This is a genomic window from Thermoplasmatales archaeon (genome assembly GCA_014361195.1).
Classification (GTDB): domain Archaea; phylum Thermoplasmatota; class E2; order UBA202; family JdFR-43; genus JACIWB01.
The window spans coordinates 57672-107499 of sequence record JACIWA010000004.1 but is presented as its reverse complement, the minus strand read 5'-3'; the positions used below and the strand labels follow the sequence as shown (position 1 = coordinate 107499).

52 protein-coding genes, 2 tRNA genes and 1 CRISPR repeat array (1 of these 55 running past the window's edge) are annotated in these 49828 nt (G+C 34.5%); of the genes, 22 read left to right on the top strand and 32 right to left on the bottom strand.

Going from position 1 to position 49828, the window contains the following annotated elements; all coding sequences use genetic code 11:
* Nucleotides 1–364: hypothetical protein (locus H5T44_04105; GenBank protein MBC7081408.1), on the bottom strand; the 364-nt coding region annotated here is incomplete at its 3' end.
* A gap of 171 nt (nucleotides 365–535) precedes the next feature.
* Here H5T44_04105 and H5T44_04100 point away from each other — a divergent pair.
* The 4 genes from H5T44_04100 to H5T44_04085 all read left to right on the top strand — a co-directional run bounded on the left by H5T44_04100 (nucleotide 536) and on the right by H5T44_04085 (nucleotide 4709).
* A complete protein-coding gene (locus H5T44_04100; protein MBC7081407.1) occupies nucleotides 536–790 on the top strand; it encodes a hypothetical protein in 255 nt (84 codons plus the stop codon).
* A 552-nt stretch (nucleotides 791–1342) separates the two neighbouring features.
* Nucleotides 1343–2380: a methyltransferase domain-containing protein gene (locus H5T44_04095; GenBank protein ID MBC7081406.1), complete on the top strand. Its 1038-nt coding sequence runs from the start codon at nucleotides 1343–1345 to the stop codon at nucleotides 2378–2380.
* Nucleotides 2373–2954 (top strand): hypothetical protein, encoded by a 582-nt coding sequence (locus H5T44_04090; GenBank protein MBC7081405.1) that lies wholly within the window; start codon nucleotides 2373–2375, stop codon nucleotides 2952–2954. The genes H5T44_04095 and H5T44_04090 overlap by 8 nt, the downstream gene beginning before the upstream one ends.
* A gap of 588 nt (nucleotides 2955–3542) precedes the next feature.
* Nucleotides 3543–4709: a methionine adenosyltransferase gene (locus H5T44_04085; GenBank protein MBC7081404.1), complete on the top strand. Its 1167-nt coding sequence runs from the start codon at nucleotides 3543–3545 to the stop codon at nucleotides 4707–4709.
* On the opposite strand, the gene H5T44_04080 is transcribed toward H5T44_04085, so the two are convergent.
* From H5T44_04080 to H5T44_04040, 9 genes are read right to left on the bottom strand one after another with little or no spacing between them, the layout of a single operon-like run.
* Complete coding sequence (locus H5T44_04080; protein ID MBC7081403.1) at nucleotides 4706–6007, bottom strand: GTPase; 1302 nt, start codon at nucleotides 6005–6007, stop codon at nucleotides 4706–4708. The two genes, H5T44_04085 and H5T44_04080, sit on opposite strands and share 4 nt — an antisense overlap.
* 38 nt (nucleotides 6008–6045) lie before the next feature.
* Complete coding sequence (locus tag H5T44_04075) at nucleotides 6046–6651, bottom strand: hypothetical protein (GenBank protein ID MBC7081402.1); 606 nt, start codon at nucleotides 6649–6651, stop codon at nucleotides 6046–6048.
* Complete coding sequence (locus H5T44_04070; protein MBC7081401.1) at nucleotides 6644–7138, bottom strand: gamma carbonic anhydrase family protein; 495 nt, start codon at nucleotides 7136–7138, stop codon at nucleotides 6644–6646. The genes H5T44_04075 and H5T44_04070 overlap by 8 nt, the downstream gene beginning before the upstream one ends.
* Complete coding sequence (gene sucD / locus H5T44_04065; protein MBC7081400.1) at nucleotides 7119–7991, bottom strand: succinate--CoA ligase subunit alpha; 873 nt, start codon at nucleotides 7989–7991, stop codon at nucleotides 7119–7121. The genes H5T44_04070 and sucD overlap by 20 nt, the downstream gene beginning before the upstream one ends.
* A gap of 1 nt (nucleotide 7992) precedes the next feature.
* Nucleotides 7993–9057, bottom strand: a complete 1065-nt coding sequence (locus H5T44_04060; protein ID MBC7081399.1) for an ADP-forming succinate--CoA ligase subunit beta — start codon at nucleotides 9055–9057, stop codon at nucleotides 7993–7995.
* A gap of 9 nt (nucleotides 9058–9066) precedes the next feature.
* Nucleotides 9067–9666 (bottom strand): phosphatidylserine decarboxylase, encoded by a 600-nt coding sequence (locus tag H5T44_04055; GenBank protein ID MBC7081398.1) that lies wholly within the window; start codon nucleotides 9664–9666, stop codon nucleotides 9067–9069.
* Nucleotides 9663–10604, bottom strand: coding sequence for an archaeosortase A (gene artA, locus H5T44_04050; GenBank protein MBC7081397.1), 942 nt, complete (start codon nucleotides 10602–10604; stop codon nucleotides 9663–9665). The genes H5T44_04055 and artA overlap by 4 nt, the downstream gene beginning before the upstream one ends.
* Nucleotides 10541–10747, bottom strand: a complete 207-nt coding sequence (gene xseB / locus H5T44_04045; GenBank protein ID MBC7081396.1) for an exodeoxyribonuclease VII small subunit — start codon at nucleotides 10745–10747, stop codon at nucleotides 10541–10543. The genes artA and xseB overlap by 64 nt, the downstream gene beginning before the upstream one ends.
* Nucleotides 10702–11904 carry an exodeoxyribonuclease VII large subunit gene (locus H5T44_04040; GenBank protein MBC7081395.1) on the bottom strand — a complete coding sequence of 401 codons (1203 nt, stop codon included), beginning with the start codon at nucleotides 11902–11904 and terminating at the stop codon, nucleotides 10702–10704. The genes xseB and H5T44_04040 overlap by 46 nt, the downstream gene beginning before the upstream one ends.
* A gap of 79 nt (nucleotides 11905–11983) precedes the next feature.
* Here H5T44_04040 and H5T44_04035 point away from each other — a divergent pair, with 79 nt between their 5' ends.
* The gene (locus H5T44_04035) at nucleotides 11984–13210 is read left to right on the top strand and encodes a tRNA (N(6)-L-threonylcarbamoyladenosine(37)-C(2))-methylthiotransferase (GenBank protein ID MBC7081394.1); all 1227 of its coding nucleotides are present in this window, start codon (nucleotides 11984–11986) and stop codon (nucleotides 13208–13210) included.
* On the opposite strand, the gene H5T44_04030 is transcribed toward H5T44_04035, so the two are convergent.
* Nucleotides 13164–14402 carry a PKD domain-containing protein gene (locus H5T44_04030; protein MBC7081393.1) on the bottom strand — a complete coding sequence of 413 codons (1239 nt, stop codon included), beginning with the start codon at nucleotides 14400–14402 and terminating at the stop codon, nucleotides 13164–13166. The genes H5T44_04035 and H5T44_04030 overlap by 47 nt on opposite strands.
* 81 nt (nucleotides 14403–14483) lie before the next feature.
* A complete protein-coding gene (locus H5T44_04025; GenBank protein ID MBC7081392.1) occupies nucleotides 14484–15347 on the bottom strand; it encodes a hypothetical protein in 864 nt (287 codons plus the stop codon).
* Nucleotides 15348–15382: 35 nt separating this feature from the next.
* On the opposite strand from H5T44_04025, the gene H5T44_04020 reads away from it, so the two are divergent.
* Nucleotides 15383–16669 (top strand): DUF4147 domain-containing protein, encoded by a 1287-nt coding sequence (locus tag H5T44_04020; GenBank protein MBC7081391.1) that lies wholly within the window; start codon nucleotides 15383–15385, stop codon nucleotides 16667–16669.
* Here the strand turns inward: H5T44_04020 and H5T44_04015 are convergent.
* Both H5T44_04015 and H5T44_04010 read right to left on the bottom strand, forming a co-directional pair.
* Entirely contained in the window at nucleotides 16666–16890 is a 225-nt protein-coding gene (locus H5T44_04015; GenBank protein MBC7081390.1) for a NifU family protein, read from the bottom strand. The genes H5T44_04020 and H5T44_04015 overlap by 4 nt on opposite strands.
* A gap of 1 nt (nucleotide 16891) precedes the next feature.
* Nucleotides 16892–17062, bottom strand: a complete 171-nt coding sequence (locus tag H5T44_04010; GenBank protein ID MBC7081389.1) for a 4Fe-4S binding protein — start codon at nucleotides 17060–17062, stop codon at nucleotides 16892–16894.
* A gap of 217 nt (nucleotides 17063–17279) precedes the next feature.
* On the opposite strand from H5T44_04010, the gene H5T44_04005 reads away from it, so the two are divergent.
* Both H5T44_04005 and H5T44_04000 read left to right on the top strand, forming a co-directional pair.
* Nucleotides 17280–19070, top strand: a complete 1791-nt coding sequence (locus tag H5T44_04005; GenBank protein ID MBC7081388.1) for a hypothetical protein — start codon at nucleotides 17280–17282, stop codon at nucleotides 19068–19070.
* Nucleotides 19067–19579: a Holliday junction resolvase gene (locus H5T44_04000; protein MBC7081387.1), complete on the top strand. Its 513-nt coding sequence runs from the start codon at nucleotides 19067–19069 to the stop codon at nucleotides 19577–19579. Before H5T44_04005 ends, H5T44_04000 begins: the two co-directional genes overlap by 4 nt.
* On the opposite strand, the gene H5T44_03995 is transcribed toward H5T44_04000, so the two are convergent.
* Nucleotides 19574–20842, bottom strand: coding sequence for a phenylacetate--CoA ligase (locus H5T44_03995; GenBank protein ID MBC7081386.1), 1269 nt, complete (start codon nucleotides 20840–20842; stop codon nucleotides 19574–19576). The two genes, H5T44_04000 and H5T44_03995, sit on opposite strands and share 6 nt — an antisense overlap.
* Before the next feature lie 122 nt (nucleotides 20843–20964).
* Here H5T44_03995 and H5T44_03990 point away from each other — a divergent pair, with 122 nt between their 5' ends.
* The 4 genes from H5T44_03990 to H5T44_03975 are packed head-to-tail and all read left to right on the top strand — an operon-like array spanning nucleotide 20965 to nucleotide 23433.
* Nucleotides 20965–21579, top strand: a complete 615-nt coding sequence (locus tag H5T44_03990; protein ID MBC7081385.1) for a 50S ribosomal protein L11 methyltransferase — start codon at nucleotides 20965–20967, stop codon at nucleotides 21577–21579.
* Between the two features lie 13 nt (nucleotides 21580–21592).
* Nucleotides 21593–22054 (top strand): TIGR00270 family protein, encoded by a 462-nt coding sequence (locus H5T44_03985; GenBank protein ID MBC7081384.1) that lies wholly within the window; start codon nucleotides 21593–21595, stop codon nucleotides 22052–22054.
* Nucleotides 22023–22589, top strand: a complete 567-nt coding sequence (locus tag H5T44_03980) for a threonylcarbamoyl-AMP synthase (protein ID MBC7081383.1) — start codon at nucleotides 22023–22025, stop codon at nucleotides 22587–22589. Before H5T44_03985 ends, H5T44_03980 begins: the two co-directional genes overlap by 32 nt.
* On the top strand, nucleotides 22579–23433 hold the full coding sequence (locus tag H5T44_03975) for a type II methionyl aminopeptidase (GenBank protein ID MBC7081382.1): 855 nt from the start codon (nucleotides 22579–22581) through the stop codon (nucleotides 23431–23433). The genes H5T44_03980 and H5T44_03975 overlap by 11 nt, the downstream gene beginning before the upstream one ends.
* 11 nt (nucleotides 23434–23444) lie before the next feature.
* Here H5T44_03975 and H5T44_03970 read toward each other — a convergent pair whose 3' ends face one another.
* From H5T44_03970 to H5T44_03960, 3 genes are all read right to left on the bottom strand, one after another.
* Nucleotides 23445–23690, bottom strand: coding sequence for a MoaD/ThiS family protein (locus H5T44_03970; protein ID MBC7081381.1), 246 nt, complete (start codon nucleotides 23688–23690; stop codon nucleotides 23445–23447).
* A complete protein-coding gene (locus H5T44_03965) occupies nucleotides 23687–24394 on the bottom strand; it encodes a HesA/MoeB/ThiF family protein (protein ID MBC7081380.1) in 708 nt (235 codons plus the stop codon). Before H5T44_03965 ends, H5T44_03970 begins: the two co-directional genes overlap by 4 nt.
* A 3-nt stretch (nucleotides 24395–24397) precedes the next feature.
* Nucleotides 24398–24470 (bottom strand) — tRNA-Val (locus H5T44_03960).
* A 101-nt stretch (nucleotides 24471–24571) separates the two neighbouring features.
* On the opposite strand from H5T44_03960, the gene H5T44_03955 reads away from it, so the two are divergent.
* The 4 genes from H5T44_03955 to H5T44_03940 all read left to right on the top strand — a co-directional run bounded on the left by H5T44_03955 (nucleotide 24572) and on the right by H5T44_03940 (nucleotide 27219).
* Nucleotides 24572–24877 carry a winged helix-turn-helix transcriptional regulator gene (locus H5T44_03955; GenBank protein ID MBC7081379.1) on the top strand — a complete coding sequence of 102 codons (306 nt, stop codon included), beginning with the start codon at nucleotides 24572–24574 and terminating at the stop codon, nucleotides 24875–24877.
* Between the two features lies 1 nt (nucleotide 24878).
* On the top strand, nucleotides 24879–25211 hold the full coding sequence (locus tag H5T44_03950; protein ID MBC7081378.1) for a hypothetical protein: 333 nt from the start codon (nucleotides 24879–24881) through the stop codon (nucleotides 25209–25211).
* 80 nt (nucleotides 25212–25291) lie between these two features.
* Nucleotides 25292–26101, top strand: coding sequence for a hypothetical protein (locus H5T44_03945; protein MBC7081377.1), 810 nt, complete (start codon nucleotides 25292–25294; stop codon nucleotides 26099–26101).
* A gap of 296 nt (nucleotides 26102–26397) precedes the next feature.
* A complete protein-coding gene (locus tag H5T44_03940; GenBank protein MBC7081376.1) occupies nucleotides 26398–27219 on the top strand; it encodes a hypothetical protein in 822 nt (273 codons plus the stop codon).
* Between the two features lie 142 nt (nucleotides 27220–27361).
* Here H5T44_03940 and H5T44_03935 read toward each other — a convergent pair whose 3' ends face one another.
* The 10 genes from H5T44_03935 to cas4 all read right to left on the bottom strand — a co-directional run bounded on the left by H5T44_03935 (nucleotide 27362) and on the right by cas4 (nucleotide 40819).
* Entirely contained in the window at nucleotides 27362–29554 is a 2193-nt protein-coding gene (locus H5T44_03935) for an elongation factor EF-2 (GenBank protein MBC7081375.1), read from the bottom strand.
* Between the two features lie 4 nt (nucleotides 29555–29558).
* Nucleotides 29559–30119: a 30S ribosomal protein S7 gene (locus H5T44_03930; GenBank protein ID MBC7081374.1), complete on the bottom strand. Its 561-nt coding sequence runs from the start codon at nucleotides 30117–30119 to the stop codon at nucleotides 29559–29561.
* Nucleotides 30119–30547: a 30S ribosomal protein S12 gene (locus H5T44_03925; GenBank protein MBC7081373.1), complete on the bottom strand. Its 429-nt coding sequence runs from the start codon at nucleotides 30545–30547 to the stop codon at nucleotides 30119–30121. Before H5T44_03925 ends, H5T44_03930 begins: the two co-directional genes overlap by 1 nt.
* Nucleotides 30548–30599: 52 nt before the next feature.
* Nucleotides 30600–31013 (bottom strand): flavodoxin family protein, encoded by a 414-nt coding sequence (locus tag H5T44_03920; protein MBC7081372.1) that lies wholly within the window; start codon nucleotides 31011–31013, stop codon nucleotides 30600–30602.
* A 34-nt stretch (nucleotides 31014–31047) separates the two neighbouring features.
* Nucleotides 31048–31848, bottom strand: coding sequence for an ABC transporter permease (locus tag H5T44_03915; protein ID MBC7081371.1), 801 nt, complete (start codon nucleotides 31846–31848; stop codon nucleotides 31048–31050).
* Entirely contained in the window at nucleotides 31835–32791 is a 957-nt protein-coding gene (locus tag H5T44_03910) for an ABC transporter ATP-binding protein (protein ID MBC7081370.1), read from the bottom strand. Before H5T44_03910 ends, H5T44_03915 begins: the two co-directional genes overlap by 14 nt.
* 315 nt (nucleotides 32792–33106) lie before the next feature.
* A complete protein-coding gene (gene uvsE / locus H5T44_03905) occupies nucleotides 33107–33997 on the bottom strand; it encodes a UV DNA damage repair endonuclease UvsE (GenBank protein MBC7081369.1) in 891 nt (296 codons plus the stop codon).
* 264 nt (nucleotides 33998–34261) lie between these two features.
* Nucleotides 34262–38868: a CRISPR direct-repeat array (repeat unit 30 nt; unit sequence ATTTCAATCCTACCTTAGTCCGTTTTTAAC).
* Between the two features lie 100 nt (nucleotides 38869–38968).
* Nucleotides 38969–39232 (bottom strand): CRISPR-associated endonuclease Cas2, encoded by a 264-nt coding sequence (cas2, locus tag H5T44_03900; protein ID MBC7081368.1) that lies wholly within the window; start codon nucleotides 39230–39232, stop codon nucleotides 38969–38971.
* 1 nt (nucleotide 39233) lies between these two features.
* Entirely contained in the window at nucleotides 39234–40304 is a 1071-nt protein-coding gene (gene cas1b, locus H5T44_03895; GenBank protein ID MBC7081367.1) for a type I-B CRISPR-associated endonuclease Cas1, read from the bottom strand.
* 2 nt (nucleotides 40305–40306) lie between these two features.
* Entirely contained in the window at nucleotides 40307–40819 is a 513-nt protein-coding gene (cas4, locus tag H5T44_03890; protein MBC7081366.1) for a CRISPR-associated protein Cas4, read from the bottom strand.
* A gap of 108 nt (nucleotides 40820–40927) precedes the next feature.
* On the opposite strand from cas4, the gene H5T44_03885 reads away from it, so the two are divergent.
* Genes H5T44_03885 through H5T44_03860 form a run of 6 tightly spaced genes read left to right on the top strand, consistent with a single transcriptional unit; the run spans nucleotide 40928 to nucleotide 47124 of the window.
* The gene (locus tag H5T44_03885; GenBank protein ID MBC7081365.1) at nucleotides 40928–41074 is read left to right on the top strand and encodes a hypothetical protein; all 147 of its coding nucleotides are present in this window, start codon (nucleotides 40928–40930) and stop codon (nucleotides 41072–41074) included.
* Nucleotides 41071–42513 carry a hypothetical protein gene (locus H5T44_03880; protein ID MBC7081364.1) on the top strand — a complete coding sequence of 481 codons (1443 nt, stop codon included), beginning with the start codon at nucleotides 41071–41073 and terminating at the stop codon, nucleotides 42511–42513. The genes H5T44_03885 and H5T44_03880 overlap by 4 nt, the downstream gene beginning before the upstream one ends.
* A 1-nt stretch (nucleotide 42514) precedes the next feature.
* Nucleotides 42515–42934 carry a hypothetical protein gene (locus tag H5T44_03875; GenBank protein ID MBC7081363.1) on the top strand — a complete coding sequence of 140 codons (420 nt, stop codon included), beginning with the start codon at nucleotides 42515–42517 and terminating at the stop codon, nucleotides 42932–42934.
* Nucleotides 42931–43908: a type I-B CRISPR-associated protein Cas7/Csh2 gene (cas7b, locus tag H5T44_03870; GenBank protein MBC7081362.1), complete on the top strand. Its 978-nt coding sequence runs from the start codon at nucleotides 42931–42933 to the stop codon at nucleotides 43906–43908. The genes H5T44_03875 and cas7b overlap by 4 nt, the downstream gene beginning before the upstream one ends.
* A 20-nt stretch (nucleotides 43909–43928) precedes the next feature.
* Entirely contained in the window at nucleotides 43929–44657 is a 729-nt protein-coding gene (gene cas5b, locus H5T44_03865; GenBank protein MBC7081361.1) for a type I-B CRISPR-associated protein Cas5, read from the top strand.
* Entirely contained in the window at nucleotides 44635–47124 is a 2490-nt protein-coding gene (locus H5T44_03860; GenBank protein MBC7081360.1) for a CRISPR-associated endonuclease Cas3'', read from the top strand. Before cas5b ends, H5T44_03860 begins: the two co-directional genes overlap by 23 nt.
* On the opposite strand, the gene cas6 is transcribed toward H5T44_03860, so the two are convergent.
* The 4 genes from cas6 to H5T44_03840 all read right to left on the bottom strand — a co-directional run.
* The gene (gene cas6 / locus H5T44_03855) at nucleotides 47119–47883 is read right to left on the bottom strand and encodes a CRISPR-associated endoribonuclease Cas6 (GenBank protein MBC7081359.1); all 765 of its coding nucleotides are present in this window, start codon (nucleotides 47881–47883) and stop codon (nucleotides 47119–47121) included. The two genes, H5T44_03860 and cas6, sit on opposite strands and share 6 nt — an antisense overlap.
* Nucleotides 47884–47931: 48 nt before the next feature.
* Nucleotides 47932–48005: transfer RNA gene (locus H5T44_03850), tRNA-Arg, on the bottom strand.
* Complete coding sequence (locus H5T44_03845) at nucleotides 48005–48496, bottom strand: hypothetical protein (protein MBC7081358.1); 492 nt, start codon at nucleotides 48494–48496, stop codon at nucleotides 48005–48007. Before H5T44_03845 ends, H5T44_03850 begins: the two co-directional genes overlap by 1 nt.
* Before the next feature lie 5 nt (nucleotides 48497–48501).
* Nucleotides 48502–49828, bottom strand: the 3' portion of a protein-coding gene (locus tag H5T44_03840; GenBank protein MBC7081357.1) for a DEAD/DEAH box helicase. The gene runs 755 nt beyond the window's last position; the window shows 1327 of its 2082 coding nt (coding positions 756–2082); the start codon falls outside the window, past its right edge; the stop codon is at nucleotides 48502–48504.

The window sequence follows — 49828 nt, the reverse complement described above, 5'->3', positions numbered from 1 at the left end:
CTCTTCCATAATCTTCATTGCCTGAATATGATTTGTTGTGTAGTGATGCAGCATTGAATGGATACATCCTTCTCTCTTCTTCCGTCCATTTTTCCATATGAGGGTCTGCTTCTATTATATACCCTCTCCCATTGTATAAAGCAGCATGGTCCCAGCCGGTTATGATAGGTTTCATAGGCATTTCATCTGCAAATACAATGTCTCCTCGTTCAACATATGGAGGAGGCATTAGTTGACTTTGTGCTATATCTGCAAATATATTGTCTCTTGGTTCAACATCTGAAGTTGATAGATTTTCTCCTTTTACTGTTGAAATTGTTGTTATAAGAATTACTAATCCTACCAACACTATTTTCCCTTTCATTTTTCTCACCAATATGTAAATTTTTTTTTTTATATATATAAAGCTATCGGTTAATATGCTTTTTTGCATAAATATTAAAATAGTCTAAACCTATTTACTCTTGGGATGGAAATATGAAAAGAAAAAGTAGATTACAGGGTCTGAAAGGATTTTTAAGTGGTATCTAAGTTAGTGAGTTTTAGGGTGCTGGAGTATTCTCCGATATGCAGAAGGGTAAATAGGAGAGCTCCAAATAAGAAAGACCTTAACTCAATACAAAGAAAAAGAAGTTGTGATATCCCTCGCCTTACTCTTGTAAAGATAACAAACAGAGGTGAGTGGATGCGACATAAATGGAAAGTTCGCAGAGGATGGATAGAAGAAAACAGAGTAGGTATTGCAGTCACTGATGAAAAGAGCATGATAACGAAGAATTTGAAAATTTAGTATATCAATCTGTAGAAAATGTAGAGGCAAAAGGAGGCAAGGTTGTACAGGCAAACGCAGATAGTGCATACGATTCTAACGAAAATTTTCAAAACTTAACAAGCATCGTATTAGGGCAGGAATAAAAATCAGAAGAAATGCAGGTGCTACATTTAAAACTAAAAAGTACGCATGTGAGTTCCGTAAACTAGTTATGATTATGGTAAGAGATGGTATACTGAGAGCATTTTCTCTGCAGTCAAACGTAAATTTGGAGAATATGTTTCATGAAGTGAAGTATCTTTTCTATAATGCCTTGATACATTATGATATAACTAATAGAACGCTATGGGCATATCCATAAGAAAATTTAAAAAATGAAAGAATAGAAATTGGTTAATTATGCAACAAAGCAGCGTTACAGCAAAATAAATATAGGGGTTGAATTATATAAGAATTGGTGATGGTCGTTTTACAACGACTGAGATTGACTTTCACCGCTTATTCCTCCCTTATAAAGAATTCCCGCCCAAATGTTTGGTGGGAACGTTGGTCGAATCCATGTGCTATAGAATGATAAAAACGACCGAAGAGCCATTCGGTGAACATGCTAATGCTGGAGGAATCGTAAAGAGAAGAGAAAAATATCTTCCAGAAAGTGATAAAATGATCACCAAAGACTATAAGTCGATGAAAGAGATAACATATGAAGATTATCGAAAATTCTTAGAAACGCACGACCATGTGGTTATTGAAAATGTCAAAGTTTTATTGCCAAAGAACCACAAGATTACAAAATTTGCCCCAGAAAATTTTACCCCAGAGACTACCACAGTTTGGTCGTTCCCTGATCGAGGTGATTGGGCAACTCACGTTGGCAATTATCGTGGCAATTGGTCCCCTTATATTCCTCGTAATTTGATCCTCCGCTATACAAAAAAAAATGATTTAGTTCTAGATCAGATGGCTGGTTCTGGAACCACCCTAGTGGAGTGTAAACTCCTTCAAAGATGCGGGATAGGCGTGGACATAAATCCCGATGCGGTGATGGTCATGCGTAATCGGTTGGATTTCAAGTATAAACCTCTTGACGAAGATTATGAGGAGCCAGAGATCAGGACCTATGTTGGAGATGCCCGCAACCTTGACTTGATTGAGGATGAAAGCATAGACTTAGTTGCCACTCACCCGCCTTATGCGAGTATCATCCCATACTCCCACCAACGCGTAGAGGGAGATCTTTCAAGGGTGCATAAAATCGCTGAGTTTGTGGAAGAAATGCGCAAAATTGCAGTGGAAAGCTATCGTGTGTTAAAGCCCGGTAAACACTGCGCGATCCTCATAGGTGATACTAGGAGGCACAAACATTTCGTTCCTATTACACCGAGAGTTTTACAATCGTTTCTGGACGTTGGCTTCATCCTCCGCGAGGACATAATCAAACTACAATGGAAAATGAAAACCACAAGAGAAAAGTGGAAAGGCAAATACGATTTTCTGCTCATAGCTCACGAACATTTGTATGTTTTCAGAAAACCTGAAAAGGGCGAGAAATTAAATCGGTTTAAAGAAAGTACAAAATGGTGGAACAAGGAGGAGCAGGATGCTTAAAGTTGGTGAATATCTTGGTAGGGGCAAGGGTAGGAGGGAAATTCTTGAAGTCGTTGAACTCCGGAATGGATGGATACTTGTCAAAACAAAGAACACGAAATCTGATAAAGACTTTAAAGTTAGAACAGTGACTAACCCTGAGCTACAACGTTTTTACACCCCTAAATATGCTCATTTTGCTATTGATTTTTTTGGCAAATTATGTCAAAACAAAGAGAAAGCCAAAGATGTGTTTAAAGCAATCATAGAAGTTTGGCATGGAAAAGACGTAAAACGAGTAATAGAGGAATTTACTCCACGAACTGAGGGTCTGGTTGGTTACGATCTGGATTACATTCTCTATGCAGTTGGATGGATACTTGAGCAAGAAGACATAAACTTTGGCGGACGCCCAAAATCACTGCAGGAACAGTTAGATAAAAAGTGCCAAGAAGCAGGGGTCAAAGTTCCCGAGGGTAGATTAGGAAGTCAGTTAGCTATTTCGCTGTTCTGTGATATTATTAATGGTGTTCACCCCGTAGAAGCACTCCTCGCCGCCAATTTGGATATTGTCCCCCGTTTCGCTCGTCGTTGAGTTATAACTAGTAGGGTATTGTTTTATCTAAACGTTTGTGTTTTTTGAGGTACCTACTTTTCAGAAAATTCGTCAAAACGCCATTCTGACCACAAAATGCTTTCTAATCTCAATATGACGAGTTCGTACACCCTTTAACTTAGCTATATTCAGTAGTCGCAAAACCTTCGACGGCAAATTGATGCTACTCCAGAATATAATGGGTAAGCATGAAATGGTCGTGTTTTCGAGAACGAAAACAGGGCGTAAGCGAAAGCCGAAACACACTGACATTCGAGGATTTCCTGGATTTAATCGAGGAAGAAATCAAGTTGTTGTTGGCGCGAACCACGTATCTCCCATTACGGAACTGGGTGCTAGGAGGCTTGTTCTCCTAATAGTTTGGGGGGAAACGAGATCATGGCGCATCACATGCTTTATTGCATAACTATTAAAATAGCCTAAATCTATTTACTCTTGGGATGGAAACAATGAAAAGACAAATCTAAAAAATAAAAACATAGATTAAATGAAAGACTGAAAATTGCTTAATTATGCAACAAAGCAGGTTAAGAAAAAAATATAAGTATATCTTTATTATCCAACTTTATGAACATATTCATTGAAAATCTTAATAGTGTGCCAGTAAAAGACCAGAAAGTAGAAATTGTTGAAAGAAAAGGGATAGGTCATCCTGATTCGGTGGCGGATGCCCTTGCGGAAAATGTATCACGAGCTCTTTGTAAGGAGTATTTGCAAAATTTTGGCTACATAATGCACCACAACACAGATGAATGCCAGATTGTCGGCGGGCAGAGCCAGCCCAAATTTGGAGGAGGAGTAATAATAGAGCCTGTCTATATCCTCCTTGTTGGAAGAGCAACCGCTATGGTTGGAAATAAAAGATTGCCCATAAGAGCAATTGCGGTTAGGTCAGCACATGAATATCTTGAGAAGAATTTTCCGAATTTGAACGCAGACACTGATGTAATGCTTGACTGCAAGATATGGGAAGGAAGTCAGGATTTAAAAAGTGTTTATGACCCTCGCAAGAGGCTTGCAAATGATACATCAATTGGAACTGGTTTTGCTCCCTTAACCGAGACAGAAAAATTAACCTATCAGATGGAAAGATATATAAATATAACACTTAAAAAAAGATTTCCTGAGATAGGAGAAGATGTTAAGGTTATGAGCTGCAGAACAGGGAATAAGATAAATGTAACTGTTGCTATTGCAATGGTGGATAAATATATTCCAAATGCGGACCACTACATAAGTGTAAAGGAGGAAATTGCGGAGGAATTGCTTGATTTTTCAAGAAAATTCACTGAAAAAGAAATAACTCTCGCCATAAATACCGCAGATGACTATGAAAAAAAAATTTTTTATTTAACAGTAACTGGTTTATCAATGGAAAATGGCGATGATGGCTCTGTTGGAAGAGGGAATAGGGTAAATGGTCTTATAACACCAAACCGCCCTGTTTCGCTTGAGGCAGCTGCTGGAAAAAATCCAGTAACACATGTTGGGAAACTTTATAACATATGTTCTCACAGAATAGCGGAGGAAATTGCAAGGAATTATAACATAGAAGAAGTATATGTTAAAATGGTTTCTCAGATAGGCAAGCCAATAACTGAGCCTCAAGCGGTTAGTATAGGAATTGTTGGTGGAAAAGTAGATTCTGGGGTTGAGGAAATAGTCAAGGATCACATGGAGAAAATGCTGAATCTGCATGTAGATATATTAGAAGGAAAAATAAATGTTTTTTAATCCATAAATTTTTTGAGTATTATTCTCAACTCTTTCTCTGCTTTTTCACCCACTCCATACCTCACTCTAACTATTTTTTTATTAACATTCAGCACTCTTTCTAGATTAATTGGTGTTGCAGAAAGAACAAAGTCACAATCTGCTGAGTTTATGGTTTCCTCAAGCTCCTCTATCTGGCTCTTTCCATATCCCATAGCTGGTAAAACCTTTTCTAAATGAGGATATTTTTTATATGTTTCAAGTATTGAACCAACTGCATATTTCTTTGCATCAACTATTTCCAATCCTAACTTTTCAGCAACTATGGTTGCTGCTCCATATTTCATTTCTCCGTGAGTAATAGTGGGACCATCCTCAACTACAAGAGCTTTTTTACCTTCAATTTTTCCTTCTACTCTAATTGGCGACTCAGCTTCAATTATCTTTGCCCTATGATTTATCATTTTTATATTATTTTTAACTTTTTCAACATCTTCTCTATTTGCGGTATCTACTTTGTTTATTATTACATAATCAGCCATCCTGGCATTTATCTCTCCAGCATAATATGAAACCTCATGCCCCGCTCTATGAGGATCTGCAATAACTATGTGCAAATCCGGTTTGTAAAAAGGAAAATCGTTATTTCCTCCGTCCCATATTATAATATCCGCTTCTTCCTCCGCCTTTCTCAATATTTCTCCATAATCTACGCCCGCATAAACAACTCCGTGCATATCTATATATGGCTCATACTCTTCTCTTTCTTCAATTGTGCATTCATGCCTGTCTAAATCTTCATAGCTTGCAAATCTCTGGCACCTTTGCTTCACTAAATCACCATATGGCATTGGATGACGAACCGCAACAACCTTCTTTTTCTCAGATAAGATTTCAAAAATTTTTCTGGAGAATTGAGATTTTCCACAGCCGGTTCTAACCGCGCATATTGCAATGACTGGCTTGCTTGATTTAAGCATTGTATGGAAAGGGCTGAGTAAAACAAAATCTGCGCCTGCGGAATTTGCTATTGCGCATTTATTCATAACTTCTTTATATGCTACATCTGTATATGAAAATACAACCTCATCAACATTGTACTCTTTAATTAATTCTGGCAATTTTTCCTCCTCATAAATTGGAATTCCATTAGGGTAGAGCCTTCCTGCAAGTTGAGAAGGATATTTCCTTCCAGATATGTTTGGAATTTGTGCTGCGGTAAATGCAACAATCTCGTATTCTTCATTATCTCTATAAAAAACATTAAAGTTGTGGAAATCTCTTCCTGCAGCACCCATTATTATTACTCTTTTTCTCATGTTTTGGTAATACTCAGAGTTTTTTATACCTTTCTAACCTATTTCTTGTTTTTCAATTTCTCTAAAATTGCTCCATATTTTTCAAATTGTATTATAACAAGCAATTTTTCATATTTATTGCATAAGTTAAGGATTTTTTCAGCAATTTTATTTTCTCTTTCCTCTTCAAGTTTTTTAAAGGATTTGATAGAAGTTATTTCTTTTTCCCACATCACAACAAATTCCTCCGCATTTTTCGCATTAAATTTCTTTTTTGCCAACCTTTTGACTTTTCTTGAATATCTTATTAGCGAGAATAGAGAAATGTACTCAACAAATTTTTCCATGTATTCATCATCATTCATATCAACTGCAAATAGCGGAATTTTTTCTTTCTTTGAGATTTCATCCGCAACAATTATATCTTGTGGAGGAATTGCAATTTCTCCATATCTCGAAAGATGAAGAAGATAATACTGGTATTCTATTGGCATGCTAGCTTCCTCAATTTTTTCCCCAATTAGCTTTAAATCCTCATCCGCAGTAACTATAGCAATACAATCTGGATTTATCTCATAAAATGATTTTTTTACTTTTTCCCCCTCTCCCGCAAGCCCTCTTATAACTGGCAATAAATAAATTTTTTTCCCGTTAATTTCAATCATGTTCATTTAACAATTTAGCCTTATTATACATTTCCTCACAAATTCTTTTATTTTTTTCAATCTCCTCTATCGTAACTTCTCTTATTACTTTCCCTGGTACCCCTGCAACAAAGGAATTTTTTTCCGCATCTTCCTTGACAACACTTCCAGATGCAATTATACAGTTATCTCCAATTTCCGCTTCAAGAACAATCGCTCCTATTCCAACTAAAACATTTTTGCCTATTTTGCTACCATGAATAATCGCACCGTGAGATATTATGCTACCTTCCCCAACTCTAACTTCTTCAGGGGATTCAATAAAGGATTTATCTAGCACTGCACTCTTTTTTCCTATAAAAATTTTTTCATCTGTTGCGCGAAGCAAGGCATGGGGCCATATATTTGCAAAATCGTCAATAAAAACATCCCCAATTATCAATGCATTTTCATCAACAATTGCAAATTTACTTATTTTCGGATATTTTTCACCAAACTTCCTTATCATCTTTTATCATTTTTGCTATCTCACTTGGAAAGCGAGCTACTTTAACACCAGCTTTTTTAAACGCCCTTATCTTTGATTCAGCGGTCCCTTTTCCACCCGATATTATTGCTCCCGCATGCCCCATCCTCTTGCCCTCAGGAGCACTCCTCCCCGCTATATATGCATATACTGGCTTGCTTATCTTTTTCTCTATAAATTCAGCTGCTTCCTCCTCTGCAGTTCCGCCTATCTCTCCAACAAGAACAATTGCCTCTGTTTCCTCATCTCTTTCAAAAGCATCAAGGGCATCAATAAAATTTTTTCCAGTAATTGGATCTCCTCCCAGGCCGACGCATGTTGATTGACCAATTCCCGCCATGCTCAGCTCATTCACTATTTCATATGTAAGTGTGCCGGAGCGGGAAGCAACTCCCACATTTCCCTTTTTGAAAATATGATTCGGAAATATCCCAATTTTTGTTTTCCCTGGAGAAACAATTCCTGGACAATTCGGGCCGATAAGAATAGCTTTTTTATATTTTGCATAATTTACAAACTTTATTGAATCATGGAAAGGTATATTTTCAGTTATCACAACAACTAAATTTAAGCCCACATCAATCGCTTCAATTACCGCATCAAATGCATAAGGGACTGGGACAAAAATAATGCTTGCATTTGGCTTCATTTCCATTGCTTCTTCAACAGTATCATAAACCTTAACTCCTTCAACTGTTACGCCTCCTTTTCCAGGAGTAACTCCCGCAACTATATTTGTTCCAAATTCCTTCATTGCTTTTGTATGAAATTTTCCTTGGTGTCCTGTTATTCCCTGAACAAGTAACCTCACTTTTTCATCCGCCCATATTGCCATTTTAACTCACCTCAACAACCTTTTTAGCAGCTTCTTCAAAAGAGTCAATGGTTATAACATAATCTTTAAGCATTTTCCTCGCTTCTTCTTCATTTATTCCCTTAATTCTTGCAACAACTGGCTGGCTAATCTTCTTTTCCTTCATAAATTCAACAATTCCCTTAGCAACAGTATCGCATTTCGTTATTCCACCAAATAGATTCACTAATATTGCTTTCTGATTTGCTTTTGCCATCAGCTCAAACGCCTGCTTCACCTTTTCCACATCATCTGTTCCTCCCAAATCAAGAAATACTCCTCCTTTTCCGCTAAATTCATTTATTGCATCAAGTGTTGCCATCGTTAATCCCGCTCCATTTGCAATGACTCCTATGCATCCCTCGAGCTGAACAAATGCAATGCCCTTTTCCCTTGCCTCCTTTTCAAGAGGAGATAGCTCAACAAACTCCTTTGGAAGCTCAGGATGGCGGTATATTGCATTGTTATCAACAATTATTTTTGCATCTCCCGCTATCGCCTTGCCATCAGAGATTATCAATGGATTTATTTCCGCGAGCTCACAATCTTTCTCAACAAAAAGTTTAAACAAATTTTTTGCAATTTCTCTTGCTTCTTGAGGAATTTTTCTCAGCTGATAGTTTTGCAAGCCCATAAATGGATTTATATATACTTTCCTAACTTTTTCCGCAATACTTTCAATATCCACCCCTCCCTCACCGCAGAACATCATAAGATATTGCTTACTGCTCCTGTCAATAAAAAAACTCAGATAATACTCCTTCTCTATTCTTATTTTTTCTTCAACAAGAATTTTCCTTACCCTCTCACCTTTTACTCCTTTAGAAATCATTTCATCAAAAATTATTTCCGCCTCCCGCAGATCATTCGCAACTTTTATTCCGCCCGCCTTGCCCCTTCCGCCGACGAGAACCTGTGCCTTTAATACCCAGGGGAATAGGATGGCTATATCTTTTAGCTCTTCTTTTCTTTCAATAACTTTGCCTTCTGGTACAGGAATACCATAGCTTCTGAAAAGCTCCTTTCCCTGATGCTCCAGTAATTTCATGGTAGGAAATCATGAGGAATTTTTATATTTTGTTACCGCTATTCTTTCTCCCGCTTTAACTTTTTTTTCTTTTTCAACAATTATCTTACAATTTTCCGGCAATATCAACTCAACTCTCGAGCCAAATCTTATTATTCCTATCTTTTCTCCCTTTTTCAAAAAATCTCCTTCCTTCACATAAGGCACAATTCTCCTTGCAAAGAAGCCCGCAATCTGAAAAATCCTTATTTTTCCAATATCGCTATCTATCTCAATTTCCAGCTTCTCATTTTTTTCTGCGTTGCGAAAAGCAAGACAATGCTTTCCTTCATGCCTTCTAATTTTTGATATTTTTCCATCGTATGGCATCAGATTAACATGCATGTCAAACAAACTCATAAAAATTGAGATTTTTCCCTCATTTTCAATTATTTTCCCATCAGCGGGAGAAACTATTCCATCCTGAATTTCTCTTTTTAAATCTCTGAAGAAGAAAATAAAGAAAGCCTGCAATAAAAGAAGGAGGAGAAAAATATATCCAAAAACTGAATAAAATTTTGAGAGGAAAAGAGAGAGAATTAAAAAAGGAATGGGGAGGAATGCTATATGAAAGCATTTTTTTGCTATCATTTTCTCTTTGGCAGATCAAATAAAGCGGAAATATTATGATATACTTCTGGAACCATATCAAAAGTTATGAATGCAAGAATTATAAGAGCAACCAAAGAGCCAATTTTTCCAATTACATTATGCATTAAATAAAAGCTGATTCCCAGGATTTCAATTCCATATATCACTCCCGCATTTCTTATAAGGTTGAGGATATATATTGTTGGAACAGTTATCAAAAATCCTTTAATTCTCTTAGAATAATCTGAATTTATCGCGGTGAAGACACCAATAAAAACCGCTATTGATTGCAATCCAGTGCAGGCAAGAATAAGCTGAACACTTTCATGCCCGTTAAAATATACAGGCACATAGGTAACCATTCCATATCTAACATCTCCTGTGGTAACATTGTAGCCAATGAAATTCATTATCGAAGCGGTCTGCTGGGCAACAAGCTTTATAAGCATCCCTCCCACTACTTCAATTTTTTCAAAAACAAAATATAGCAAGCCCGCAAAGAAGGTGGCGCCCGCCAGGAAATTTAAGCTCTGAAGTCCTTCATTTTTCTCATATGAGAGCCATTCATGATAAGCTATATAGGAAAGAAAATAAACCCCCGCGATGCAAAAGATGGCATTTACTATGTCTCCTTCTCCCTTATAATATAAAATTTCTGGCTGGGTTGCCCAATAAATTGAAAAGAGAAGCCATCCATAGCAGAGTATCACATGTTTTATTCTCTTCTCAGTGAGATATCCTGCTCCAATTATAAAAAGGGATAGGAAAAGGAAGGGAGTTGTGATAAAATTTAAGCTTTCCATGCTTAGATTTATTACTAAAAAATGGGCTAAAATAAGAGCAATTGTTGGAGGAATAAAAAATAAAGATTGTCTCATTTTATATCTTCCATAAGTTTTTCTATTTTCATCTCCGCTTTCTCTATTTTTTCCTTGCATAGCTTACAGAGTTTTATTCCTTCTTCAAATTTTGATATTGTTTCATCAAGAGATAGCTCTCCTTTTTCAAGCTCCTCTATTATCTCTTCAAGCTTTTTCAATGCTTCTTCAAATCCGATTTCTTTTTCTCCTTCACACTGCATTTTGCATCACCATCTTTAACAACTATTCTTATTTCTTCTCCTACTTCTATATCTTCAACGCTATTAAATACTTTATTATCTCTAACCCTAAAGCATATGCTGTACCCCCTGCTTAAAATATTATAGGGGCTGAGAGCATTTAATATTTCAAATCTGATATTTATCATATTTTTCATATTTTCAATATAAATTTTTGATAAACTCTTTATTTTCTCAATTTTATAATTTAGCTCATCCGCTTTTCCAAGAATTAGCTCATCCGCATGAAGAAAAGCCTTCCTCTTCATTATCCCATCGATTATTCTCTTATACAAATTTATCCTTTCTTCAACAACTTTTATAATTCTTTTCAAAAACAAATCAAGCATGGAAAGAATCTCCTCCCTGCTCGGCACCGCCATTTCAGCGGCTGCAGAAGGAGTGCTTGCCCGCTTGTCCGCAACAAAATCGGAGATTGTGAAATCTGTTTCATGGCCTATTGCAGAAATTATTGGAATTCTCGAGCTGAAGATTGCTCTTGCAACCTTTTCTTCATTGAATGCCTGCAAATCCTCCCAGCTCCCCCCGCCCCTGGCCAGAATTATTAAATCAATATCGTTCCTTTTATTTATCTCATTTATTGCATTAATTATTTCTTCTTCGCATCCCTCTCCTTGCACTCTCACAGGAGCAACTAAAATGTTTGTAGGAAATCTTCTTGAAATTATATTAAGGATATCATGTAAAACCGCCCCATCAGGAGATGTTATTATTGCAATTTTTGAAGGAATCTTTGGAGTTTCTTTTTTATATTTTTCATCAAATAGGCCTTCCTTTCTCAATTTTTCTTTTAACTCCAGAAATTTTATGAATAATTCACCAACACCATGGCTTTTTATTTCCTTAACATATAGTTGATAATATCCTTTCTTTTCATATACTCCAATATCTCCTTTTACAATAACTTTCATACCATTTTTCAAATTTTCTTTATTTTTTCCAAAATAAACGCATCTGAGCAAAGATTCTTCGTCCTTTAAGTCAAAATATATTATTCCCAAAACTTCTTTAAAATTTGATATCTCCCCTTCAACCCATATATCGTTTAAATTTGCATTTTCAATTGCATCTCTTATAAATGATACAACTTCTTTTACACTCAATATTTTCCTTAGCATTCAAAACAATTTTGTTTTATATATTTAAGCATTTGCAGTTAGCGGAGCAAAAAATAAAATATCAATGTAATTTAAGAACGTGAAGGTTTATATTGAAACATATGGATGTGCAGCAAATCAAGGAGATGCTTCAATAATGCAGGGGGTAATTGAGAAAAGAGGACATGAAATTGTTGAAGATGCAAAATTTGCGGATGCAATAATAATTGTTACATGCACAGTAATAGATACAACACAGCAAAGAATGCTTAGCAGAATAAAAAAATTCAAGGAGAAATACAAAGGTAAAAAAATTATTGTTGCGGGCTGTATGGCTTCTGCACAGCCAGATTTGATTAAAAAAGTTGCAAGCGATGCAATCTTAGTTTCTCCTTTAGAAATAACTTCAATTGGAGATGTTATTGAAGGAGAAAAAGCATATAAGGGAATAAAAGCGGGCTTAGAAAGAAAAATTGACATAAAATTAAATTTTCCAATTTCTGATGGATGCCTTTATAATTGTTCATATTGCATAACAAAAAAAGCAAGAGGAAATCTGATTTTTTACCCTATGGATTTGCTCTATGAAGATATTAAAGATGCAATTTCAAAAGGTTGCAGGGAAATAAGATTAACATCCCAGGATACCGCTTCCTATCCAAATTTGCCAGAATTGATAGAAAAAGTTAGCAGTATAGAAGGCAATTTCAGAATAAGAGTTGGGATGATGCATCCTCTCTCCGCTTATAAAATTTTAGATGAAATAATTGAAGCATTTAAAAATGAAAAGGTTTATAAATTTTTGCATTTGCCACTGCAATCCGCTAGCGAGAAAATTCTTAAAAAAATGAATAGAAGATACACATTCGATATCTTTTGCGAGATTGTAAAAGCATTTAGAAGAGAGTTTGACATTACCCTTGCAACTGATATAATAGTGGCATTTCCCGGCGAGAGTGAAGAAGATTTCAACGAAACAATTGAAGCAATCAAACAGATAGAGCCAGATGTGACAAATGTGACCCGTTTCTCCCCCCGCCCCTCCACGCCCTCCTGGCGCATGGAAAGGATGCCAACTGAAATTGCAAAGGAAAGATCAAGGGTTGCGTCAAAAGTGGCTAATGAAATCTCTCTTAAAAGAAATAGGAAATGGATAGGGAAGAAGACGAGAGTGCTTATTTTAGATGAGTATAAGGGATGGAAAGTGGGTAAAAATGATTTCTATAAATCTGTTTTTTTAAAGAGCGGAGAAATTGGAGAGTTTTTAGATGCAAAAATTTTTAATGCGAGCATAACACATCTTGAAGGAGAGATATTAAAGGGGTAAATAATCGGTAATTTTTAAGGGGTACGGTAATTGCAAGGGAATCCGACCATTCACTTTCTAAACCTTTTTCATCTCTTGCCCTTACTCTAATCTCATAATCACCCTTTTTATCCCATTTGTGCGATACTCTAACTTTTTCTCCAGATGGATAAAAGCCTGTCCATTCATCTACTATATAATCGCCATTCCAATCCCATCCATACTGCAATCTATCACCATCAGGATCTACTGCATAGCTCTCATACTCATAACTTTTTCTTATTCTTATCCTTTCTTTACCAACTGGTTTCTGTGGCTTTCCTGGAGTCCCTGGTTGATGATAGTTAGAAGAAATGATTTCCGCAGAAAAATCTAAATATTCTCCATCGGTAATATATATTTTGATGATATTTTTTGCGGTTGGAGAGAAATAGGCATTGCCATAAAGAGCGGAAATTCCACCGATAAAAGTCATATAATAGGCTTCATAAGTTCCCGCTTTAACATTCAAATAACTATGGGATTTACATTCAACAAAATACAAGCCAACTGGTTTCTCAGCGGGAAATAGTTCATCAATTAAATATAACATTTCATCAACAATTTCATCCATATCGCTTGGCAGAATTGTTTTGAGAAGCTCCGCAATTGTCTTTATGAAAGAAATTAAATCCTCTCCCAATTCCACCCTCATTATTGAAGGCATAGTAAGCCAAGAGGAACCCTCAGAAATAGGAAATGAAATGAAGGCATATGATGGTGTAAAGATTAATTTTATGCTTGCGCTAAAAGGTATTGGAAGAGGAGCAACAGATGTAACTAATAAACCCGTAATGTTAATATAAACTTCCTTTAAACTCAAATCAGATTTCTTAAAATAAGCATATCCTGATGCATATGCATTCCTTAAAGAAGCGGAAATATTTATATTTTCAATATTTCCAACTACTTTTAATTCCAAATTACCTTTAAAATCCAAATAATAAAATTCTCCTTCTTCCCTCGCCACTTTGAATTGTAATTCTTTAGAGCGGGCGGTTATGTTTAAAAATAAAGTAGATTGCTCAATTTCATATGAAAATTCTAAATCAAAATTCCAATTATCTCCTACATTCCAAACAGGCACATCATTCTTTTTACCATTTCCAAATGATGAGCTGAAAACAGAAAGAAGAATAATTGCAAAAACCATAAACACAAATCTCCTCTTCATTTTAATTACCAGAAATAGAATGATTAAAAGTTTAAATATTTTTGGGATTTTGTACTTGATAAAGCATCATAAGAGAAAATGCTATACTATTCTTGCTTCAAGACAGCAAATCCATATCATTTCAAATATTAATGCTATAACCGCTGGTATTGATGCATAATATCCGAAGAGAGAGGAAGCAATTAGCATGACAAGCCCCTCATTTTTAAATGAGGAAAAGAGAGCATAATTAACAATCTTTCTATTATCTACACCAAATCTTTTTCCTAGCATTTTTACAATTCCTCCTGTCCCAAATGTTCTTATTGCCATCATTATTGAAAGAAAAATTAAGGAGAGATAATCCTCAAGCAAGAAATTTCTGTTTTTTCCAACCATAGTAAGGATTATTATAAAAAACATCAAGTTTGACAAAATTTTTATTTTGCTTTCCTCAATTTTCCTGTAAATTAGGCGAGATAAAAAAATCGGCAAAATCACCAGGATGAAAATATTTTTGATAAGGACAAGGCTATTCACTTTTTCAGATAGGAAAATTATGATAATAAGAGGCATCAAAAAAATTGAAACAATATACAAAAAGATAAGAGAAAAAAGGGAATGAATCTTTTCTCCTTTAAGGGCCCCGCTCAGCGGAACAACCAGGATGGCGGGTGGAGCGGAAGCCATCACTATGAAGCCTTCAAAATATTTTTTCATGAAAAAGCCCATTGCAATTATCAGGGAGGAGAGGAAAGCATAATTTAGAAGGAAGGCATATAATAACTCCTTATACTCTTCTTTTATTTTAATTTTTATTGAGATGTTTGATATGGAAAATGTCATTGCGAGAAATAAAGAAATTGTTGCAAAAATGTCGCTGTAAGGAATCTCTCCTACAAGAAGAGCAAGAATAACCGCAACTATAACTGAGAAAGAAAAGCTTGAAAGAATTCTTGAAAGCATGTATAAAATTAAATAGGATTATTTATTTTTTTATGATGATAAAGAATTTTGAGAGCTTGGCTAAAAATACTGACAAAGAATTTTTTAAGATAAGAAGAGATATGCTTGAAATACTCGAGCATGTGCTTGAGGAAATGAATTCATATAATCTATTAAAGAAGATCATAATAAAAAAAGGAGAAAAGATTTATGTAAGAGGGGAGGAAGTAGATATAGGAAATTATAAGAGGATTTTTATTGCCGGCTTCGGAAAAGCCTCCGGCTCAATGGCGAAGGCAATTGAAGAGATAATTGATTTTGATGAAGGATTTGTAATAACTACTGAAGATATTAATTTGAGAAAGGTAAATTTGCTTAAGGGTACACATCCATTTCCAAGTGAAACGAATATAGAAGCAACAGAAAAAATAATTGATATTTTTGAAAGAGCGGAAAAGGATGATTTGATAATTGTTTTGATAAGTGGGGGCGGTTCTTCCTTGCTTTGCAAGCCAAAAATATCCCTTGAAAAAATGATAGAATTGACGGAAGAGTTAATGAAAAAAGGTTGCGATATAGAGGAGTTAAATATTGTAAGGAAGCGTCTTTCATATGTTAAAGGAGGAAAGCTTGCAAAAATGACAAAGGCAAGTGTTTTATCTCTTATAATTTCTGATATAATAGGAAATCCTGTTGAACTGATTGCATCCGGCCCCACTTCACCAGACCACTCATCTACAAGCGAGGCATTGAGAATAGTGGAAAAATATAGGATAAGGGATAGGGAAATTATTGAGGCCTTGAAAAAGGATGAAAAGGTGAGCAAATTAGAGAATGTAAAAAATATAATAGTTGCGGATAATGAAATGGCCTGTAAAAAAGCAATGGAGAAAGCTCTTGAAAAAGGATATTATTGCAATATTTTTACAAACAAGCTGAAAGGAGAGGCAAGAATTGTTGGCGGTGACTTGGGAAAATTTGCAAAAATTTATCCAAGAAACAATTCAATTTTGATATTTGGAGGAGAAACAACAGTAAAGGTTAAGGGAAAAGGAATAGGGGGTAGAAATCAGGAAGTTGTGCTATCCTCAATTGAGGAAATAAAAAATGAAAAAATATCTTTTATTTCATTTGGGACAGATGGGATAGATGGAAATAGCCCTGCGGGAGGGGCGATTGCGGATGGATATAGTTATAAAAAAGCGATGGAAAAGGGTATCAGCTGGAGGGAATTTCTTGAGGAAAACAATTCCTATGAATTTTTTAGGATTTTAGGAGATGCAATAATAAGTGGCTATACTGGAACGAATGTTATGGATATTCAGATTATAGGAAAAATTTAGACCGCTTCTACTCTTTTTATCTCGGGTATTTTTTTCTTTAAATTTCTCTCAATTCCCATCTGAAGAGTCATTTTTGAAAACGGGCAACCCGCACATGTTCCAACAAGGCGAAGCTTAACTATGCCATTCTTTTCATCAACATCAACAAGCTCAACATCCCCTCCGTCCGCCTGCAAGGAAGGGCGTATTTCATCGAGGGCCTTTTCTACTTTTTCTCTCATATTACTCAAGAGTTATACATTCATTTGGACAGACTTCCGCACAATGCCCACATTCAATGCATGCATTTTCATCTACAACCGCAAAGCTTTGAATTGTTATTGCCCCAACCGGGCATTCTTCCGCACAAGTCCCGCATGCAACACAACAATCCGCATTTACTTTTGCTGGCATGAAGAGATATTTCCTTTTTGTATTTATATTTTTGGTTATCAATGCTTTGTTGCAAAATTAAGCAATTTTTAGTCTTTCATTTAATCTATGTTTTTTACTCCGCATATTTTCATATTCCCATCCCAAAAGTAAATAGATTTAGGCTATTTTAATAGTTATGCAAAAAAGCAGTTGGAAAGATTGGTTAATTTTAAAAACAAGTTTTGTATATATTTACATGAAAAAAATTGCTTTGTTTGTTGTAATAATGTTTTTGGGTTTGGGAGCAAACGCAGCATTTAATGGAGCAAAAGAAGGAAAATTGGAAAGCATGCAAATTGTTATTAATTTTGGTGAGCCAGAGATTTTAAAAATTGGAGAAAAAAAAATAATTAATTTTAATGGATGCTCTCAAGTTTTAGCGGAAAAAATGCCAATTATGCCCGTTTATAGAAAAACATTTTTATTTCCTCCAGGAACAAAAATTTATTTGTATGGAAAAGCGCTAGCAATAAAAGAGATGATTGCGGATGTTTCTTTCTCAGATAATTTCTCACCACCTGGAAAAATTGTAAAAAGAGCAGAATATGAGAAAAATATAAGATTTCCAGAGAAATGGTTTGAATATGAAATTTTGGGAGGAATAATTGATGAAAAACGTTATACAATTTTAATTTTGAACATTTACCCCGCAATTTATGATAATGGAAAAATATTCTATTCACAGGACTTTGATTTAAAAATTGATTATATTTTGCCAGAGAAAACATTCGCCTCAGCATATGATTTCCTAATAATTTCTCCTGATGCTTGGCTAGATGAATTAAGCGTCTTTAAGGAACACAAGGAAAGCAAGGGAATAAAAACAATAGTAGTAGGGTTAAGTGAAGTTTATGCTCATTCATCCGCTGTGCAGGGAAGAGATGATGCAGAAAAAGTGAAGTATTTCATAAAGAATGCAATTGAAGAATGGGGAATAAAATATGTAATGCTTGTTGGAGGAAGAAAATATAGCTTGGGCGAAGAATGGCTCACGCCTGTAAGATATGCAAACATATACTGGGCGGACGAAAATGAATATGTAAGTGACTTATATTTTGCGGACATATATGATGGAAACTATAGCTTCTCTTCCTGGGATACAGATGGAAATGGGGTATATGCGGAATGGAAGAAAAACGGGTTTTTGAAAGACCAAATGGATCTATATCCAGATTTATATGTTGGCAGATTGCCCTGCAGGAGCAAATTTGAATTAAAAATTTTGATAGATAAGATAATTTCCTATGAAAATAATGGTGTAAGTAAAAAAGCGGTTCTTGTTGCTGGCGATAATTTTGAAACACCTGGATATGAGGGAGAGATAGTTACAGATAAGACCGCTTCATATCTCTCTTCCTATGAAATTAAGAAAGTATATGCAAGCATGACGGATGTTAATCCAGAAAATATAAAAAATGCACTTGGAAATGGAGCAACATTCATTCATTTCCATGGACATGGTAGTCCAATTTCATGGAGCACTCATAAGCCAGAAAATTTTGATAAATGGGAAAAAGGGCTGGATGTTCTCGATTTACCTTTCTTCAAGAATAAGGAATATCCAATAGTTGTCATAGGAGGATGCCATACTTCAATGTTCAACATAAGCATGACCGATTTCCCGTGGACAGGTGGCTTCCCTTCGCCCGCTGATTTAACCTCATGGTTCATTAAAAAGATTAATGGAGGGGCAATTGCGGGCATGGGATATACATGCTTCCCTGTGGCGACGCCTGGAGAAGAAGGCGACTTGGATGGGGATGGAGTAAATGAGGATGATAGTGTTGAATCTGGATATGGATATATGGAGTTAAATGTATTTAAGGCATATAGTGAGGGCAAGAGCTTGCTCGGCCAGACATGGGGGTATGCGGTTTCAAAATATGTGGAGAAATTTAAGTTGCCTTATCAGCCATGGCATCTTCATACAATTCATGGATTTGTTTTGCTCGGTGACCCAACTCTTAAAATAGGAGGCTACACTTGAGTGTATATGAAAGGGAGCTTAAGGAAATTTTATCTGGAAATAGAGAAATAATTGAAAGGATAATAAAAAATCTTGATGAGGAAAGGAAGGAGATATACAAAAAGATTATTGAGTATCCTTTTATAACTGTAAGGGCTGCTGGCTCCCTTGGAATAGCGGATATAGTGGCGGTAAGAGGGGACATTTCTTTATTAATTGAAATAAAAGCGAGAAAGGAGAAGGAAATTCTTTTCAGCCATGAAAAAGGGAGGATGCAGAGGAAGGCGGAGGAGATGCTTGAAAAATGTGAAAAATCAAAAGTTTTGCCAATATTTGCATTTCGCCTTAAAGGAATAAGAGATGAGGCATGGAAAATATTCACAATTGAAATGAAGGACATTGAAAAAAAGGATAAAAAAATATATGAAAAATTACCAAAAATAGAAATAAGTAAGGATGGAAATTATATTATGAGATGGGAAAATGGAATGAAGCTTTCTGAATTTATTTCACTGCTAAATTCCCTATAGATTTCTTTTATCGATAACCCTTTTTGCCTTTCCTTCGCTTCTTGGCAGGCTAAATGGCTCAACAACCTCTACTTCTGTGCCCAATGTTGTAATTATTTTTATTTCCTTCTTTATTTCTTCTTCAATTTTCCTCTTCTCTTCCTCGCTATATTTTTTAGCACCCTCCACCACTACTTTCAAGTTATCATCAACAATAATTTGCCAGTTATTTCCAAGGCGGGGATCTTTCATTATAACTTCTTCTATCTGACCTGGGAATATGTTTGTCCCTTTTATTATTATCATATCATCACTTCTTCCAGTTATAAATGAGTGCTTTAGATGTGTTCTTCCACAATTGCATGTTCCATCGTAAAAGAAGGTTATATCCCTCGTTCTATATCTTATTACAGGCAAGCCTTCCTTTGTAAGAGTTGTTAAAACAAGCTCCCCTTTTTCCTCTTTTTCAAGCCTTTCCCCAGTTTTTGGATCAATTATTTCCGCAAAGAAGTGATCCTCCCATAAATGCAATCCATCATGCTCATCACAGTCCGCAGATACACCTGGTCCACACATCTCTGTTAGCCCATATATATCATGAACATCCATGTTCCACTCTTCCATTATCCTTTTTTTCATTGCCTTTGTAAACATCTCCGCTCCAAATATCCCATTTCTCACTTTAAGCTGAGATGGCTCAATCCCCATTTTCTTCGCAACTTCTGAAAGATGCAATGCATAGGAGGCAACACCCGCTATAAAAGTAGTTCCATAATATTTCATCAACCTTATTTGTCTCTCACTCTCTCCCTTTCCAGTGGGCACGATAAGTGCTCCTATCTTCTGCCCCCCGTAATGGAAACCAAAGGCCCCAGTAAATGTTCCATAAGGAATTGGGATCTGGAAAATATCATTTTTAGTCAAGCCCGCCATCGCAAGGCATCGGGCCATAACTTCCGCCCAGACTTCAATATCTTTTTTTGTATAGCAAACAGTTATTGGCTCACCGGTAGTGCCAGATGATGCATGCAATTCAATGTATTTTTCCAGAGGATAGGCAAGCATTCCAAAAGGAGCATTTTTTCTGAAATCATCTTTTGTTGTAAATGGAAACTTGCTTATATCTTCCAAACTTTTTATTCTCGGGCTTATATCCGCTTCATCAAATTTTTTTCTATAAAATGGAACATTTTTATAGGCATGCATTACAATTTTTTTAAGCCTTTTTAGCTGAAGCTCCTCCAGCTCTTTCCTGCCTATCTTCTCCATTTTCGGATTGAACATGTTCGATTATTAATGAACAATATAAATTATTTTTGCAGTTAATAGCTAAGATGTGATAATTAGGATAAAATCACAAAAGCAACTTCATAAAAATATTTTTATACAAAAATGAGAATAAAAATGTGAAAAAGAAAGAGCTTGAAATATTGCTTCAGAAAATTGAAAGAGAAATAAAGCTGAAGGAAAATCTTGAACAATATATTACTCCTGCAGAAATTGCTTCCGACATTCTATGGATTGCAAGAGAAGATATAAAAGATAAGGTTGTAATTGACCTTGGTTGCGGAACTGGTATATTTTCAATTGGCTCAGCAATCTTGAATGCAAAAAAAGTTATAGGAATAGATATAGACGAAAATTTAGTTGAGATAGCAAAAAAGGAAGCGGAGAAAATTGGGGTTAAAATAGATTTTTTTGTTGAAGACGTTGAAAATTTCAATATAAGAGGAGATGTTGCAATAATGAATCCGCCATTTGGGGCCCAATATGCGGGCAGGCATGCGGACAGAATTTTTCTGAAAAAAGCAATAGAGCTTACAGAATGTATATACTCTCTTCACTTAAAAAGTACCGAGGATTTTTTAAAGAAATTTATTGAGGATAATGGATGGGAAATATGCTATAAGAAGGAATATAAATTTCCTCTTAAAGCAAGCTTGCCATTCCATAAAAAAAGAATTGCTTATTATGATGTGATTATGATAAATTTGAGAAAGGCAAAAAATATATCTCACTAAATATTTTATATCAATGAAGTGTGAGATGTGTGGAAGGGATACAAAACTTTTTAGAACATTAATTGAAGGCTCGGAAATGATGGTTTGTAGGGAATGTACCAAATATGGATTAATTATACCAGAAAAAACTTTAAAATTCAAAAAAACAACTCCTTACTCGAAGGATGTTTTTGATGAAATGAAAAAAGAGCTTGTTGATGGATGGGGAAGAAAAATAAAGGAGGCAAGGGAAAGAAAAGGACTTACAAGAGAAGAACTTGGGGCAAAAATAGGAGAGAAAACAACAGCAATTGCAAAAATAGAGAATGAGGAGCTTCGCCCTTCAGATGAAACTGTAAAAAAGCTTGAGAAATTTCTTGAAATAAATCTTTTCTGCGAAGTGGAGAGTGTTTCTTTAAAGCCGAAAAAAGCCAAGGCAATTACTCTTGGAGATTTGATTAAAAATGTTGATAAAGAAAGCAAGGAAATTGATTGAAGAAAAAGAGCTAGTGGTTTATCCAACAGATACATTATATGGCTTAGGAGGAGATGCAACAAGTGACGAGGTTGTCAAAAAAGTTTTTGATTTAAAAGAAAGGCCTTATAATATGCCAATATCAATAGCCCTTTCAGATATTGAGGAAATTGAAGATTATTGCTTCATGAATGATCTTGCTTATAAAATTGCTGAAAAATTTTTGCCAGGAGCAATAACCATTATTTTGAAGAAGAAAGCGGATTTGCCAGAACTTCTTGGAAAAGAAAAAATTGGGATAAGAATTCCAGCAAATGAAATAGCAAGGAAAATAGTAAAAGGAATGCCGATCACATCAACCAGTGCAAACAAGCATGGTATGGAAGAACCAAAGAGCATAGAAATTGCAAAAAAACAGCTTGGAGAAAAAGTAGCTCTGTATATAGATAATGGCATTTTGCCTGGAAAAGCATCAACAATAATAGATGTATCTGAAGGAAGGATAAAGATTTTAAGGGAAGGAGCAATAAGCAAAGAGGAAATATATGGAATATGAGAGCTATAAAGAAGCGGGAAAGATTGCAAAAAGTGCCCTTCAAAAAGGTATAGAAAGCATAAAGGAAGGAAAAAGTTATTTTGAGGTTGCAGAGGAAATAGAGGAATATATAAAGGCAAGAGCAGATCTTGCCTTCCCAGTAAATATATCTGTGAATAGCGTCGCCGCCCACTATACGCCTTCATTTGGAGATGCTCTTGAGTTTAAAAGAGGAGATGTGGTAAAGATTGATGTTGGAGCACATGTGAATGGCTTTATAGCGGATACAGCAAAAACAATAGAAGTAGGGACAAAAGATAAAGAAATGCTGATAAAATCAGCAAGTGAGGCTTTAGAGGAAGCAATAAGGATAATAAAAGCAGGGGTAACAATTGGGGAAATAGGAAGAAGGATAGAGGAAAAAATAAGGAAATATGGTTTAAAACCCGTTAGAAATTTACAAGGGCATCTTTTGAGTAGATATAGCCTTCATGCGGGAATATCCATTCCAAATGTTGCAAATGATAGCAAAACAGCTTTGAAGGAGGGGCAAGTTATAGCGGTTGAACCATTTGTTAGCAATGGGGCGGGCTATGTAGTGGATAAGGGAATTGGAAATATATATAGAATTACAAAGCATTCTATCTTTGCAAAGGAAATAGAGAAAAAATTTAATGGGCTTCCTTTTGCGGAAAGATGGCTTAGAGAGATTTATGGAAATGATACCCCTTCTAAAATATCATTTTTTATGAAAAGAAAACTTATAGCTCCTTATTTCAAACTTGTAGATGCAGAAAATGGAATTGTTTCTCAATTTGAACATACGATAATTGTCAGGGAAAACGGATGCGAAGTAATTACTTAGTTATTTAATCATTAACCCCCTTCAACTGGTGGAAAAATGGCAATTTCATCTCCTTCATTTACAATTTCCTCGCCATTTGCATATTTGTGATTTAATGAGACGAATGTGAATTTTTCCAATTTTTTTAATTCTGGATAAATTTCAAAAATTAATTTTATAATATCTTTCAATTTTTTTGTTTCATCTATTTCAAGATAAATCTCATTTTTACCAACTATTTCACGATGCAATGAATAAAATTTTATTTTTAACTTCATTTTCTCCCACAAGCTTCACAATTTTTATTTCTTTCCAGCTCTACTAAATAATAGGAAAGAAACTGGGCATCATAAATAAGAAGCTTATTTTCAAGCAATGGTCTAATTCCCGCTATATATTTTATTACTTCTGTTGCCTGTATTGTTGCAATTGTTCCTACCACACTCCCAAGAACCGGTGGGCTTTTCTCTTCCCTTACTTTCGGAAAAATACATTTCAAGCATGCGCTCTTATAAGGAATGACTACACTCACCTGCCCCTGCCATGCCCTGCATGCTGCGTGAAATAGAGGAATTTCATATTTCAGGCATGCTTCATTCAGTATATAGCGAGATTTGAAGTTATCGAGACAATCGACAATTGCATCCATCCCATCTAGCAAATCAATATTTTTTTCGCTTATTCTTTCTTTAATTCCCTCTATTTCTATCTCACTATTAAATTTTCTCAATTTTTCGACAGCAGAATAAACTTTTTCCTTCCCAATATCCTCTTCCGAATAAATTATCTGCCTGTTAAGGTTAGATAGCTCAACAATTTCATCTTCTATTATTCTCATATGCCCCACCCCCGCACCCGCAAGATAAAGGCAAACCGCGGAGGCAAGCCCTCCCACCCCAACAACCGCAACCTTCGCTCCTCTAAGCTTCTCCTGTCCTTCACTGCCCAGAATTGGAATTTGCCTCTCATATCTAGCTTGCATTTATGGGCTCGGAGGGATTCGAACCCTCGACCTCCGCCGTGTCAAGGCGACATCATAACCTCTAGACTACGAGCCCGCAAAGTAATAACAAGGAAATATTTTAAAGTTTTATGTTTCTTATGGTTTCGGGAAAGACAAAAGTTATAATTTGAAAATGATTATCAAGCATTGAATCCGATTAAAAAACTTCTTTGGTGGCTTCTTGCTGCTTCCGCTGGTGGAATAAGCAGAGGGAGGATAATTGAATTGCTGATTGAAAAACCAATGAATGCAAATGAGATTGCAAAAATTGCTGGAATGGATTATAAAACTGTTAGGCATCATTTAAAAGTGCTCGAGAAAAATAGCTTAGTAACTTCCATGGGTGAGGGATATGCGAAAATGTATTTTATATCTGATTTGCTTGAGCAAAATATAAAAAGTTTTTATGAGATTTGGGAAAAAATTGGGAAAAATAAAATAAAGGGGAAAGAGGTGACATAATATGAAAAAATTTGTTGTTTGGGTTGTAGTTGCGATGCTTGCTCTTCAGATGGCCAGTTTTGCAATTGCACAGCCAAAATGGAATGAAAAAATTCTCAATAGATTGAAATTATTTTATGTTTTTTCCACAATTATAAATCTTGTTTTATTGTTAGCTCTGCTCCTGATATATATAAACAGTTTCATTAAAACAAAGTCATTGTTTATGCTTGGCCTAGTTTTTTTCATAGGAGTTCTGCTTGTACAGAGATTTTTATCATTTTATTTTCCAGATATGCCCCATCTTTTTGAAACACTGGCGTTGATAATATTGCTTATATTGAGCTTAGAATAGGGAAAAATTTGGGAAAAATTGGGTAATAAATCTGGTAAATATATATAAGCAAATGGCAAATTTTAATATCGGTGATGAAAATGAAGAAAAAATATGTTGTAATTGGACTGGTTGCAACAATAGCGATTGCATTGATTGCACAAACACAAATAAATGCAATGAAAAACTGGGAAAGCAAGAACATTGAAGAAAATGGCTCAGGAAATAGCTTATGGAAAATGATTAAAAACCGCTGGAGCAAAGAAATGATGAAGCAAGAAATGAATAACTTCTGCAATGAAGAAATGCATCGCAACCGCTGGAGCAAAGAAATGATGAAGCAAGAAATGAATAACTTCTGCAATGAAGAAATGCATCGCAACCGCTGGAGCAAAGAAATGATGAATAATTACCTAAATATGACGAAAGAAGAAGGAATAATTGAATACATTGATGGAAAGTACTACATAAATGGGATAGAAATTTACTTTGGAGAAGATTTTTTCCTGAATACTACTTCAAGGAGTGATTATGACATGGATGGAACCTATGAGAAAGTTATAGATGAAATAAATGGGCTTGTTGGAAGCAAAGTAATAATAAATGGCTTGCTAGAAGATAACATAATTTATGCAAGCCACATAAATGGCATATGGCTCCGCATGCCTTGTCACAATGAATTTGTTGAATTGCAGGGATTGCTGGAAAAAATAAATGGTAGCTACTATATCAATGGATTTCAGCTTATGATAAAGCAAGGTTTTTCAAAAAGTGACATTGATAGAGATGGCTCAATTGAAAGAATGTACGATGAGCTGAATGGCTTAGTTGGGGAAGAAATAAAAATAGACGGGTTGCTTAAAGAAAACAGAATAGTAGTAATGCACATAAATGGTATCTGGGCAAGATAATCTTTTCCCTTTTTTTATTTTTTAGAGATTCTTCACACATTTTTCTGTTTGAAGATAGAAATGAAAAAGTGATTTAAAATGATGTATCTTAAGGAAATAAAAGAGCATTCTTTATGATATAAATGCGATTGATGGTTTAGGGCATTTGCTTATTAAAATTCCTTTTTCAAAGAGATAGAATTTAATGCATTGAAAGATATAATGAAGCCAAAGAAGAGATATGAAAAAATTTGTCAAAATCATTCATTTCGAGGAAAATTACAGCATAAAAAAATTTAATCATTTTTTTAAAAATTATGGTAAAAATAAAAAATGGGAGGATAGAGCAACATTATCCTAAAATGAAAAGAATAGCGGTTATTTTTCTCTCTATTCTTTTTTCGTTAAATAGAGTGGGAATTGTAATTTCTCCTTCTTTACAATTTCTTCAACAGCAATTTTTTTCTTCTTCAAAGGAAGAAATTAGATTTCACGGCTATACAGAGGAAAATTGCTATGTAGTAGCTGTCTCATCCTCTCATCCTATCCATGTTAAAAATTTTGATTTTGAAATATATAGGGAAGAAATAAATATTCCAACTATGGGTGAGCACTTTTATGGACTTTTTCTTACTAATGGAAGCTATATTTCTGGAGGATTTGGAAGGATTTTAAGCGGTGGTAAGGAAGAAAAATTGGATTACCTACATTTTGAATTTGGCAAATTCAATTTCACTTATAACAATATATTTATGTTTGATGGTTATTGCGGTGGCTCCGCTTATTATACAGAACCTTTTCCCCATACTCTTCCACCAGGGACATGGTATTTCATTTTTGCACAAGGTTTTTTTGATTTACCACAGGAAAGTGTAAAGGGATATATATCTGTATGGATAAATTTGAGTGATTATGAAGGAGTTTCTTTTGCTACAAGTGAGGGAGGAAATGTGAAATTTCATATAAACAATACTTTTGTATATACTTTCTTTGGTTTCCCTTGGGGAAATGGTTTCTGGAGAATAAAGTGGATAAAACCAGATGGAATAGAAACCTTAAATATGATAATAATTCACAATTATTACATACCAGATATTTTTTCAACAGGGGAGTGTGAGTGGTATTGGAGAAAGTGGTGATTATACTCTCCTTACAAGTGCTATTTATTATTGGTCCCCTCTAAACTGGTTTCTCTGGCATTTTTCATCGCCGTGGCATGGGCATCTAATGGCTGTATGTAGGCTATCATTTATCGGATTAGATGTTAAGCTTCCTTAATATTTATCCCGCATAATGTTCTGCAGGATATGGTTCTGGCTTAAGTCCCTTTCTCTCCCTTATTTTTCTCATTACTTCATCTTGCAAGAAATCTGGCAGTGGCTCAAATCCCATATTCTCTGTGCTCCATAGCACTCTTCCTCCAGTAGCACTTCTTATTGCAGATGCGAATCCAAACATCTCCGCAACAGGTGCTTTTGCTTGAATAATGCTCATATCTCCTTCATTCTTAATATCAAGAATTGTTCCTCTCCTCTGAGTTATTTCTCTTGTAACATTTCCTAAAAGCTCGCTTGGAACAGATATAAAAACTTTTTGAATTGGCTCAAGTAAGATTGGCTGGGCAAGTGTCATAGCTCCATAAATTGCATTTCTTGTTGCAGGTATCATCTGTGCTGGCCCGCGATGGATTGCATCTTCATGAAGTTTTGCATCAACAAGCCTTACCTTCACTCCTTGCAATGGCTCAGCTGCCTTGCATCCCGCCTTGCAAACTTCCTCAAAAGCTTGGGTTAATAATTCCTTTACTTCTCCCAAATGCTGAATTCCTTTTGTTACATCTGTAAATATATTTGTTCCTTTTATTGCGAAAACCCCTTTTGCATCTTCTCTATTCATTCCAAGCTCTTCAAGTTTTTTGGAAACCTCTTTTCTATATTTCTTAACATTTTCTTCTATTTGTCCTTCTAAAAGAGCTTTTAAAACATTTTCTTCAAGTGGTTCAACTTCTATATAAACGCAGTTGTGCTTATTTGGTGACTTTCCTTCGAAAACCGGTGATTTTTTGCGAACTGTTTCCCTGTAAATTACAGTTGGATCCGAAACTATTATATCCACTTTATGCTCATTCCTTATCCTGTATTCTGTTACTTCAAGATGAAGCTCGCCCATTCCAGACATTAAATATTCTCCCGTTTCTTGATTTATTTCAACCTGTATTGATGGATCCGCTTTTGAAACATCTCTTAAAACTTTTACAAGTTTAGGCAAATCTGCTGGCTTTTTAGCTTCAACCCTAACTGTAACAACTGGCTCAGAATAATGTTTTATTCCTTCAAATGACTCAAGTTCTGGATTTGTTGTTATTGTGCATCCCGCATAGCTATCTCTTAAACCAGTTATTGCAGCAATATTTCCAGCGGGTATTTCATCAACTGGTATTCTTGCATCCCCTACCATTACCGCAACTTGCTGAATGCGATATGGCTTTGGCATCCCCAGTATATATACTTCTTCTCCTTCTTTTAGTGTACCTGAAAAAACTCTTCCAACAGTTATTTCACCCGCATGAGGATCAATGATTATTTTTGTAACCATCATTGCAAGCTCTCCTTTTGGATTGCATTCTATCATTGCTTTTCCAATATCACTATTCAATTCTCCTCTCCATATATTTGGAATCCTATATTTCTGTGCTTCTCTTGGATTTGGAAGATGCCTTATAACCATATCAAGAGTTATTTTATGAATTGGAGCCTTTTTTGCAAGAGTTTCTTGATCATTTTTCAAGCAATACTCATATATATCTTTGAATGTTATACCTGTTTTTTTCATGAAAGGAACTGAAATAGCCCAATTGTTTAATGCACTCCCGAAAGCAACACTTCCATCCTCTGGCTTTACATTCCAATTCTTAAACTCTTCTGGAGCCATTTTATTTATAAGCCTATTTACTTCCGCAATTATCTTAACAAATCTCTGCTGCATTTCCTGCGGGCTGAGTTTCAATTCATTTATAAGCCTATCAACTTTATTTATTAACAAAACTGGCTTAACTCTTTCCTTCAAAGCCTGTCTTAAAACAGTTTCGGTTTGAGGCATTACTCCTTCAACCGCACAAACAACAACTATGCATCCATCCACCGCTCGCATCGCTCTTGTAACATCTCCTCCAAAATCAACATGTCCAGGTGTATCAATTAAATTAATTAAATATTCCTGCCCTTCATATTCATGAACCATTGAAGCAGCCGCCGCATTTATCGTTATACCTCTTGCCTGCTCCTGCTCATCATAGTCAAGCACAAGCTGCTCGCCCGCAAGCTCCTCAGAAATCATGCCTGCTCCAGCGAGCAAGTTGTCGGAGAAAGTTGTTTTTCCGTGGTCTATGTGGGCAACTATGCCAATGTTTCTTATTTTCTCGGGTATAAATCTCAATTCCTTTGCTTTTGCAATATTTTCTTCTTTCCTTCCCATAAAATCACCTTGCACTTTCCGCTATTCTTTCTACTTCTAATTTCTTGCTTATTGCAAAACTTGATGCATCGTCATTTGATGCACTTATTATTTCATCCGCTAAACATTCTTCAATCCTCTTTTTATTTTTAAATGTTTTATTAACCGCCCCCAGGCAGATATTTCTTAAAGCAACATCAAGCCTTCTCAAAGGAGCGCTATCTACCGCTTGAGGAACATATATTCCAGATAAAAATAAGCGAGTTGTTTCCTCGCGAGGAGCGGAATTTTCTATTGCTTTTATTAGAACTTGCACAGGATTTTTCTTTGTTTTTTTATGAATTATATCAAATGCTTCTTCAACAACTTTCATTGCTTTTAATTTTTTCCCTGTATACTTTTCAGTTTTCATCATATTGTTTATAAATCTCTCAATTAAGGAGAGATTTGATTTCTTAAATCTTCTATTTGCATGCCTTCCATGAGTATGAAGTTTATCCGCATAGAGATTTATGTATGGTGCGAGTCCCTTATCTGTTATTACAACATCTTCCAAACTATATTTTCCAAATAAAAGCTTCTTCATTATCTCACTGGCTTCTCTACCTTACCTTTAACAAGTTCATTTAATGAAACATTATTTACCTTTATAACTTTATATCTCACGCCTGGTATATCTCCCTTAGAGCGACCCATTCTTCCCCCTATTCCTTCAATGATAACTTCATCATGCTCATCTATAAATGTAATTGCTTTATCTCCAGGAGTAAAAGCGGTAACAACCTTGCCATTTTTTATTAATTGAACTTTTACCGCTTTCCTTATTGCGGAGTTTGGTTGCCTAGCTTCTATTCCAATTTTCTCAAGCACTATTCCTCTTGCCTGAGGGGCACCTTCAAGCGGGTCGGTCTTTCTTTTCAAATCGAGCATATATCTCTTGTATCCACTATCGCTCCATCTAAACTTTTGCTTATTTTTTGCCAATTTTCGAGCAGCAAACATTCCTCTACCCATATGCAAGCATATAATCTTTTAGTATATAAGAATAACGCTTGTTTTAGCTCGATTATAAAATTTTCTTCAAAAATTCTTCAATCTTTTCCTTATAATTGCTTTCAAGAGGACCTTTTATTCCATTAACTTTAATTTTAACATCCGCAACTTTTTTCATTCCCTTTTTGCTTAGAATTTTTTCCATTTTTTCAATTGATTTTGTTTTTTCATCAATGCATGTTGTCATAAGAGCATATTTTGCATTTTCCTTGCTAATTTTTTTTAGAATTTTCTTAATTTTTCTTGTAGGTGAGCCTATATGAGTAGGAGAGCTGAAAATGTAAAGATCCGCTTCAATATTCTGTGGCTTAACTTCGTCAGCAGAAAATATCTCTACTTTATGCTTCTTTCCAATCAACTCAGAAATATAATCAATGCATTTTTTTCCGTTTCCATATTTGGAATCATAAATTATGCAAACCTTCATTTTAACTATATTCCTCCTCCCTTTATATTTTTAACTAAATTCCAACAAGCATCGCCTTTCTTTCAACAAAGCGAAAAGCAAGATAAGCAAAAATAATCATAAAAAATGAATAAAAAGCAAGGGGCAAAAGAAATGGCAAGATTTCATTAAGGCCAGCATTTTCCAGCACAACCAGCCTCATTGCCTGCACCGCCTGCGCCTGCGGGAGGGCAAAAAAGATGATCCTTAATTTTTGGGGGAGGATATCAAGTGGGAAGTAAATTCCAGCGGTGATTTCAAAAATGTAGTAGATAAGCCATCCTGAATCCGCTATATCTTCTCTCCACGAGCCGAGGGCAGCGATTGTTAAACCAATTCCAGAAAAAGTCAGGAAAGTTAAGAAAATTATCAGGAATATTAGGAGGGGATTTCCTTTAAAAATGAAGCCAAGAGAAATGCCAACTGAGATTAGGATAGTTGAATTGAATAAAGACCTGAGAACTGGCAGAAGAGATTTTCCATAAGGAATTGCCATTCTATTTATAGGTGAGGAAAGGAGGTATTGGATTGTCCTGCGATGCTTTTCTTCAACAAATATGCGAGTGAATTCTCCGCTTAAATAATTTCTTGCAAAACTCCATACAATCATTCCCGATATTAGGAAACCAATATAATTCTCTCTTGTTATCATTCCATATCTTTCAAATCCTCCTTTTAAAATTGCACTCCATACAAGGATGAAAAGCAGGGTATCGAGAAGAGGAAAGAAGGCGTCAAAAACTATATGAAGTTTCCATCTCCAATATTCCTTTACTTCTTTCTGAAAAACAATTAAAATATCTTTAAAAATTCTCATTTAAATCCCTCAATCTCTTCCCAGTCATATATAAGAAGACATCTTCAAGTGTTGGCTTTTCTGTATGCATGTGCGTCACGCTTGCTCCATTATTTTTTAAAAAATCAATTATTTCAGCAACATCTTCATATTTTTTTAAAATAACCCTTAGCACAGATTTACTTTCATAATATGAGCATTTTTCAAATTTTTCTTTTATTTTTTTCAAAAGCTCCGCTGATAAATTTGAAACACCTATTTCACATATCTTTTCCCTCTTTAATTTGCTCTTTAAATTTGATGGACTATCTATTGCAACAATTTTTCCTTCATTAATTATCGCTACTCTTTTACACAGGCGGTCCGCTTCTTCCATGTAATGGGTAGTGAGCAGAATTGTAATTCCTTTTTCCTCATTTAATTTGATCAGATAATCCCTTATTTTTAATGCCAGCATTGGATCAAGGCCAATTGTTGGTTCATCAAGAATAAGCAAAATTGGTTCATTTAGCAAAGAGCGTGCAAGATTTAACCTCATAACCTCACCAGTTGAATATTTATCAACGCTTCTATCTATCTTATCCTCCATTTCAAAAAGTTTTACAAGCTTCTCTATTTTCTCATTCAAATTTTTTACTCTATAAATTTTTCCATAAAATTTTAGATGATCCCTTCCAGTTAAATTCCAGTAACATCCCGCTCTAGAAAAAACAACATTAATTTTGCTTATTATCTTTGCCCTTTCTTTTGGAATTTTATATCCAAAAATTGATACATCTCCTTTATCTGCTGGAATAAGTCCAAAAATAATCTTTATTAAGGTTGTCTTTCCTGAGCCGTTCGGACCAAGTAATCCAAATATTTCCCCTTCCTCAACATAAAAACTGACATCTTCTAGAGCAACTTTACAACCACTCTTTTGTCTGTATATCTTTGAAATACCATTGACTTCAATTGCCTTCATCCAGAGTTTAGGATATCTGTGTTTTTAATTTTTTCTAATTTCATTAAAGCCAGCATCTTATCTTATTTTCTCCCTTTTATAACCTTTTAGTTTTTTTTGAATTCTCTATTTAAATCTAACTTAGTAAGTTTTTAAATTAATCTGCTCTTCTTATCCCATATTAGCTTTAACTGGAAGCAAATGCTTGATAAAATCCATTCTTCATCATTTAGCTCTTGAAACTTCATTTTTTCCTTGATTATCAGCACTGGCCATAAAACTAGTAGGCAAAGTCAAAAAAGACGTTACATCTAGCGCAGAAAAACTGAATTCAATTTATCCCTGAGAAGCTATACTGTTTAGTAGCGCTCGCGCCTTGATGGCACTTTTCTCCTTATCCTTGATCTCCAGCATAATGTCCATTTCAATATCCTTTACTCCTGCGATGAATCGGGCAAAGTCTGCTAGGTCAATTGTTTGCTGATGAGTGCCAGGCCGAGCACCAGGCTCCTGCCCGCTGTAATCAACCATCAAAGGCCCTTTGCGCCTGTTCCAAGTTTTTGCTGCTTTGCGTACCCCTACAAACACCGAATCGCCATTCGGATTAATCTGATGATGAAAGGTGTCAAACACAACCGGAATGCCAGTCAACTTGTGCACATAAAGGCAGTCATCCAGATTATAATACCGATCATCATTCTCGATTGCAAGTCTGCGCTGAACTTCCTTAGGCAACTGCAGAAAAACCTCAATAAAACGGGCTATGCTTTTTTCTTTGTCGCCGTATACTCCGCCTAGATGAATCTGAATCCGGGCACTCAAGGGCAACTCCATCAAGTCCAGCACTCGGGCGTGATAAACCAGTTCCCTTATCGAACTCTTCACCACCTCCTCTCGCTTGGCGTTGAGAAGCACAAACTGGTCTGGATGCATCGAAATCCGCATCCCATTACTCTTGATAAACCTGCCAATTCGGCGAAAAACAGGCAGAAACTTGAGCCACCAAGGATAACGGCACACAGGGTGTGAGGCAAAGGGCACCAAATCTGAAGTGATCCGGAAAAAATAAAGCCCATGCGCCTTATTCCAGTGTAAAATCCTTTCCAGACATGCAAGGTTTTCCTCCACTGTTTGCACTAACAACTTCGAGGAATAAGAGCTTAGCCTGAATGTACGCGCCGAGGAACAACCAATAGTCCTGTTTATACAGGGATAGCCAATTCGAATCATAATATCCTGACCTATTGCCATACCAGCCTTCTTTCCTTCCAGCGATTCCTTTCCGCCAGATTCCTTTCCGCCACAATCACTATAACTGAAAGATTAATCCCAGATACCAGAGCAAACATGTCTTTAACACCACCAGCCACACCAGCCCACTCACCACCACCGTAGCCATTTAGCCATTATTTCATTTCAATACTAAACTTATTCACTAAACTTAATCAAACAAATTTATTTCTTTCATTACATTTTTGTTTACAAACTATTTCAATCCTTCCTAACTCATCCGTTTTTAACAATAATTAACAATAATAAAGTTATTTATAAAAATTTTGCTCAAGATGTTTAAATCTACGTTGTCTGTTTTTAACTCGGGACGCAGAGATAGAAAGGAAGCACCCTGTTGAATTTCAATCCTACCTTAGTCCGTTTTTAACGGTGAGAAAATGAAAAAGATAAGAGAGGTGATAAGGATTTCAATCCTACCTTAGTCCGTTTTTAACATTATTGTATCGTGTTTTTCTAAAATTAAAAAATAGATTTCAATCCTACCTTAGTCCGTTTTTAACCGAGACATATACATATATGCCGAATATCGATTTTTCATTTCAATCCTACCTTAGTCCGTTTTTAACCTTATATTCTGTTGTTTCTTCGTAACCAAGTTGTTTATTTCAATCCTACCTTAGTCCGTTTTTAACCAGTTTTCTCTTGTAGCTTATAACAAAGTATGTGAGAATTTCAATCCTACCTTAGTCCGTTTTTAACTAACTCTGTCCTTTAAGTTTATCAGTTTCTTCGAAATTTCAATCCTACCTTAGTCCGTTTTTAACCAGCAATAATAACTCATCCCTTGCCCTCATCACCGATTTCAATCCTACCTTAGTCCGTTTTTAACATGCCTTCACCTCAGCAACTTTTTCCACCTCTTCTTTATTTCAATCCTACCTTAGTCCGTTTTTAACCGAAAAGAGGAAACTCTGGATGGTAAGAGACAAAAAATTTCAATCCTACCTTAGTCCGTTTTTAACTATCAACACTACTTCCGTTAACAGGATTTGGCTGAAAATTTCAATCCTACCTTAGTCCGTTTTTAACTTGTTACTGCAGGAGGAAACTTCGGTCCTTTAAGAATTTCAATCCTACCTTAGTCCGTTTTTAACTATTAATCACACAGAATCCATCTCATGGAAATGTAAATTTCAATCCTACCTTAGTCCGTTTTTAACATGCCACAAAGGTTTTAATACCTATCGCCGTGTTAGATTTCAATCCTACCTTAGTCCGTTTTTAACGATGCAATAACTCCATTCACATGAGGTGAAAAATGCATTTCAATCCTACCTTAGTCCGTTTTTAACCATCTCATTACTGTATCGCGCATATGCACACTTAAGATTTCAATCCTACCTTAGTCCGTTTTTAACCCATCTTCTCACCTCCAGAAATAAAAAAATAAAAAAATTTCAATCCTACCTTAGTCCGTTTTTAACATATTCTAACCGCTGTTTTAGTAACGAATGTGGAATTATTTCAATCCTACCTTAGTCCGTTTTTAACTTTAACATCTCACGCATTCGTGGATTTTCAATTCTGATTTCAATCCTACCTTAGTCCGTTTTTAACATTTCGCAATTGTTAATAATCTACTTACATTGATTAATTTCAATCCTACCTTAGTCCGTTTTTAACGCTCCTGCAAACTAATTTTTCGTAATGCAAGGATGATTTCAATCCTACCTTAGTCCGTTTTTAACAAACTGAAAAATGAACTTGAGGAGAAGCTGAGGAGGCATTTCAATCCTACCTTAGTCCGTTTTTAACCATTGCATCTATTGTTATATTTGTTGCGTTGTTAACATTTCAATCCTACCTTAGTCCGTTTTTAACATTGAATGTGTTATCAACATTTCGTGCTAAAACTCCAATTTCAATCCTACCTTAGTCCGTTTTTAACTAGACATAGACAATGATACAATGAATATAACTTTCAAATTTCAATCCTACCTTAGTCCGTTTTTAACATAACTCTGTCCTTTAAGTTTATCAGTTTCTTCAAAATTTCAATCCTACCTTAGTCCGTTTTTAACATGTGGACATCATCTATGAATGCAAACCCCTGAAGAATTTCAATCCTACCTTAGTCCGTTTTTAACAATAAAAGCAAATTCACAGTTAATTATTTCTGCTCCTATTTCAATCCTACCTTAGTCCGTTTTTAACGAAAAGTATATATATAAGATACATACGTTATATATAATTTCAATCCTACCTTAGTCCGTTTTTAACTAACTTAAGCGCCATATTGGCAAGAGGGACTAGTAAATTTCAATCCTACCTTAGTCCGTTTTTAACAAATTCAGATGGCTCATTTACATATACACCATACCTATTTCAATCCTACCTTAGTCCGTTTTTAACGTTGACAGGAAAAAGATGAAGAGATAAATCTTATCAATTTCAATCCTACCTTAGTCCGTTTTTAACGCACATATGCAACATATAGCGGGGCAAATGTAACAAATTTCAATCCTACCTTAGTCCGTTTTTAACAATCACTAACTTGTAATAATCTGGATAACCTGTTGCATTTCAATCCTACCTTAGTCCGTTTTTAACTAAATAGGAGAGGAGGCATTGATGCAAAAGTAGAAAAATTTCAATCCTACCTTAGTCCGTTTTTAACGAGAGAAGAAGGATATATGGTAAGAGGCATAAATTTATTTCAATCCTACCTTAGTCCGTTTTTAACATTTTATGAAAAAAGTTGAGCCAGCAAAGTTATATCATTTCAATCCTACCTTAGTCCGTTTTTAACCATTCTTATGAGCATGAAATTTTACCATCTGGGCGCATTTCAATCCTACCTTAGTCCGTTTTTAACTGCAATATCATCATTTATTATATTTCCATTTTCTTCATTTCAATCCTACCTTAGTCCGTTTTTAACATTTATTTCCTGCAAATAAATAAAGAGGGGAGAAGGATTTCAATCCTACCTTAGTCCGTTTTTAACAAGAGGGGGTTAGGGGGTGAATTGCCCGCTCCTGCTATTTCAATCCTACCTTAGTCCGTTTTTAACATGATGCAAAGATAATTAGAGAGCTGGAGAGAGCGAATTTCAATCCTACCTTAGTCCGTTTTTAACAAATTTTTATAGTGATGTAAGCTTTTACATGAATAAATTTCAATCCTACCTTAGTCCGTTTTTAACCCTCTCCATCTATCCGTAAGTATGCATACAATTCTCCATTTCAATCCTACCTTAGTCCGTTTTTAACAATTAGAAAGATATGCCTTATAAATTCTTTTTAATAATTTCAATCCTACCTTAGTCCGTTTTTAACCCATTTCCTTGTAAAATTTCAATTGCTTCTAAATCTATTTCAATCCTACCTTAGTCCGTTTTTAACTATAACAGAAGCTGGGATATTTAATGCATCTTCAGCATTTCAATCCTACCTTAGTCCGTTTTTAACTAGCTCAACAGACCCATTAAGCAGCTATGCAAATTTGATTTCAATCCTACCTTAGTCCGTTTTTAACCCATGCCCCAAGCTCATTCTTTATCTCATCAAGAATATTTCAATCCTACCTTAGTCCGTTTTTAACCCATGCCCCAAGCTCATTCTTTATCTCATCAAGAATATTTCAATCCTACCTTAGTCCGTTTTTAACAAATGTGAGTATATATGCTTTCTTTTGTTTTACTTCATTTCAATCCTACCTTAGTCCGTTTTTAACACACAAAAGAGTAATCGGAAGAAGAACATGAGGAGGATTTCAATCCTACCTTAGTCCGTTTTTAACGGTGCCCGGAAGATAATAAACGACGGCAACAGGAGGATTTCAATCCTACCTTAGTCCGTTTTTAACTTGAAGAGAAGCAACTAGAAAATATAATAGCAACAATTTCAATCCTACCTTAGTCCGTTTTTAACAATGATAATCAAGAAATCATTAGTGGCATACAAAACATTTCAATCCTACCTTAGTCCGTTTTTAACTTTTAATTTGCTTCTGATTTTTATATCAAATGTTTCATTTCAATCCTACCTTAGTCCGTTTTTAACCTGCCATGCAACCCATCCACAATCAGGGGGTTCGAGGATTTCAATCCTACCTTAGTCCGTTTTTAACCAGCGGCACAAGCAGAACAGCGAGACTTTTTCAAAGATTTCAATCCTACCTTAGTCCGTTTTTAACCAGGGGGGCGCAGAGGGGGAAACAAAATAAATAGATATTTCAATCCTACCTTAGTCCGTTTTTAACTTCCTCGCCTTGCTTTTTCCATCTGCAAAATGTTTCATTTCAATCCTACCTTAGTCCGTTTTTAACTGCTATTTTCCTTTCAAAATTCTTCCATGTTTTTGCATTTCAATCCTACCTTAGTCCGTTTTTAACCAAAACATCTTTATGCAATTGATTTTTTTGCTCGATGATTTCAATCCTACCTTAGTCCGTTTTTAACGAAACTCATGTTTGCTGGATGATCTACATAACAAGCAATTTCAATCCTACCTTAGTCCGTTTTTAACGAGCGGCAGCGCATCGGTAACGGTAACATATACACTATTTCAATCCTACCTTAGTCCGTTTTTAACTATCCCTTTCTGCCAGCTGTGATAATGTTTTCGGGTATTTCAATCCTACCTTAGTCCGTTTTTAACGAAATCATACAAAGAAATATTACAATCAAAAAAGCAAGAGAATTTCAATCCTACCTTAGTCCGTTTTTAACTATTATATTCGCATGCTCGACGCTTCACCGATAGTATATTTCAATCCTACCTTAGTCCGTTTTTAACTTGCTGGCAGATCTATGTAATATCGCATGATTATCAATTTCAATCCTACCTTAGTCCGTTTTTAACAGCGGTTTAAATAGCTTGTATTTAATTTTAAATGCAAATTTATACTTAAATTTATCGGGGATGTCCAATAATGCATTTTATTTATAAAGATCCACGACACTCATATAAATGGCCCAGTATCTGCTTTTTCAATTCCTATCAATTCCATCTTGAAAACATCTTTGCTTCTCATTATATATATTCTGACTGAATCATTGTTTTTATCAATAATTTCCTTAATTCCTTCTTTAATCCTCATCAACTGTGATTCTGTTAATTCTCCTTCAAAAACAGAGTTTTGAACCCATGAAAGAAAACATCTTAAAAAACTACAGATTTTAGAAACTCTTTCAACTCCAACATCATAAACTATTATTGCATACATTTTACCACCATATCACAAATGGTTTGTAATCTTTTATTCCGAGAAAATGCTTGCATAGCTTAAGACACTCCAGATATATCAACCTTTCATAAGAAACATTTCTTCCCAAATCTCTGTGCTTTATTGTAGTTTGCAATTTTTCATCGTATTCTCTGAGAAAAATCTCTTTCCCTTTATTGTTTAGCAAGCAACTATTCAATTCTTTTACAAAATGATCTTCCCCAATTATGTCCTTATTGACCAACTTGAAAATTATTCTATCAACAAGTAGTGGCTTGAATATTTCAGATATATCCAGAGCAAGAGAGAATCTTCTTTCAGATGGTTCATGAAGAAATGAAATAGTTTGATCAAGCTGGGTATGATATATTTGCTTGATGACTGTTGCGTACAAAAGCGAATTTCCAAAACTAATCATAGCATTTAATGGATTCTCCGGTGGTTGCCTTGTTCTCTCATCAAATTCAAATGATTTTAGAATTTTATTGAAAGAAGAATAATATTTGCTCCTGATTGCTCCTTCCAAAGCTAAAAGCTGGCTAACATCTTTACAATTTTCAATTGAGAAAGATGCATTCGTTATATAAGAAATTTCTTCTTGAAGGTCTTTTCCTTCCCTTTGATAATATTCCAAATTTCTCAGAATATTTTGTGCAGAACCTTCAACAAATCTTTTTGCAATAAAAACACGCTTGTCCTGAGAAATATAATGCATTGCTTGTTTTATGTGCATTTCTCCAGAAAGCAACATTTCTTTAGGCATAAGTGTGCTTTCATAATTTCCATAATATCCAAAGAAATGAACCGGGATATTATTTTTGCTCAGAAAAGATATTACTCCAGACGTAAGAGAAACTCTTCCATAAATAAATAATGAACTGATTTGCTCAATTGGCAAAACTCTTTTTTCGTACTCCTGCTTATCAGAAATATCTTCTGTTTCCACTTCCATTTCCTCTCCATCAATTTCAGCAGAGAAAACTTTTTCCTCGCTTTTTTCATAAATGAAATAAATTGTATTTCCTTTTCTTATCAATTTACCATTCCTTAAAATATAGAAATTCTTTTTCATTCTCACACCCAGCAAAATTCAAAATAAGCGCATTTCTTGCAGTATGACTTTCTTGATGGTTTTGGAGGTTCATCTAACGAAATTATTTTTCTTATTTCTTCCATTATTTTTTCTATTTCTCGGGAAATTTCCTCATTAAATTCAATTACTTCAATTTCTCTTTGTGTTGGATATAAAATTCTCCCTTCAACATTCTCAATTCCCTTAATTTTTCTCAGATAATAGAGATAATAATATAACTGATATCTATGGGCCTTTTCAATTCTTTTGGATTTTTTTATCTCACATATTATTAACTTGTCTCCATCCCTAATAAAGTCGATTCCGATCTTTTCATCAATGATTACGTCTTTCCTTTCCCTTGAATAAGATTTTTCATGAATAAATTTCCCTATTTCCACATATTCAGAAGATGCTTCCATGCTTAATTGATGGGTAAAGAGCCAGAGCTTTGTAGGACAAACTATGTAATAATTTACCTGAGTTCCAGTAAAGAGGGCTTGCGACAGAAGCATAATAAAAAAGAGAGTCATATAAAATATTGGTTTTGGTTAGTTAGCTTTACTGTAAAAAATTCTAAGTTAAAGAAAAAGTTTAAATAGAATATTTTAATTTAGTTTTATATGCAAGAGGTGGAGGAAATTTCCTCACAAACCGCTTCTCTTGAATTTACTGCTAGTTGGTTTATAGACGCAGGTATCCTTGGATTTGTTAATTTGATAAAAGAAGTTTATGGAAATGAGAATGGGTCGAAGAAAGTAATAAGATGATAGAAGCAATCGCATTGTTAGGAAAGTACGAGACAGATAAAAAAGATCTCGAGAGGATAGATCCATTTATAGAGGAAACAAAACTGAAAAACATAATGAAAGTCATATGCATAGTTTTTAAGAAAAATGGAGAAAATATTGTTTATGACCATACACATAGTGAAGAATATGACTCACAAAATCCGAGAAAATATTTATACAGAAGTCATCAATCTAGGCGGTTTGATGTTACACCAACCACAAAAATATCATACGATTCTAAAAATAAGAAGCCTAAGATAAACGAAGCTTTTAATAGAATTCAATATTGGTTTGAAAAATTCATACCGATTCTAAACAATGAGAAATATTCAAAACAACAAATAGAGTTTCTGGAACAGATAAGGAACGAGATATTAAAGAACAGAGAGAAAATTTTTGAGGACGTATCTAAAAGATGCGAAGAATTAAAAGATGATGAAAAAAGAAATTCTGTCTTAACTATTAAAATTAAAGAGGATGGAAATGAAAAATACATTGGGTCATTTGATATATTTAAAAAAATCCTCATGGAAGAAGGATTAAAATTCGTGTACTCCAGGCACGGTGTTGAAATAAAAGGAAAGGGTATTTGTAGTATCTGCGGAAAAGAGGGCGAAGTTTCTGATTATACATTGCTTAAAATTTATAGTGTTGATAAAAGAGGTTTTGCTCCAGAATTTGCTCAAAAAAATGCTTGGAAAAGACTACCTATTTGTCCCAGTTGTTTGCCTTATTTAATTACTGGTGAGAATTTTCTAAATAAATATCTAAAAAAGAGGTTTTATCAAGATTATCAATTTTATGTCATCCCTAAATTTATTTTGGGGGACGTGGACGAGAATTTGATAGAAGAGATAAAAAGACAAGAAAAAAGAGAAGAATATAAAGGATTATTAATAGAGGATGACTATTTCTTGGATCCTATAAAAGATAGAGGAGATATATTAAATTTAGTTTTTATGTTTTGTGAATTCGGTCAAAGTGTTAAAGTTGTAAAATATGTCGAAGATGTCTCTCCCTCTTGGATTAAAAAATTAGATATTACGCTTAATAAGGAAATTACAAATCTTTCAATCTTTAAAGAAGAAACATTAAAGAAAATAGGAATAGTTGGTAAAAAGAAAAGCGGTGATTTAAAAGATATAGATAGAGCAGGTACAAGAATTGGTGGGTTGGTAGAAGCATTCTTTCCAAAATCAAAGGAAACAGGGGTGTATAGTAAATATTTTATAGACGTAATTGGAGATATTCTGAATCAGAAACCCATAAATAAAGATTTATTGATGATTGCTTTTATGAGGGAACTAAGAAACAAGCACTTAAATGAAGATGTGTGGAATGAAAAAATTCTTGCACTCAAATCTTTAATGCTCTTCTTATTTTTGAAGAAATTAAATCTAATTAAAGAAGGTGAGTAGTATGGAAAAACAAGAATCTAGAATAGAGAGTGTAAAAAAATTTTTGGATGAATATAGTGTAGCTTTTGATGCACCAGCCAAAAAAGCAGTGTTTCTGACAGGGGTTTTAACTAAATTCCTTTTGGATATTCAATACGTAAACAGAGGCTCTACACCTTTCAGAACAAAGTTACACGGACTAAAGCTTGACGAAATAAGAGTAAAAAAGTTGTTACCCGAAATTATAGAGAAACTCCGGGAATATAAATCGGGGTATCCATGGCTGGAAGAAATAACATCGCAATATCTAATTGAGGCAGATAATAGCGGTTGGAATTTATCAAAAGATGAAATAAGTTATTATTTTACTTTGGGGCTAAATTTAGGTGGAATATTTAAAGAAAAAGAAGAAAATAATGAAGAAAGAGGTGAAGAAAAATGAATGAAATAGAACATAAAAATAGAGTAGTAAACAGATCAGAGCTGGTGTTTATATATGACATAAAGGATGCAAATCCAAACGGCGACCCGATGGATGAGAATAAACCAAGAATAGATGAAGAAACTGGGATAAACATCGTAACTGATGTAAGGTTGAAAAGGACAATTAGAGATTATCTACATAATTTCAGAAAACAGGCCATTTTTATCAAAGAGGAGACTAAAGAGGAAGGAATCCAAAAAACACGAGAAGAAAGACTTAAAGAACTTAAAAAAGATGGAAAACAATTGCTCAGAGATTACATCGACTTAAGACTATTTGGTGCAACAATAGCAGTTAAAGATATGCGAATGACATGGATAGGTCCAGTTCAATTTAGGTTCGGTAGATCGCTACATAAAGTCGAACCAAAAACAATAAAAGGAACTACCGTAATGCCCGCAGAGGAGAAGAAAGAGAAAAAAGCTGGAACTTTTACCGAAACACAGATTCTTCCATACTCATTGATTTGCTTTTATGGGATCATCAACGAAAACGCTGCAGAAACAACAAACTTATCAGAAGAAGATATTGATTTGCTCTTGGATGGAATATGGAATGGCACAAAAAACCTTATAACAAGGTCTAAAGTAGGGCAGATACCGAGATTCTTATTGAGAGTAGTTTACAAAGAGAAAAATTACCACATTGGGGATTTAGAAAAGAAAATAAAATTGGTAAAATTAGATAGCAGCAAAGATGACAAAGCGATAAGAGATATTTCAGAGATAAAGTTGGATGTTAGGGAAATGATAAACACGCTTAAAGAAAATAAAGACAGAATCGAAAAAATAGAGTACGAAGTAAACAGTGATGTGGTATTCCTAGTTAACGGTGAGGATGTAAAAGGTGCTCAAATAGAGGATAAGCTGAAAATAGATGGAATTCCAGTCGAACGACTGGGATTAGAAACGGTGAAACCAAAAGAAAAATAGAATACAAATTGATGGTAATCATGCAACAGATAGATAAAGTATTGGTATTTGATATTTGGGGTGACTTTGCGCATTTTAGGAGGATAGAAACTACAACATCCCCCTTAACATATTCTATCCCAACTGGAACAGCGCTGTCGGGCATTGTATCAGCTATTCTTGGACAAGAAAGAGATTCTTACTATAATGTGTTCCATCCCGAAAACGTTAGGTGGGCTGTAAGGGTGCTCCATCCATTGAAAAAAATCAGGATAAACATAAATTTAATTAATACTAAATTGGGATTTTACCTTTGGGATATTATTCAAGGTAAAGAACAACCACGTTCTCCTACCCCTTTTGAGTTTTTAAAGGAACCAAAATACCGAATTTATATTTGGCTAAAAGATAAAGAGTTACAAAATAAATTAAAAAAATATCTTCAAAACCATCAGAGTTTCTATACGCCCTACTTAGGCATAAGCGAGTTAATAGCAAATTTTAATTTCGTCGGTGAATTTGATAACGTGATTGAATTAAAATCAAAAAACAAGGAAGAGGTACATACAGTAATAAGAAAAGATAGATCCACGCTTATTGTAGATGAAGAAGGACTACACATCGTTAAGGAGAGAATTCCGCTATTTATGGATAGTAACAGAGTGGTTCGAGAATATGTGGATGTATTTTTTGAAGCAAATGCCAAGCCATTAAAAGTCAAAGATACCTCTATCTATAGAATAGGAAATGAAAATGTTGTTTTCATTTAAATTAAAATCCCACCCTAATAAACTACTCAAAAATCATCTCGAAAATGTTGCAAAATTATCAACTGATATTGTAAACTCAAAATATATAGAAGATAAAGAGATTTTTTCCAAAATAGCTTATTTGATCGGAATTTCTCATGATTTCGGAAAAGCGACCACATTCTTTCAGAAAATGTTAAATGGTGGCGAAGAAACCATATATGCTAACCATGGCTTTTTATCTTCATTGTTTGGATATTACCTAACTAAAAACCATCTTCAAAAAATAAAAAGATTAGAAGAATTGTGGCATATACCTCTAATAGCATGGATTGTTATTAATAAACATCACGGTGATATTAAAAATGTAGGAGAAGCTAGTGGGGAAATCTCTAAATTAGAGGACGATCGTCAAATGGAAGTTTGTCTTAAACAAATGGAAGATATAAGGGAAAATAGTTTAAAAGAAATTGTCGCGATTTACTCAGAACTAATAAAAGAATTTAAAATTGAAGATTTATTTCAAGATTTTTTTAAGATTTTCAACAATTTAAATGACGCAAAAAAATTCGCAAAGGAAATACGCCATGATCTTATTAAACTTTCAAGGGAGGAAGATATAAAATACTATTTTGATATCCTGTTCCTTTATTCTATTCTTTTAGATGCTGATAAGTTAGATGCCTCGGATACGAATATTCCACATAGGATAAAAATCACGAAGAATTTGATAGACGACTATAAGAAAATAGAATTTAGTGGAACTGAGGATAATGATATTAACAGAGTTAGAGAGAAAGCATACAGAGAAGTACAAGATTCAATAAATAGCTTAGATATCAAAAAGGAGAGAATTTTATCCATAAACCTCCCGACAGGATTTGGTAAAACGCTAACTGGTTTATCTTTTGCATTAAAACTTAGAGAAAAAATAGAAGAGGAGTTTGGATTTATCCCAAGAATAATCTACTCTTTGCCTTTCTTGGGCATAATAGATCAAAACGCTAAAGTAATAGAAGATGCATTTAAAATCGTAAAAGAGTATAAGGAAGTGCCTTCAAATTTATTTTTAAAGCACCATCACTTAGCAGATATTGAATACAAGGAAGAGAAGAATAACGAATTAAATCCTATCAAAAACATCAATAAATCTCTATTGCTAACTGAGGGTTGGTATTCCGAAATAATAATAACAACTTTCGTTCAGCTATTTCATAGTTTGATTACAAATAGAAATCGCTCTGCTAGAAAGTTTCATAATATCATTAACTCAATAATAATTCTGGATGAAATTCAATCGATCCCTACGAAATACTGGCTTCTAATCAACAAGGTGTTGGATTACTTAAGTAAAAAGTTCAACTGTTGGGTAATATTAATGACAGCTACAGAGCCACTTATTTTCGAAAAGGAGAAAGAAACAAAGAGTTTAATAAAAAACAGAGAAGAATACTTTAGTATGTTTAATAGATTTGTACTTGATTTTAACGTTGCTGAGAAAGGCTTGTATTGTTTCTCCGAAGAAATTTATAATGAAATTTTAAAAGAAAAAGACAAGAACATAATGGTGATATTAAATACTATCGATGCTTGCAAAAAGATGTATGAACACATAAAAAACAACTTGCTGAATTACTATAGGATTGACTCATCGGAAAGTATTATTGATAATGATGGAATTTGTGTTCTTAGTGACCTAGAGCTTATAAATCTATCAACTCACATTTTACCAGCTTCTAGGTTGGAAAGAATTAAAAGAATTAAAAAAGATCGCAAAAGAAAAATCATTATAACTACACAATTGGTCGAAGCGGGGGTGGATATCAGTGTTGATATCATTTATCGAGATATGGCCCCGTTAGATTGTATAATACAAAGCGCAGGAAGATGTAACAGAAATAATCAAAATTGTGGGACAGTTCATGTCATTGTGTTAAAGGATGATAAAACCAGCAAAAAGTATTGGCAGTATATTTACGACAATACTCTTGTAGGAGCTACAGAAGAAGTAATTAAAAAATTTGGTAATTTGGTAAGTGAGAAAGAATTTGTTCTTTCTGCACAGGAAAATTACTATAAATTGATAAACGAAAGAAAAAAACATGATGATTCTGAGCAAATTTTAAATCACTTAAAAAGATTAAATTTTAGCGAGATAAAAGAGTTTAAATTGATTGAGGAGTTAATATCTCTTTCTATATTTGTTGAAATTGACGAAAAAGCAAAAGATATAAGAGAAAAAGTTGAAAGTATATTATTATCAAAAAACAAATTAGAAAAATGGGAAAATCTTTTGAAAATTAAAAAAGAATTCAACAAATACATTCTTTCAATAAAACTTCCTAAAGAAGAATATCTAAATCTACCTCAATTAGGCGACATGGGAGACTTTAAATATATACCCTTTAAAAACATAAGAGATTGGTACAAATCAGATATAGGATTTCAGGTACCTGGAAAAAGCGATATTGAATTTAGGACATTATAAGTAACTTTTTGATGATACAGAAGCATACCCTGCTATATTTACAAACCCAAAGCCCATGCTATTTCTTTCGCCGAGACCAGTATCTATGCCAAATTCAATAATTTTTCTTTGCATCGCATCCATATTGCTCCATAAAAATTCCCAGATACTTCCAACAACTGGATATGCCTTTCCATTTATTATTATTTCATTTGCAACAGATTTTTTAAAAACGAATTGTTCAAATAAATCATATCTTGAAATTTCTGTTCCATAAAAATCATTGAATTTTTTTATTAAATTCTCTGTTAGCTGTTTAACAAATGCCTCAAAGCTATATTTGGGACGCCAATAAACATATCTTGCCTTTCTTTCTTCTTGAGGAATATTATAATGCTCATATTTTGCTTCAGGAATTCTTATTATTATTGGAGTTGAAGAATAAATTCGTAAATTTCTTTTTGGGATTCTCAAATTAAAGGTTGAAAAATCCTTAATGCGAAATTGCATTTCTCCTATATTTACAACCTTTCCTATTTCCAATGAATCCTTTATGGAGTTTATAATTTCCACGCTTGGAGAAGAAATTATAAAATTTCTGATTTTGCTTTCTCTTTTTGAAGGAAATATATTTGAAAAGCAGAAGAACTTGTATCCCTTTTTATCATGAATTGATGAAAAATCATTTCTTATCAATTTATAAACAAATCCCTGGAGCTTGTGATAGGTATTTTCTATGGCCTGGGTTTTTTCATCCTCAAGCTTTAGAATTAACCTCATTTATTATAAATCAAAAAGGAGTTTATGAGTTTTCTTATTTCTAATAAATGCCCGGACCGGGATTCGAACCCGGGTCTGGAGGTCCGCAGCCTCCAAGGATATCCTGACTACCCTATCCGGGCTATTTTATTGCATCGAGCAATGCAATTTTTTCAAAGATTAAATCTTTATGAAATTTTTCATCAGTAGCAATAATTTCATTTTCACTTATTCCAAATTTTTTCAATTTTTCTTTCTTGAAATCAATAACATTCCTATCTATTTCAAGGTTTAATTTGCAAATAAAATCTATCAATTTTTCTATTTCAATTTCTCCGCAAAAAAAGAAGGCATAATTTCCCTCCTTTTTTGCTCCAATTAATGAAATTGCTTCATTTATCTGCCTTTTTCCAGAAGCATAAAGAAGCATTTCCATTTCAATGCTCTTGCAAATATTTCTTCCTTCTTCAAAAGCTCTTTTTGCACGCTCATATGCAACAATTAAATGCTCTTCCCCAAAAACTAAATCCGCATCAAAGATCTGCCCAATTAAAGAATTCTTCTTGCAGAAATCATTTAATTTTTTTATTGCAGAATCTACATCCATTTTTCCTTTTGCTCCTATAACTATCATAACCATCACTCCACCTGCTCCTTTATCAATTTAGCAACTCCTTCTCCTATACCTGGCAATTCCTTGAGCATGGAGATGCTTGCTTTTCCAAGCATTTCAATATTTTTCAGGCCATTTTCATATAAAATCCTTGCCCTAATCCTTCCTATGCCTCGAAGCTTAACCAGATTAAGAAGCTCTTCTTTACATCCATATTTAACTCTCACTTCAAGCTTTTTCAATACAGGAATTGCCTCAAAATTAAATAGCCTTGCAATTTCCGACATTGAATAAAGAAGCCATTCAGCGGTTTCTGCTCTTGCATGAATATCTCCAGAGCCAATCTGATATTTTGAAATTATCTCATCTTCTTTTTTTTCATTTATCCAATCTTCAAGCATGCAGGCGGTTTTAACCTCTGAAAGGAAAAAATCATATTCTTCATCATATATTGATGGAACTGGAATAAGAAAATTCTCCTCATTTATTTTTTCCTCGAGCCATTCATCTTTTCTACTAACAGAGATACATCTCATATCAGGTGTTGCACATATTGCATGAAGATAGGCAAAGCTATTTCCAATTTTATTTTCAAGAGCAATTCTCATTTTTAATGCGCTCAGAGGATCTAGATAAAGGCTTGATGTCTTCTCCCCAAAAGGAGTTGCTCTCCATTTTTCTCCATCACTCCTGATAAATTCATTTCTTTCCAAAAAATCAAGGCATTCCCATATTTTATCTTCTGGAAGCATTCCTAGCTGATGAACATAAAAAGTTTTTTTGAAAAAATCTATTATTTCTTCCCATGTAATTGCAAAATTTGTTGCTATCAATGCAAGAATATGCATCCTTAGCAGTGGCTCAGAAGAAAGTTTTGAGTAAATTGGCTCAATATCCGACTTTATATATTCTTCCCATAATCTCTCTTTCTCCATTCTATTCCTCGCAATTAATATCGCTTCTCCTTCTTCATCATATCCTGGCCTCCCCGCTCTTCCCATCATTTGCTTCACTTCCATAACTGGCAGGGGCCTCATGCCTCCTTCAGGCTCGCAGTATCTCCAGAGATTTTTTATTATAACCCTTCTTGCTGGCATGTTTATTCCCATCGCCATTGTTGGAGTTGCAACAACACATTTTATTTTTCCCTTCTTGAAATTATCTTCAATTATTTTTCTCTGATTGGATGTAAGGCCTGCATGATGAAAAGCGCATCCTTTTTTAATGCATTCAGCGAGTTTTTTAGATATGCTTGTCACCTCCTCCTCATGCAAAATTCTGTTCGCTATTTCCTCAAGCCCCTCATCACAAAATCTGCAGGTTATTTCCTTTAGCTTTTCAGCAAGGATTTGA

Excerpts from the sequence above, each read along its gene's own strand:
- H5T44_04080 (MBC7081403.1), bottom strand. The coding sequence starts at position 6,007 with ATGAGAAAAAGAGTAATAATAATGGGTGCTGCAGGAAGAGATTTCCAC.
- H5T44_03885 (MBC7081365.1), top strand. The coding sequence starts at position 40,928 with ATGCAAGAGGTGGAGGAAATTTCCTCACAAACCGCTTCTCTTGAATTT.
- H5T44_03985 (MBC7081384.1), top strand. The coding sequence starts at position 21,593 with ATGAAGTGTGAGATGTGTGGAAGGGATACAAAACTTTTTAGAACATTA.
- cas4 (MBC7081366.1), bottom strand. The coding sequence starts at position 40,819 with ATGCTTCTGTCGCAAGCCCTCTTTACTGGAACTCAGGTAAATTATTAC.
- H5T44_03920 (MBC7081372.1), bottom strand. The coding sequence starts at position 31,013 with ATGAAGGTTTGCATAATTTATGATTCCAAATATGGAAACGGAAAAAAA.
- H5T44_03965 (MBC7081380.1), bottom strand. The coding sequence starts at position 24,394 with ATGCAAGCTAGATATGAGAGGCAAATTCCAATTCTGGGCAGTGAAGGA.
- H5T44_03940 (MBC7081376.1), top strand. The coding sequence starts at position 26,398 with ATGGTAAAAATAAAAAATGGGAGGATAGAGCAACATTATCCTAAAATG.
- H5T44_04095 (MBC7081406.1), top strand. The coding sequence starts at position 1,343 with ATGATAAAAACGACCGAAGAGCCATTCGGTGAACATGCTAATGCTGGA.
- H5T44_04040 (MBC7081395.1), bottom strand. The coding sequence starts at position 11,904 with ATGCTAAGGAAAATATTGAGTGTAAAAGAAGTTGTATCATTTATAAGA.
- H5T44_03950 (MBC7081378.1), top strand. The coding sequence starts at position 24,879 with ATGAAAAAATTTGTTGTTTGGGTTGTAGTTGCGATGCTTGCTCTTCAG.
- H5T44_03935 (MBC7081375.1), bottom strand. The coding sequence starts at position 29,554 with ATGGGAAGGAAAGAAGAAAATATTGCAAAAGCAAAGGAATTGAGATTT.
- H5T44_03845 (MBC7081358.1), bottom strand. The coding sequence starts at position 48,496 with ATGATAGTTATAGGAGCAAAAGGAAAAATGGATGTAGATTCTGCAATA.
- H5T44_04085 (MBC7081404.1), top strand. The coding sequence starts at position 3,543 with ATGAACATATTCATTGAAAATCTTAATAGTGTGCCAGTAAAAGACCAG.
- cas6 (MBC7081359.1), bottom strand. The coding sequence starts at position 47,883 with ATGAGGTTAATTCTAAAGCTTGAGGATGAAAAAACCCAGGCCATAGAA.
- H5T44_04010 (MBC7081389.1), bottom strand. The coding sequence starts at position 17,062 with ATGCCAGCAAAAGTAAATGCGGATTGTTGTGTTGCATGCGGGACTTGT.
- H5T44_03860 (MBC7081360.1), top strand. The coding sequence starts at position 44,635 with ATGAAAATGTTGTTTTCATTTAAATTAAAATCCCACCCTAATAAACTA.
- H5T44_04020 (MBC7081391.1), top strand. The coding sequence starts at position 15,383 with ATGATAAAGAATTTTGAGAGCTTGGCTAAAAATACTGACAAAGAATTT.
- H5T44_04025 (MBC7081392.1), bottom strand. The coding sequence starts at position 15,347 with ATGCTTTCAAGAATTCTTTCAAGCTTTTCTTTCTCAGTTATAGTTGCG.
- artA (MBC7081397.1), bottom strand. The coding sequence starts at position 10,604 with ATGCAAGGAAAAAATAGAGAAAGCGGAGATGAAAATAGAAAAACTTAT.
- H5T44_04015 (MBC7081390.1), bottom strand. The coding sequence starts at position 16,890 with ATGAGAGAAAAAGTAGAAAAGGCCCTCGATGAAATACGCCCTTCCTTG.
- H5T44_04030 (MBC7081393.1), bottom strand. The coding sequence starts at position 14,402 with ATGAAGAGGAGATTTGTGTTTATGGTTTTTGCAATTATTCTTCTTTCT.
- cas1b (MBC7081367.1), bottom strand. The coding sequence starts at position 40,304 with ATGAAAAAGAATTTCTATATTTTAAGGAATGGTAAATTGATAAGAAAA.
- H5T44_03995 (MBC7081386.1), bottom strand. The coding sequence starts at position 20,842 with ATGTTCAATCCGAAAATGGAGAAGATAGGCAGGAAAGAGCTGGAGGAG.
- H5T44_04090 (MBC7081405.1), top strand. The coding sequence starts at position 2,373 with ATGCTTAAAGTTGGTGAATATCTTGGTAGGGGCAAGGGTAGGAGGGAA.
- H5T44_04055 (MBC7081398.1), bottom strand. The coding sequence starts at position 9,666 with ATGATAGCAAAAAAATGCTTTCATATAGCATTCCTCCCCATTCCTTTT.
- cas5b (MBC7081361.1), top strand. The coding sequence starts at position 43,929 with ATGCAACAGATAGATAAAGTATTGGTATTTGATATTTGGGGTGACTTT.
- H5T44_04060 (MBC7081399.1), bottom strand. The coding sequence starts at position 9,057 with ATGAAATTACTGGAGCATCAGGGAAAGGAGCTTTTCAGAAGCTATGGT.
- H5T44_03970 (MBC7081381.1), bottom strand. The coding sequence starts at position 23,690 with ATGAAGTTAAAAATAAAATTTTATTCATTGCATCGTGAAATAGTTGGT.
- cas2 (MBC7081368.1), bottom strand. The coding sequence starts at position 39,232 with ATGTATGCAATAATAGTTTATGATGTTGGAGTTGAAAGAGTTTCTAAA.
- H5T44_04005 (MBC7081388.1), top strand. The coding sequence starts at position 17,280 with ATGAAAAAAATTGCTTTGTTTGTTGTAATAATGTTTTTGGGTTTGGGA.
- xseB (MBC7081396.1), bottom strand. The coding sequence starts at position 10,747 with ATGCAGTGTGAAGGAGAAAAAGAAATCGGATTTGAAGAAGCATTGAAA.
- cas7b (MBC7081362.1), top strand. The coding sequence starts at position 42,931 with ATGAATGAAATAGAACATAAAAATAGAGTAGTAAACAGATCAGAGCTG.
- H5T44_03875 (MBC7081363.1), top strand. The coding sequence starts at position 42,515 with ATGGAAAAACAAGAATCTAGAATAGAGAGTGTAAAAAAATTTTTGGAT.
- H5T44_04075 (MBC7081402.1), bottom strand. The coding sequence starts at position 6,651 with ATGATTGAAATTAACGGGAAAAAAATTTATTTATTGCCAGTTATAAGA.
- H5T44_04070 (MBC7081401.1), bottom strand. The coding sequence starts at position 7,138 with ATGATAAGGAAGTTTGGTGAAAAATATCCGAAAATAAGTAAATTTGCA.
- H5T44_03915 (MBC7081371.1), bottom strand. The coding sequence starts at position 31,848 with ATGAGAATTTTTAAAGATATTTTAATTGTTTTTCAGAAAGAAGTAAAG.
- H5T44_03980 (MBC7081383.1), top strand. The coding sequence starts at position 22,023 with ATGTTGATAAAGAAAGCAAGGAAATTGATTGAAGAAAAAGAGCTAGTG.
- H5T44_03975 (MBC7081382.1), top strand. The coding sequence starts at position 22,579 with ATGGAATATGAGAGCTATAAAGAAGCGGGAAAGATTGCAAAAAGTGCC.
- sucD (MBC7081400.1), bottom strand. The coding sequence starts at position 7,991 with ATGGCAATATGGGCGGATGAAAAAGTGAGGTTACTTGTTCAGGGAATA.
- H5T44_03925 (MBC7081373.1), bottom strand. The coding sequence starts at position 30,547 with ATGGGTAGAGGAATGTTTGCTGCTCGAAAATTGGCAAAAAATAAGCAA.
- H5T44_03910 (MBC7081370.1), bottom strand. The coding sequence starts at position 32,791 with ATGAAGGCAATTGAAGTCAATGGTATTTCAAAGATATACAGACAAAAG.
- H5T44_03880 (MBC7081364.1), top strand. The coding sequence starts at position 41,071 with ATGATAGAAGCAATCGCATTGTTAGGAAAGTACGAGACAGATAAAAAA.
- H5T44_03945 (MBC7081377.1), top strand. The coding sequence starts at position 25,292 with ATGAAGAAAAAATATGTTGTAATTGGACTGGTTGCAACAATAGCGATT.
- H5T44_03930 (MBC7081374.1), bottom strand. The coding sequence starts at position 30,119 with ATGAAGAAGCTTTTATTTGGAAAATATAGTTTGGAAGATGTTGTAATA.